Raw genomic sequence first — 57,671 nt, 5'->3', positions numbered from 1 at the left:
CGCTGGCGGCGCTGATCACCCCCGCCACGCGCCTGGTGTGGCTGGAGGCGGCCGGCTCGGTCACGCTGGAGTTTCCTGATCTGCTGGGCCTGTTGCGCGTGTGCCGTCAGCACCCGCAGTTGGTGGTGGCCCTGGACAACACCTGGGGTGCCGGGCTGGCCTTCAATGCCTTTGCGCTCGACCCGGGCGAGGGCCTGCCCCAGGGGGTGGATGTCAGCATCCACGCCCTGACCAAGTACCCCTCGGGTGGGGCTGACGTGCTGATGGGCTCGGTGACCACCCGATCACCCGAGCTGCACAAGCGCCTCAAGCTGTGCCACATGCGCCTGGGTCTGGGCGTGGGCATGGACGATGTGGCCGCGGTGCTGCGGGGCCTGCCCAGCATGCCCTTGCGCTACGCGGCGCAAGACCGCAGCGCCCGCGAGATCGCGCAGTGGGCCCTGGCGCAGCCCCAAGTGGCGCAGGTGCTGCACCCAGCGCTGGCCGGCTCGCCCGGACATTCGCATTGGGCCGGGCTGTGCACGCAGGCTGCCGGCCTGCTGTCGCTTCAGTTCGATCTGCGCTACAGCGCCGAGCAGGTGCATGCCTTCGTCGATGCCCTGCAGCTGTTTGGCATCGGTTACTCATGGGGCGGCCCCATGAGCCTGGCTGTGCCATACGACTTGCGCAGCATGCGCCAGCACCCCGCGCCTTCACTGCATGCGGGCACCCTGGTGCGTCTGTGCATCGGTCTGGAAGACACGGCCGACCTGATCGCCGACCTGCAACAAGCCCTCAACCACTGCCTGCCGGCCTGAGTGAACCGCGGGAGGGGCTCGGCGCGTGGTCAGTGTGAGGCCGGCTGCTGTGCCAGGTGCTGCTGCCTGAATTCGGTGGGCGCCAGGCCTGTCCAGCGGCGGAACGCCCGCGTGAAACTGTGGCGGTCGCTGAAGCCCAATTGTTCGCTGAGCGCCTCGATGCTGCAGGTGGATTGCTTGAGGGCCTGCACCGCCAGGTCGAAGCGGCAGCGGGCCTGGATGTCGGCAAACAGCTGGCCCTCGGTCTGCAGTCGGCGCTGAAGGGTTCGGGGGTGCAGCCCCATGCGATCGGCCAGTCGCTCGATGCCCTGGCCCAGCAATTGCGGTTGTTGCCGGAACATGGCGTCCAGCCTGGCGCTCAGGCCCTGGGGCGGTGTGGGCATCTGTTGCTCGATCAATTGCTGCGCCCGCACATGCAAGCCCGGCACAGCGCCCGGCAGGTGGCGGTCGAGCACCGCAGTCGGGAACACCAGTGCGTTGCGACCTGCCATGCTGCGCACGGGGAGCTTGAAGTGGGCTTCGCAATCACGGCGCTGAGGCCCCGGGTCGTGGGCCAGCTCCAGGTGCATGCCGGCCGAGCCAGCCCCCAGTGCCAGCCGCATGAACTTGTGGATGCCGGCCAGCAGGCCCTCGGCGAACCAGCCTTTGACATGCTCGCTGTCGGTCGGCAGGGCCACATCGATCACGATGGCCGACACGGCGGTGCCTTCTTCCCAGCGCAGTTTCATGGTGGGCATCATCTGCTCGGCCCAGTGCAGTGCAGGCAGGGCCTGACGCAGGGTGGGGCTGGTGGCCAGGAAGGTCTCGATGGCCGGCAGGTGGTCGAACGCGAAGGCGTCGCCCAGCACCAGCGGGAAGTGGTGCTGGGGTGCCGCTTCCACCACACATTGCTGCATCAGTTGCACCATGCCCTGGCGCGTGATGGTGGCCGGGCGTTCAGGGCTGAGGTCGGCCTGTGCCGCCGCCATCAGCGGGTGCACATTGAATCGGCATTTCAGGGCGGCACGGATCCAGGTGTTGGGCGAAGCCAGCGGGATCCTGTGGCCTGGCAAGGGCGTGTCCATGGCCGGCAAGGCCAATGGCAAGGGAAGGGGCAGTGCGGCGTCCAGCATGTGCTGGACTGTAGGAAAGGCCGTGTCTGCCGCCTAGATTCGTGTGCGACAAATAGGGGGCTGAACGCGACAGCCGGGCACGATGGAAATCAGTCTTTCCCGGGTGACGACACCTTGTGGCGCATCAGGCGCCCCTTTTCGCGCTCCCAGTCGCGGTCCTTGATGGTGTTGCGCTTGTCGTGTTCGGCCTTGCCTTTGGCCAGGGCGATGTCGGCCTTCACGCGGCCGCCTTTCCAGTGCAGGTTCAGCGGCACCAGGGTGAAGCCCTTCTGTTCGGTCTTGCCGATCAGGCGCCGGATCTCGGCGCGGTGCATCAGCAGCTTCTTGGTGCGGTCGGCCTCTGGCTTGATGTGGGTCGATGCCGAACGCAAGGCATTGATTCGCAGGCCGATCAGGTACAGCTCGCCATTCTTGATGACGACATAGCCGTCGGTCATCTGCACCTGTCCCTCGCGGATGGCCTTGACTTCCCAGCCCTCCAGCACGACGCCCGCCTCGAACTTTTCCTCGATGTGGTAGTTGAAAAGGGCTTTGCGGTTTTCTGCAATCGACATGAGAAGGCGATGGGTCCGTAAAATACTCAGATTCTATGAAGCATGTCCACAAGTCCGTGCTGCTGTGGTACAGCCCGCGCGAAATGTACGCGCTGGTGACCGACGTGGCCCAGTATCCCAAGTTCCTGCCCTGGTGCGCCCAGGCCGAGGTCATCGAGCAGCATGCCGATGGCGTGACCGCGCGCCTGCACATTGCCTTTGCCGGGGTCAAGCAGTCTTTCACCACGCGCAACGTGAACCAGCACGACCGCCAGGTCAGCATGCAGCTGGTGGACGGCCCATTCTCTCACCTGGCGGGCACCTGGCGCTTCACGCCCTTGCAAAGTCCTGGTGCGGCCCCCGATGTCGAGCCACAGGCCTGCAAGGTCGAGTTCTCGCTGGATTACAGTTTTTCCAGCCGGTCGCTGTCGCTGGTGGTCAGCCCGGTGTTCGATCGCATCGCCTCGACCTTCGTGGACGCTTTCGTCAAGAGAGCAGAGGAAGTCTATGGTGACCGATGACACAGCACGGTCCAACTTGACGGTGGTGCTCGTGTACAGCCCCCAGGCCCGCGACCTGAAATGCCGCACTTTGCCACTGCCAGCGGACAGCACTGTGGGCGACGCTTTGAAGGCGTCAGGCTGGTTCTCCCAAGGCTTTGAGGGGCTGGCCGTCGGCATCTGGGGGCGCAAGACGCCACTTGACACTGTCGTGCGCCAAGGCGACCGCATCGAGATCTATCGCGGTCTGACGGTCGACCCCAAGGAAGCTCGTCGCCAGCGCTACCGTGCCCAAGGAGAAAAGCTGCCCAAGGGGTACCACCGCCCCCGAGACTGGGTCAAGGACATGACACAGTCTCCTGGACCCAAGAAAGCGGTCAGCACCTGACGCTAGCCCGTGCCGGGGTGTCAGGTCATTTGCACAAATTCTTGACGGCCTCGCGCATGCGCGCCTTTTCGGCATCACGGCCCTGATCGTCCAATATCTCACGGTCGCCTTTGGCATTCGTGCGCGAAATGCGGATGCCTTCGTTCAGGTCTTTCTGGTAGGACTTCGCCCTTGCGCATCCTTCCGCGCGCTCTGCGTCCTGTTTGGCCTTTTCAGCCCTTTGCTTTTCCTTTTCGGCGTCTTCGGCCTTCTTGCGCTCGGCTTCCAGACGCTTGTCCACCGTCGGCGTTGCGGGCGTGCCCGCCATGGTGGCCGAGGCCGCAGACGCTGCATCCTGCGGGATCAGGGGGCGTGGCGAGGGGATGTTGGTGCGCGGTCGCACCAGCACATCTTTCTCGGGCACCGTGGCGGGTGGCGGGCGATCGCTGTACTGGATCTGGCCGCTGGCATCTCGCCACTTCCACTGCTGGGCCGTGGCAGGGGTGACCAGGGTGAACAGGCTGGTGATCAGGGCCACCAGGGGCAGGCAATGGCGGGCGGTTGGGTGCATGGCGCAAAGTGTAGTGGCGGCATGGCGGGTGTGGCGTGCAAATGCGTGTCAAGGTGCACGTGTTTGCCCGACGGTGGAGAAGCCTCCCGGCTCGTTTATAATCCGCTTTTGCGTCTGGAGCCTGTTCATGCGCCTGCTTGGTAAAGCACTCACGTTCGACGACGTGCTGCTGGTGCCCGCCTATTCTCAAGTGTTGCCCCGCGACACTTCGCTGGCCACCCGCCTGTCCCGCAACATCCAATTGAATCTGCCGCTGGTGTCCGCTGCCATGGACACCGTCACGGAAGCCCGTCTGGCGATCGCCATCGCCCAGGAAGGCGGCATCGGCATCATCCACAAGAACCTGACGGCCAAGCAACAGGCCGCCGAGGTGGCGCGCGTCAAGCGCTACGAGTCGGGTGTGCTGCGTGATCCCATCACCATCTCGTCGGGCGTCAAGGTGCGCGACGTGATCGAGCTGAGCAAGCAACACGGCATTTCCGGCTTCCCGGTGGTCGATGACGGCAAGGTGGTCGGTATCGTGACCGGCCGTGACCTGCGTTTCGAGAGCCGCCTGGATGTGCCCGTGCGCGACATCATGACGCCGCGCGAGCGCCTCATCACCGTGATGGACGGCGCCTCGCTGGCCGAAGCCAAGGCCCTGATGCACCAGCACAAGCTGGAGCGCGTGGTCATGGTCAATGACAAGAACGAGCTGCGCGGCCTGTACACCGTCAAGGACATCACCAAGCAGACCAACTTCCCCAACGCCGCGCGTGACCCGCAAGGCAAGCTGCGCGTGGGTGCGGCCGTTGGCGTGGGCGAGGGCACCGAAGAACGTGTGGAACTGCTGGTGAAGGCCGGTGTGGACGCGCTCATCGTCGACACCGCGCACGGCCACAGCCACGGCGTGATCGAGCGTGTGCGCTGGGTCAAGCAGAACTTCCCGCACGTTGACGTCATCGGCGGCAACATCGCCACCGGCGCGGCCGCGCTGGCCCTGGTCGAAGCCGGCGCCGACGGCGTCAAGGTCGGCATCGGCCCTGGCTCCATCTGCACCACCCGCATCATCGCGGGCGTGGGCGTGCCCCAGATCACCGCCATCGACAACGTGGCCACGGCGCTGCAGGGCACCGGCGTGCCCCTGATCGCCGACGGCGGTATCCGCTATTCGGGCGACATCGCCAAGGCCATCGCCGCCGGCGCTTCGGCCGTGATGATGGGTGGCATGTTTGCCGGCACCGAAGAAGCCCCGGGCGAAGTGATCCTGTACCAGGGCCGCTCGTACAAGAGCTACCGCGGCATGGGCTCGATCGGCGCCATGAAGGCCGGTTCGGCCGACCGCTACTTCCAGGAAAACGACGAGACCACCAACCCGAACGCCGACAAGCTCGTGCCCGAGGGCATCGAAGGTCGGGTGCCCTACAAGGGCTCGGTGCTGACCATCATCTACCAGATGGCCGGTGGCCTGAAGGCCTCGATGGGCTACTGCGGTTGCGGCACGATCGAAGACATGCGCAACAAGGCCGAGTTCGTCGAGATCACCTCGGCCGGCATCCGTGAGAGCCACGTCCACGACGTGCAGATCACCAAGGAAGCACCGAACTACCGCATGGAGTGAGGTGACATCACCTCGGCAGGCGGCCCCCAGCGGGGCCGCTTTTTTTACAGGACCGCGATGACCGCCGTGACAGGCCGCAAGGCCGCGATGCCTTTCATCATGATCACGCTGCTGATCGACATGATGTCGATCGGTCTCATCGCGCCTGTGCTGCCCAAGCTGGTGGGTTCGCACTATGCCGACCCGTCGGCGATTTCGCTGGGATACGGCGCCATCCAGCTCAGTTTTGCGCTGCTGCAGTTCTTCAGTGCGCCGGTGCTGGGCGCATTGAGCGATCGGTTCGGCCGCCGGCCCGTGCTGCTGATCGGCCTGACGGGCATGGCCATCAACTTTTTCGTCACGGCCTTTGCCACCGACTTCATCTGGCTGCTGGTGGTGCGCATGTTTGCCGGCATGCTGTGCGCCAACATTGCCGTGGCCAATGCCTATGTGGCCGACATCACGACGCCTGAAACCCGTGCCCGCAACTTCGGGCTGCTGGGCGCCATGTTCGGCATCGGTTTCATCCTGGGGCCGGTCATTGGCGGGCTGCTGGGTGACGACGACCATCGCCTGCCTTTCATGGTGTCGGGGGGGCTGGCCCTGCTGAATGCGGTGTACGGCTATTTCGTGCTGCCTGAATCGCTGGCGCCTGAAAACCGCCGCCCCTTCGTGTTCCGCTCGCCGTTTGGCGCGCTGGCCCGCCTGCGCCAGCTCAAGGGTGTCGAGCCCCTGTTGTGGGCGCTGGCCTGCACCATGCTCACGCAGTTCACCATGCAGACGGTGTGGCTGCTGCACACCAGCCTGCAGTTTGGCTGGACCCCGAAAGAAAACGGCATGTCGCTGTTCGCCCTGGGCATGACCGCCGCCGTGATGCAGGGCGGGCTGATGCGCCCGCTGGAGCGCAAGCTGGGCGTGGGGCGCTTGGCCATGATCGGGATGCTGTCGAGCGTGGTGGCCTACTGCTGCTGGGGCCTGGCCAAAGAGCCCTGGATGATGTACGCCATCACCATCGGCAATGTGCTGGGCTTTGGCATTCAGCCGGCCATCCAGAGCATGATCTCCAACGCCGCCGATGCCTCCACCCAGGGCGAAAGCATGGGGGCTGCGGCGTCCATCGTCAGCCTGTCGGCCGTGGTGGGCCCGCTGATGGCGGGGCCGCTCATGGCCACCGTCTCGCACCTGCCGCGTGAAGACTGGCGCGTTGGCATTCCGTTTTTCGTCTGTGCGGCGCTCCAGGGCATTGCGGCCTGGATCGCCTTCGTCTATTTTTCCCGCTACCGCAGCAGCCCGGCCCCCACGGCCGGCGCCTGATGCCCTTGCCCGAGTTCTGCCATGCACGACAAGATCCTCATCCTCGATTTCGGCTCCCAGGTCACGCAGCTGATCGCCCGCCGTGTGCGCGAAGCCCACGTCTACTGCGAGATCCACCCGAACGACGTGTCGGACGACTTCATCCAGTCGTACAAGCCCAAGGCCATCATCCTGTCGGGCAGCCATGCCTCCACCTACGAGGACCACCAGCTGCGCGCCCCGCAGGCCGTGTGGGACCTGGGTGTGCCCGTGCTGGGCATCTGCTACGGCATGCAGACCATGGCCGTGCAACTGGGCGGTGAAGTGAGCTGGAGCGACACCCGCGAGTTCGGCTATGCCGAAGTGCGCGCCCACGGCCACACGAAGCTGCTCGATGGCATCGCCGACTTCACCACCGCTGAAGGCCACGGCATGCTGAAGGTGTGGATGAGCCATGGCGACAAGGTCACGAAGCTGCCCGAAGGCTTCCAGCTGATGGCCTCGACGCCCAGCTGCCCGATCGCCGGCATGGCCAACGAAGCCAAGGGCTACTACGCCGTGCAGTTCCACCCCGAGGTCACGCACACGGTGCAGGGCGCTGCCATGATCAACCGCTTTGTGCGCGAGATCGCAGGTTGCCAGGGCGACTGGATCATGGGCAACTACATCGAAGAAGCCGTGGCCAAGATCCGCGAGCAGGTGGGTGATGAAGAAGTCATCCTGGGCCTGTCGGGGGGGGTGGATTCGTCGGTGGCTGCGGCCCTGATCCACCGCGCCATTGGCGACCAGCTGACCTGCGTGTTCGTGGACCACGGCCTGCTGCGCCTGAACGAAGGCGACATGGTCATGGACATGTTCGAAGGCAAGCTGCACGCCAAGGTCATCCGCGTCGATGCGTCGGATCTGTTCCTGGGCCAGCTGGCCGGTGTGACCGACCCTGAGCGCAAGCGCAAGATCATCGGCGGCCTGTTCGTGGACGTGTTCAAGGCCGAGGCCGAGAAGCTCAAGGCTGCAGGCAATGGCGTCAAGGGCGCGACCTTCCTGGCCCAGGGCACCATCTACCCCGACGTGGTGGAAAGCGGTGGCACCAAGACCAAGAAGGCCACCACCATCAAGAGCCACCACAACGTGGGTGGCCTGCCGGAGCAGCTGGGCCTGAAGCTGCTGGAGCCGCTGCGCGAGCTGTTCAAGGACGAAGTGCGCGAGCTGGGCGTGGCCCTGGGCCTGCCGCCCGAGATGGTTTACCGCCACCCGTTCCCGGGCCCGGGCCTGGGCGTGCGCATCCTGGGTGAGGTGAAGAAGGAATACGCCGACCTGCTGCGCCGCGCCGACGCCATCTTCATCGAAGAGCTGCGCAACACCATCGACCCCGACACGGGCAAGAGCTGGTACGACCTGACCAGTCAGGCCTTCACCGTGTTCCTGCCGGTCAAGAGCGTGGGCGTGATGGGCGATGGCCGCACCTACGACTATGTGGTGGCCTTGCGCGCCGTGCAGACCTCTGACTTCATGACCGCCGACTGGGCCGAGCTGCCTTACAGCATGCTCAAGCGCACCTCCGGCCGCATCATCAACGAGGTGCGCGGCATCAACCGCGTGACCTACGACGTGAGCTCCAAGCCGCCTGCCACCATCGAGTGGGAGTGAACCCTGCGGCTTGGCCGCAGCCCATCAAGCCCCTGCGTGCAGGGGCTTTTTTCTGCCTCTTCGCGTCAAGGCCATCAGACCCGCCAGGCCAATCACCGACAGGGTGGCAGCGGAGGCCTCCGGCACAGGGCTGAGCGCAATCGGCGAACCCGGCATGGCACTCATGACCCACGAGGGCTGATTGGGTGTGATGCCCGTGCTGGTTTCATACACCGTGACGCCGGTCACGTTGAATGTGCGAATGTTCGTGATCCCCTCGAAGCGGATGGCCGATTCGGCTTTGGCTTGTGGACCATAGGGCGAGTGAAAGCTGATTCGAGCCAGGTCCAGCAGATTGCGGCCCGCGCCTGGCATGACCAAGGGATAAGGCGATTGGATGTCGAAGAGCAGTCCTGCGTCGGTGCGGCTGAAGGGCATGGCTTCGGTCAACGCGGCGGGCCTGAAGGACATGGCCTGTATGTCCGACAGCTGGGCATCGGGCGCCACCGGCAGCAGCCAACTGCGAGCCACGAAGGGTAGTTGCGCGGTGTTGTCGACCGACAGGGTGTACCGATAGTCCCATCCGCCAGAGGCACGCTCGGTGGCTTGCGCGTCAATGCGCACGGGTGGGGGGCTGCTCACGGTCAGGTTCCTGACCTCTTGACAGTCATTGTTCAGTGGCGTTGGCGCACACGTGGCCCAAGCACCGCTCGACGTCAACAGGGCGATGCCAAGGCACAGGGCCTTGGTCGGTCGGTGGGTCAATCCAGGCATGCAGATTCCTCCAAAGGGTGTTTGCCGTGATTTTTTCACTTTGACCGATCGACTTCGCTCCGTGTTTTTCCGGCACATGGATCCGGGGGGGCATGGGGTCAATGCCCTCCCGTCCTGCAGTGATGAAAGGGTAGCATCTCCGGACATATTCAAAGGACAAAGGGAGTGAGTCATGAACGAAGCCCGTTCGGGGCAGATCCGTCCGTTGACGGGGCTGCGATTCATCGCCGCGTTGATGGTGTTCGGCAGTCACCTCGCCTGGGTGGGTGTCGGGCCAATGGGGCAGGGTGTGATCGACCAGGGCTTTTTCGGCGTCTCGTTCTTCTTCATGCTGTCCGGCTTCGTGCTCATGCATTCGTATGCGGAGCCTTTGCGCCAAGGGCACACTTCGCCTTGGGTCTACGTGGGGCTGCGGGTGGCACGTCTTTGGCCCTTGCATGTGTTCATGGCCTTGCCCTACCTCTTTCTGGCAGCCAGGCGGGGTGACCTTGACCCGGTGGCAGCCCTTTCCAACCTGTTGCTGTTGCAGAGCTGGGTGCCCGATTCAACGGTGTATTTCTCGCTCAACGGACCCACCTGGTCTTTGTCCAATGAGGCGTTCTTTTACCTCGCCTTTTTGTGGTTGGTGCATTGGCCAGATCGGCTCAGACATGTGTTGACGCTGGCCTTGCTGACGGTGGTGTTGACAGGGGCCGTTTGCATGCACTTCTGGTTCTCTGACGCCAAGGTCGCCGGGGCGTACACCTTGGCGCACTGGCTCTTTTATGTCTTTCCGGCCTTCCGTTTGCTTGAGTTTCTGGTGGGCATGTGGTTGCATGACCTTTGGCGACAAGGTTGGTTGAACTGGCGCATGCCCGCGTGGGCGGCTTTTGTCTTGTTGGGTGCCTGCATGTTGTTTGGGCAGCAGGTGCCTGAGCCTTTCCGCTACTCTTTGTTTTACCTGCCTGCGGCGGTTTGCCTGCTGGTGGCACATCTGGGACAGGTTCGCACGCGCTGGCACGCTTTCTTGTCATCTGATGTGCTTCAGGCGCTTGGTAAGGCGTCGTTCGCCTTTTACGTCGTGCACATGGCGGTGGTCCGGCAGGTCATCAAGGCATTTCCGTGGGTTGAAAGCACGGCCTGGATCGAGGTGCCTTTGTTGCTGGTTCTGTGCTGCATGGTGGCCTGGCTGGTGCACCGGGGTGTCGAGCGACCTGTCGAGCAAGCCGCCCGCCGCTGGTTGACGGCGCGGCCCCCGATCTTGGGTTCCGCGCCCTCGCGAGCCCACCCTCAAGCCCCCAAGCTTGGCTGAGGACTTCGATGTACCTCAACCTTCAGGTTGTGCGCGGTGTGGCCGCGATGATGGTGGTGATGTTCCACGCCTTGCGCATGGCGCCCACGTACGGGCTCGACACCGGGTGGCTCGGGCGTTCTGGTGAGTGGGGCAGCTGCGGCGTGGATGTGTTTTTCGTGCTGTCGGGGGTGGTCCTGACCTTGTCAGTGGACAAAACGATGCCGCAGGCGCGCGCCTTTTTCATGGCCCGGTGTCGCAGGGTGGTGCCTTTGTACGCCACCTTGACGGTCTTGCTGGTGCTCTTGCCTCTGGTGCTTCCTGCTTTGTTTCGGGGGCAGCCGCCTGCATGGACACACGCGCTTGCGTCGTTGGTGTTCAGCTCGCAGTGGTTGATCGGGCAGATGCCAGTGCTCTATGTGGGGTGGTCACTCGAGTACGAGATGCTGTTTTATGCCGCCATGTCCCTGTGCCTGCTGACGCGGAACATGCGGCTGGTGCTCTGGGGGTGTTCAGGGCTGCTGCTGATGGGCGTCGTGGCTGGGCTTCCCCCGGTGGTGATCGAGTTCGTGCTGGGTGTTCTGGTTGCGAGGACTTTGCATGTGGGGGCGCGGTGGGGGATGGTGCTGTCGTTGGTCGGTGTGGGAGGTTTGTGCGCCAGTGCTGGCATCTTGTTTGATGTCGAATCCTGGCGTGCACTGATCTGGGGGCTGCCTGCTGCGTTGATGCTTGCCGGGCTGATCCGCATGCCGCAAATCGCCCCTGGGCTGGGGTCTTTCCTGGGTGAAGCTTCGTACAGCATCTACCTGATTCAGGTGTTTGCATTGCCAGCCGTGTACAAGGTGGTCCAGCGCTGGTTGGCCGCTATGCCTGCGGATGCGGTGACAATGCTGGCTGTGGTGTCGACGGTTTGCGCGGGCGTGTTGGTGCACTTGTTCGTTGAAAAGCCGTTGGCACGGATGACGACACATGGGGCGCGCACGCCAAAGGGGGCGCCTGCAAAGGCGCATGCCTCCTGATCGCAGAACCCTGTCAACCCCGTTGATGACGCGTTCATGCGCCTGGCCGGGTGCGAGTGGTGTGTCACGCCGGAACCACATCCTGCCTCGGTCGGTGATCGCTCCCTTGCGGCAGTCTTTTGAATTTTTTGCGTCAAGTCGCCCAAGCGGAGTTCATCGAATGGAAATCAAGGTCAAATTTCTCGACAAGCTTCGCCTGGAAGCCAAGTTCGATGACTTCACGGTGGTGGCCGATCAGCCCATTCGCTACAAGGGTGATGGCTCGGCCCCCGGGCCCTTCGATTACTTCTTGGCCTCGTCGGCCCTGTGTGCGGCTTACTTTGTGAAGCTGTACTGCGACACGCGCGACATCCCCACTGAGAACATTCGCCTGTCGCAGAACAACATCGTGGATCCGGAAAATCGCTACCAGCAGATCTTCAAGATCCAGGTGGAGTTGCCCGCGGACATTTCAGAAAAAGACCGCCAGGGCATCTTGCGATCCATCGACCGTTGCACGGTCAAGAAGGTGGTGCAAGCCGGCCCCAAGTTCGTCATTGAAGAAGTGGAGAACCTGGATGCCGACGCACAGTCCTTGCTGACCCTGGCGCCGGTGGGCGAGGCGGGCACCTACATCGCAGGCAAAGACCTGCCGCTCGAACAGACCATCGCGAACATGACCGCGACCTTGGCCGCCCTGGGCATCAAGATCGAGATTGCATCGTGGCGCAACATCGTGCCCAACGTGTGGTCGCTGCACATCCGTGATGCGCACTCGCCCATGTGTTTCACCAACGGCAAGGGGGCGACCAAGGAAAGTGCCCTGGCGTCGGCCCTGGGCGAATACATCGAGCGCCTGAGCTGCAACCACTTTTATGCGGGGCAGTTCTGGGGCGAGGAGTTGGCCAACGCGGCTTTTGTGCACGACCCGAAAGAGCGCTGGTTCAAGCCCGGCCCCGATGACGCACTGCCCACGGAGATACTCGACGAATACTGCCTGGCGATCTACGACCCCGATGGCGAACTGCGTGGCTCGCACCTGATCGACACCAACTCAGGCAACGCCGAGCGAGGCATTTGTTCCTTGCCCTATGTGCGGCAGTCGGACGGTCAGGTCGTGTACTTCCCGTCCAACCTGGTCGAGAACTTGTTTGTCAGCAATGGCATGAGCGCCGGCAACACCTTGGCCGAAGCCCAGGTGCAATGCCTGTCCGAAATCTTCGAGCGTGCCGTCAAGCGCGAGATCATCGAGCGGGAACTGGCCCTGCCCGATGTGCCTCAAGAGGTGCTGGCCAAGTACCCCCACATCGTGGCTGGCATTCAGGGTCTGGAAGCGCAAGGCTTTCCGGTGCTGGTCAAAGATGCCTCGTTGGGCGGCCAGTACCCGCTGATGTGCGTGACGCTGATGAACCCGAAGACGGGCGGCGTGTTTGCTTCGTTTGGCGCGCACCCTCGCTTCGAAGTGGCGCTGGAGCGCAGCCTGACGGAGTTGCTGCAGGGCCGCAGTTTCGAAGGCCTGAACGACCTGCCTCGCCCCACCTTTGCCAGCAACGCCGTGACGGAGCCCTACAACTTCGTGGAGCACTTCATTGACTCCAGCGGTGTGGTGTCGTGGCGGTTTTTCAGCGCCAAGGCCGACCACGCTTTCGTGGAGTGGGACTTTTCTCGCCAGGGTGTGAACGCCAATGCCGAGGAGGCCGAGTTGCTGTTCGGCATCCTCAAAAACATGGGCAAAGAAGCGTATGTGGCGGTGCATGACCAACTGGGCGCCACGGCTTGCCGGATCCTGGTGCCGGGATATTCAGAGGTCTACCCGGTCGAGGACCTGATCTGGGACAACACCAACAAGGCCTTGCTGTTCCGCGCCGATGTGCTGAACATCCACGCTCTGAGTGATGAGCAACTGCAAGCCCTGCTCGATCGGTTGATGGACACGGAGCTGGATGACTACGGCGACATCGCCACCTTGATCGGCGTCGAGTTCGATGAGAACACGGTCTGGGGTCAGTTGACCGTGCTGGAGTTGAAGCTGCTGATTCAGCTCGCGTTGGGGCAGCTGGAGGAGGCGCAAGAACTGGTGGGCGCCTTCCTGCAGTACAACGACAACACGGTCGATCGCGGCCTGTTTTATCAGGCCATGAACGCGGTGCTTGATGTGGTGCTGGACGACGACATGGCCTTGGCCGACTACGAAACCAATTTCCGCCGGATGTTTGGCAACCCCCGCATGGACGCGGTGCTCGGCTCGGTGGATGGTAGCGTGCGCTTCCATGGCTTGACACCCACCAGCATCCAGCTGGAAGGGCTGGACCGTCACCAGCGCCTGATCGACAGCTACACCAAGCTGCACCGGGCAAGGGCCGCCCGTTGGAGCACATCGGAAGGCCTGTGAGGGTCGACGCAGCCCCATCGGTCATGACACCATTGGCCATGCTGCCGCCCTGGTGGGCGGTCCTGGACAGACCACGTGAACCCATCAGACGACTTTTTCATGCGCCTGGCGCTCGACCAGGCCCAGAACGCCTGGCTGGCCGGTGAGGTGCCTGTGGGCGCCGTGATCGTGCGCGAAGGGCAGGTGATCGCCACGGGCTACAACCGCCCGATCACCACGCACGACCCCACCGCCCATGCCGAGATCGTGGCCCTGCGCCATGCCGCCTTGCTGCTAGAGAACTACCGGCTGCCCGAGTGCGAGCTGTACGTCACGTTGGAGCCCTGTGCCATGTGCGCCATGGCCTTGATGCACGCGCGCTTCAAGCGTGTGGTGTTCGCAGCCACTGACCCCAAGACCGGCGTGGCGGGCTCGGTGACCGATCTCTTCGGCCTGCCGCAGCTCAACCACCACACGCACATCACAGGCGGGGTGCTGGCCGAGCCGGCCAGTGCCATGCTCAAACAGTTCTTTGCCGAGCGGCGCGCACAGATCAAGGCCGAGCGGGATGCGCGGCAGGCGCTGGCCAGCCGCCGTTCGCTCGATGGGCTGGAGGTGATCGAGTCTCACCCGACGGGGCCTGTTGGGCCTGCAGCTGCCGACGAGCCCATGCCTTTGCCCCAGGTCATCGAACACGACCCCGACTGACTTCCGGTCGAAGCCTGGATGTTCAACGCTTTTTGCGCGAACGGTCTTTGACTCGGCCTTTGACCTTGGCCAGGCTGGCTTCGTCGCGCGCCGGCATGCCCAAGGCTGCACGCGCCAGTGCATCGGCCTCGCGGTTGCGGTGCCTTGGCACCCAAAGCCACTGCACTGCAGGCAACCTGGCCAGGGCCAGCCGAGCCTCGTCGGCAACCGATTGCAGGCGTGCGATCTGCTTGGGCGCGTGGCCAGCCGCAGGGGCCAGCAGTTCCAGCAGCACGGTGCTGTCGGTCTGCACCACAAGCGCCCGCGCGCCAAAGTCGGCCGCCAGGCGCAGGCCGAATGTCAGCGCGCGCAGTTCGGCCTCGTTGTTGCAGCCATGGCCCACTTCGCGCCCCCACTGGCCGTGCACCCGACCACCGGGCTGGCGCAGCACCACGCCAATGCCCATGCGGCCCGGGTTGGGCAGGGCGCTGCCGTCCACCGCCAAGTGCCACATCCCTGGTGTGCCAGGCATGAAAAAGGAGCCCGAAGGCTCCTTGTCGTGTGCGCCAGGCACCGCGATCACATGCCCGAGTAGTTCGGGCCGCCGCCGCCTTCCGGCGTGATCCAGACGATGTTCTGGGTCGGGTCCTTGATGTCGCAGGTCTTGCAGTGCACGCAGTTCTGGGCGTTGATCACCAGCTGATCGGCATCGTCCTTCTTGACGAACTCGTACACACCGGCCGGGCAGTAGCGCGACTCGGGGCCGGCGAACTTGGCCAGGTTGGTGGCCACTGGCACCGAAGCGTTCTTCAGCGTCAGGTGGGCCGGCTGGTGCTCGGTGTGGTTGGTGTTCGAGACGAACACCGAGCTCAGGCGGTCGAAGGTGATCTTGCCGTCCGGCTTCGGGTAGTCGATCTTGGCGCACTCCGAGGCGGGCTTGAGGAAGGTGTGGTCCGGTGCGGGGTTGCGCAGGGTCCACGGGGCTTCCTTGATGCCCAGGCGGGGCAGCAGCCAGTGTTCGACGGCGGTCATGATGGTGCCGACGTAGAAGCCCTTCTTGAACCAGGTCTTGAAGTTCTTCGAGGTCTTGAGCTCGTCGTGCAGCCAGCTTTGTTCGAACAGCTCGGGGTAGCGGGTCAGCTCGTCGTGCTGACGGCCAGCGCTCAGGGCTTCGAACAGGGCTTCAGCGACCAGCATGCCCGATTTCATGGCCGCGTGCGAACCCTTGATGCGGGCGGCGTTCATGTAGCCGGCGTTGCAGCCCACCAGGGCGCCACCCTTGAAGATGGTCTTGGGCAGCGAGGGCAGACCGCCGTTGTTGATGGCGCGGGCACCGTAGGAAATGCGCTTGGCGCCTTCCAGGTATTGCTTGATGACCGGGTGGGTCTTCCAGCGCTGCATTTCTTCGAAGGGGCTCAGCCAAGGGTTCTTGTAGTCCAGGCCGGTCACGAAGCCGAGCGTGACCTTGTTGTCAGCCAGGTGGTACAGGAAGCCACCACCGAAGGTTTCGGTGTCCATCGGCCAGCCGCCGGTGTGCACCACCAGGCCGGGCTTGGCCTTGGCCGGGTCGATTTCCCACAGTTCCTTGATGCCGATGCCGAAGCTTTGCGGGGCCTTGCCCTCGGCCAGATTGAACTTGGCCAGCAGCTGCTTGCCCAGATGGCCGCGAGCGCCTTCGGCGAAGATGGTGTACTTGCCCAGCAGCTCCATGCCCAGCTGGAAGTCACCCGTGGGCTCGCCGGTCTTGTCGATGCCCATGTTGCCGGTGGCCACGCCCTTGACGGAGCCATCGTCGTTGTAGAGCACTTCGGCGGCGGCGAAGCCTGGGAAGATTTCCACGCCCAGGCTTTCAGCCTGCTGAGCCAGCCAGCGGCACACGTCGCTCAGGCTGATGACGTAGTTGCCTTCGTTGTGCATGCAGTTCGGCACCAGGGCATCGGGCGTCTTGATGCTGCCGGTTTCGGTCAGCACATAGACTTCGTCACCGGTGACGGGCTGGTTCAGCGGGGCGCCCAGTTCCTTCCAGTTGGGGAACAGCTCGTTGATCGAGCGGGGGTCCATCACGGCGCCCGAGAGGATGTGCGCACCGGCTTCGGAGCCCTTTTCGAGCACGACGACCGAGATCTCCTGGCCGGCTTTTTCAGCCAGTTGCTTCAGTTTGATCGCGGTCGACAGGCCAGCGGGGCCAGCGCCGACGATCACGACGTCGTATTCCATCGACTCGCGGGGGCCGAACTGCTCGAGGATTTCCTGGGGCGTCATCTGGGTTTCCTTGTGAGGGAAAAAGGAAAGTGATTCGTGGTCTTGCGCTGGCGCAAGACGGTGCAAAACCCGACATTGTAGAACGGGCATTGCGTGTGTTTTTTCGTGTCAGCGGCGCGATTGTGGCAGAAAAAAGCACGGTCGTTCGAAATACTCCCTGAGGCAAGGGGGAATCGTGCACATTCACCCCGGCCGATCGCTCGCAGCAAGCCTTGGGCCACCGGGTCGCCAACCAGGCGCCGAGTGTGTGCAACAAGCCCTTGCAGCGGGCTTTTTCATCGGATGAACCGGGCAGGCCTTCGTGCTATGGTCAAAGCACAGACAACGACAGACCCCCTGAGATCCCCATGAGCTATCAGATCGACCTTTCCGGCCGCGTGGCCCTGATCACCGGCGCCTCCAGCGGCCTGGGCCGTCAGTTCGCCCTGACGCTGGCCGAAGCCGGTGCCGCCGTGGTGCTGGCCGGTCGCCGCGTGGAGCGCCTGAAGACCCTGCGCTCCGAAATCGAAGCCGCGGGCGGCGATGCCCACGTGGTCGGCCTGGATGTGACCGAGGTCGACTCCATCAGGGCTGCCGTGGCCCACGCCGAGACCGAGGTAGGCCCGATCGACATCCTGATCAACAACTCGGGTGTGAGCACCACCGAGCGCCTGACCGATGTCACGGAAGAAAGCTACGACTATGTGTTCGACACCAACACGCGTGGCGCATTTTTCGTGGCCCAGGAAGTGGCCAAACGCATGATCGCGCGCTCGAAAGGCGCGGCGCCCGGCACCTTCACCGGTGGGCGCATCGTCAACATCGCCTCGGCCGCGGGCCTGCGCACGCTGCCGCAGATCGGCGTGTACTGCATGAGCAAGGCCGCCGTGATCCACATGACCAAGGTGATGGCTGCCGAGTGGGGCCGCCATGGCATCACCACCAACGCCATCTGCCCGGGCTACATCGACACCGAGATCAACCACCACCACTGGAACACCGAGGGTGGCAAGAAACTGGTGGCCATGCTGCCGCGCAAGCGCGTGGGGCACCCCAAAGACCTCGACCCCGCCCTGGTGATGCTGGTGAGCCCGCAGGCCGACTTCATCAACGGCGCGATCCTGTCGGCCGACGACGGTGTGGCCGCGGCCTGAGTGTTGCGCCTGCCCTGGCTGTGCGAGTGCCTTGTACCGGGGCCTTGAAAGCCGCCGCACCGCCTGCACATGAAGCGCATGGGTTGCCTTGGCAGCCATGCGCTTTTTCTTTGCTTCGCCCTGCAAGCTGACCGCCATGCGTTTTGAAATTCCCGACCACAAGATCCTGGTCCACGAGATCCGCTTTCCCATGCACTGGGGCGAGATGGACGCGCTGGGCCACATCAACAACGCCATGTACTTCCGTTACATGGAGCAAGCCCGCGTGACCTGGATCGCCTCGATCAACAACGGCCAGGTCAACTCCGACGACGAAGGCCCGGTGATCGCCAACACCTTCTGCAACTTCTACCGCCCGCTGGTCTTCCCGGGCGACCTGGTGGCGCGCCTGTACGTGGCCAACCCCGGGCGCACCAGCATCGACACCTTCGTGAACATCGAGCGGGCCGACGAGCCGGGCACGGTGTACGCGGCGGGTGGCGCTACCCTGGTGTGGGTGAGCATGAAGGACGGTCGCCCCGTGCCGCTGCCCTCTGCCATCAAGGCCCTGGAAGGGCAGTTGCCGGCTTTGCCGGGCACCGACAAGCCGCCGGCCCTGCCCGAGAAATGAGCCTGACCGGGGTTGTGCGCCCCGATCGTTCAAGCAGCCACCTTCGGGTGGCTTTTTTCATGCGGTTTTTTCGCGCCACAGGCTGGATTTCGCCCTGGCAACCGGTGTACGCTGCCAATGTTGCGGTGCAGCACGAGTGCCCCCTTGCGTGGCGTGGGCAGTCGGCGCACCAGACCCCTTCGACCCAAGGAGTGAATGGATGAACAAGGTCTATCCCGACGCCGCCAGCGCCCTGGCTGGCCTCGTCAAAGACGGACAGCTGATGGCGGTGGGGGGCTTCGGCCTCTGCGGCATTCCCGAGGCCCTGATCGACGCGCTGCAGGCCAGCGGCGTCAAGGACCTCACCGTCATCTCCAACAACGCTGGCGTGGACGGTTTCGGCCTGGGCAAGCTGCTCAACACGCGGCAGATCAAGAAGATGATCTCCAGCTACGTGGGCGAGAACAAGGAGTTCGAGCGCCAGTACCTGGCCGGCGAGCTGGAGCTGGAGTTCACCCCGCAGGGCACCTTGGCCGAGAAGCTGCGCGCCGGTGGTGCCGGCATCCCGGCCTTCTTCACCAAGACCGGCGTGGGCACCATCGTGGCCGAGGGCAAGGAGCTGCGCGAGTTCGACGGTGAAACCTATGTGATGGAGCGCGCCCTGGTGCCCGAGGTGGCCCTGGTCAAGGCCTTCAAGGCCGACAAGAGCGGCAACCTGGTCTTCCGCCGCACAGCGCGCAACTTCAACCCGGCCGCCGCCATGGCCGGCAAGGTCACGGTGGTGGAGGTGGAGCACCTGGTCGAGACCGGCGCGCTCGACCCGGACGAGATCCACCTGCCGGGCATTTACGTGCACCGCATCGTGGTCAATGCCCACCCCGAAAAGCGCATCGAAAAGCGCACCATCACTGAAAAAGCCGGAGTCTGAACATGCCCTGGACCCACGACCAGATGGCGGCGCGTGCCGCCCATGAACTGCAAGATGGTTTCTATGTGAACCTGGGCATCGGCCTGCCCACGCTGGTGGCCAACCACGTGCGCTCGGACATCGAGGTGTGGCTGCAAAGCGAGAACGGCATGCTGGGCATCGGCCCCTTTCCGACGGAAGACGAGGTCGATGCCGACCTGATCAACGCGGGCAAGCAGACGGTGACCACCATCGCGGGCAGCTCGATCTTTGGCAGCCACGAGAGCTTCGCCATGATCCGCGCCGGCAAGATCAACCTGTCGATTCTGGGGGCCATGCAGGTGACCGACCAGGGCGACCTGGCGAACTGGATGATCCCCGGCAAGATGGTTAAGGGCATGGGCGGGGCCATGGACCTGGTGGCCGGTGTGAAGCGCGTGCTGGTGCTGATGGAGCACGTGGCCAAGGGCAACGACCACAAGCTGCTCAAGCAGTGCACGCTGCCCCTGACCGGCAAGGGCGTGGTCGATCGCATCATCACCGACCTGTGCGTGCTCGACGTGACCCCCAAGGGCTTCGAGCTGGTCGAGCTGGCCCCGGGCGTGACCCTGGCCGAGCTGCAGGAGAAAACCGGCGCGCCCATCCATGTGCCGGCGGGTGTGGCGGTCTGAAGCCCTGTTGCATCGACCCTTGAACAGGCTCATGTGGTGAGCCTGAGTGGCCCCACAATGGCCCCATGGACTGGATCACATGGGGCCTTCTGGGGCTCAATTGTTTGTTGCTGCTGGCCTTGTGCTGGCGAAGCCTGGCCGGTGAAGCCGACCGGGCCGAGGCCGTTCGCGGCTCCTTGCAGGACATGGTGCAGCAGCTGGGTCAACAACTGGCGGCGCAGCTGGTGGCGTCAGAGCGTGGCATGCGCGAAGAGCTGGCCCGGGGCAGCAGCGGCGCCCGGCTGGAGCTGGGGCAGCAACTGGCCCACCTTCAGCAAAGCCTGCACGCGCAGCTGAGCACGCTCTCAGAAGCCAACGAGCGCCGCCTGGCCGAGGTGCGCCACACGGTCGATGTGCGTTTGCAGTCGCTGCAGGCCGACAACGAAAAGAAGCTGGAGCAGATGCGCCAGACGGTCGACGAAAAGCTGCAGGCCACGCTGGAAACCCGCCTGGGTGAAAGCTTTCGCCAGGTGGCCGAGCGGCTGGAACTGGTGCACAAGGGCCTGGGCGAAATGCAGCGCTTGGCCAGTGACGTGGGCTCTCTCAACCGCGTGCTGAACAACGTGAAGACGCGGGGCGTCTTCGGCGAGGTGCAGCTGGCCGGTCTGCTGGAGCAGGTGTTCACGCCCGAACAGTACGCCGTGAACGTGGAGACCGTGCCCGGCACCGGGGCGCGTGTGGAGTTCGCCATCCGCTTGCCAGGGCAGGGCACAGACCAGCCCGTGTGGCTGCCGATTGACGCCAAGTTCCCGCGGGAAGACCACGAGCGGCTGCTGGAGGCACAAGACCGCGCCGATGCGGCGGGTGTGGAGCAGGCCGCGCGCGCCATCGAAGCCCGTTTGCGGCTGGAGGCGCGGTCCATCAAGGACAAGTACCTGGCGCCTCCGCACACGGCCGATTTCGGCATCCTGTTCGTGCCCACCGAAGGCCTGTACGCCGAGGCCTTGCGCCGCCCGGGGCTGGTCGAGGCCTTGCAGCGCGAGCACCGTGTCATGCTGGCAGGCCCCACCACCTTGCTGGCCACGCTCAACAGCCTGCAGATGGGCTTTCGCACCCTGGCGCTTGAAAAGCGGTCTTCGGAGGTGTGGCAGGTGCTGGGCGCCGTCAAGACCGAGTTTGGCAAGTTCGGTGAGGTGCTGGCCAAGACCCGCAAGAAGCTGGACGAAGCCAGCAGCGTGATCTCGTCGGTCGAAACGCGCACCCGCGTCATGGGGCGCGCGCTCAAGCAGGTGGAGGCCTTGCCCGAGCCTGACACCCAGCGCTTGCTGCCGGGGCAAGGCGCCGCATCATCAGCGGCAGACGACGACCTGCTCGAAGCAGGCTGAGCCTGGCTGCGGCCCTCGGTCAGCGCTTGGCGCCGATGGCTTTGGCGCGCTCTTGGGTGCGCAGCAGATCGCCTTCCAGGGGCTGATCGGCGCGCAGGGTGGGCCAGCCTTGCATGTGTTGCTCGCACAGCTGGGTGAGGGCCGTCATCCACTGCGGGCGGTCGTTCAGGCACGGGATGTAGTGGAACTCCTGGCCGCCTTCGCTGATGAAGGCATTGCGGCCTTCCATGGCGATTTCTTCCAGGGTTTCGATGCAGTCCGACACGAAGGCCGGGCAGACCACGTCCACCCGTTTCACGCCGGCCTTGCCCAGCTGGCGCAGCATGGGCTCGGTATAGGGCTCCAGCCACTTGGCCTTGCCGAAACGGCTCTGGAAGCTGACCAGGTACTGCTCTTTGCTCAGGCCCAGGCGCTCGGCCAGCAGGCGAGCGGTCTTGTGACATTCGCAGTGGTACGGGTCGCCCAGGTGCAGCGTGCGCTCGGGCATGCCGTGAAAGCTCATCATCAGCTTGTCGGGGCGGCCGTGGGCTTGCCAGTGTTGCAGCACGCTCTGGGCGAGGGCGTCGATGTAGCGGGCGTCGTCATGGAAGTGCTGCACGAAACGCAGCTCGGGGATCAGGCGCGTGCGGCGGCCCCAGGCGAACACATCGTCCATGACGCTGGCGCTGGTGGCGCCGCTGTATTGCGGGTACAGCGGCACGACCAGGATGCGGGTGACGCCAGCGGCCTTGAGCGCGTCGAGTTCGGTGGCGATGCTGGGCTGCCCGTAGCGCATGGCCCAGCGCACCTGCACCTGGTGGCCGCGCTCGCCCAGGTAGCCCTGCAGCAGCTTGCCCTGCCGTTCGGTCCACACGCGCAGGGGCGAACCTTCGGGTGTCCAGATGCTGGCGTATTTTTCGGCCGACTTGGCCGGGCGCACGCGCAGGATGATGCCGTGCAGGATGACCTTCCACACGAAGGCCGGGATCTCGACCACCCGCGGGTCGCTCAGGAACTGGCCCAGGTAGCGGCGCAGGGCCGGGGCCGTGGGCGCCTCGGGGGTGCCGAGGTTCACGATCAGAACGCCTGTGGTGGGGCGCCGGGCGTGGTCGAAGCTGGGTTCTTTGTCGAAGCGCATGGGCTCAATTGTCGCCGCGTGTCGCCAGTTGGTCGGCCAGCGCATGCAAGGTGCTGATCACGGCGGGCAGGTCCACCGGCTTTGTCCAGTAGCCGACGAAGCCTTGTTGGTGAGCCTTGGCGATGTCTTCGGGCATGGCATCGGCAGAACACATGTAGGCCGGTACGTCGCGCAGGGCAGGCAGCTTGCGCAGGGCATGCAGCACGTCAAAGCCAGTCATGCCAGGCAGGTGGGCGTCGATTACCAGCACCTGGGGCACGAAATCTTGTGCCAGTACCATGGCTTCCTGGCCGTCTTCGGCCACTTCCAGGTGCAGACAGTCGTGGCCGCGCAAAGCCTCTTCGAACAGCATGGCGTTGAGGCGGTTGTCTTCGACGTACAGCACACGCAACGGCAAACAGGCAGGCATGGCGACAGGTGGCGAGGTGGTGGCCCCGACGCCGGCGAGCGCTGTACGCGGGTCCTGGGCAGGCAGGTCAGGCACGACCTGGTCGGCTTGATGGGGCACAGTAAAGGCAATGCAGGTGCCGGTGTCAAGTTCGCTGCGAATTGAAATGTTTCCCCCCAGTGCTTCCGTGAGTGATTTGGCAATGACCAGTCCCAGCCCCGAGCCTTCGATGCTGGTGGTGTCTCGGCCCAGTCGCTCGAAGGGCTGGAACAGGCGGTCGATCTGGTCCGGGCTCATGCCCATGCCTGTGTCCTCGACGTTGAACCGCACGTTTTGGCGGTCCAGTTGCTTGGCGCTCAGGGTGACGCGGCCCTGTGGGCGGTTGTATTTGATGGCGTTGGATGCCAGGTTGGTCAGGATCTGTCTGAGCCGTGTGCCGTCAGTGTGCACAGCCTTGATGGCCGTGTCTTCGACCTGAATCTTCACCTGGAACCTGTCGGCCATGGGCATCAACATCTCGGCCACATGATCGAGCAGGGGGCGCACGCCCACCCAGTCGGGCCGCAGGTTGACTGAGCCGCTTTCAATGCGCTGCAGATCAAGCACTTCATCGACCAGTTCTTGCAGGGATTCGCTGCTGTGCACGATCCGCTCGGCATGAGATCGGACCTTGTCCGCACTGTCGCCGAGGGGGCTCTTCAAAGGCATCTGCAAGATCAGCTGTGCGAACCCTTTGACGGCGTTCAGCGGTGTGCGCAGTTCATGGCTCATGCGCGAGAGGAACTCGCTCTTGGCGCGACTGGCCTGTTCGGCCGCCTGCTTGTCGCGCAGCGCCCGCTCGGCCTGCTTGAGTTGGGTGATGTCGGACAGTGTGCCCACCAGTCGGCTGGCCTGACCGTCGGGGCCTCGGGCCATGACCTTGCCACGCACCAGCAGCCAGGTCTCTTCGCGGTCAGCGCTGGGTTTGAGTCGGCATTCAGCCTGCAGCACGCCGTGTCCGCGCTGCCTGTACTCGGCGAAGGCCGCGTCGATCTGAGGCAGGTCTTCGGGGTGAAGACAGCTGCGCAACAGGTTGGGGTCATCGCGAAACTCTCGCTCTGTTTCACCCAGCAAGGCCATGCACCGTGCCGAGAAGTAGGTGCGGTTTGAGCCCAGATCCCAGTCCCACACGCCGTCACCTGCACCTTCGAGGGCAAATTTCCAGCGTTCCTCCGACAGACGCAGGCGCTCGGCAGCACGTTGCCGGTCAGTGACATCGTGCAGCAGGGCCACCAGGTGGGTACGCTGGCTCTGTGTGTTCTTCAGCGGGGTCAGGCGCACTTCCAGCGTGCGTTCGTCGTCGCGGTCCGGGTTGCGTGCCGTGAGCATGGCCATGCAGGGCAGTCCAGCCTGCATCGACTGCGCCAGCAGTTGAAGGCCTGCTTCGTTGGGCCCGAGTGGGCGCAAGCAATCCAGTGCGGGTCGGCCCATCAGGCTGCCATTCTTGACATGCAGCAAGGCCTGAGCTCCGGGCGTCGCATACAGGACGGTATGGTCGCTCTGGGTGGCATCCATCACCACCAGACCCAGGGTCAGGTCAGCCTGCAGCACTTGCTGTAGCGTACGGATGTCACGCTCCAGGGCTCGCAGGTCGGTCATGTCCCGGGTGATGAACAGGGTCTGACCGCCGGGCATGGGCGACATGCGGCCTTCGAAGTGCCTCAGCACGCCGTCACGGGTGGTGACGCTGTATTCGATGCGCTGGGATTGGCCGGTGACATGGGCCTTGTGCAACGCGTCTTGTTCGACAGCAGCCTGGTCAGGGTTCAGCGCACTGCCGAAGGGGCGCCCGACCAATTCGTCGAAGGGGCGCAGCAGCATCGGGTGCTGCCGGTGTGCATCGAGATAGCGTCCCTGTTCGTCCACGACGAACCACAGGTCGGGCAAGGCTTGCAACACGGCTTTGAGGCGAGCTTCCGACGCTTGCAGGGCTTTCTGCTGGCCGGCGAGCGCTTCCGATTCCGCATGGCTCTGGGTGATGTCGGTTGAAAAGTGCAGCAGGTTGCCATCACGCAGCAGGTGGTCTCGCGACAGGATCACGCGTTCTCGCAGACGAATGACCTGGGAACGGTTCTCCTGATGCAAGGCCATACGCCATTGGTAGAACTCGGTTTCACGGCCCACCGCATCCGGGTAGTGGCCTTCGGAGATCAGGCGGCGCAACAGGTCTGGCCATCGAGGCAATTCGTCCACGTTGCGGGCCCCCACGCTGTGCAGCCAGTGGTGATTGGCCATCAGGATGGTGCCGTCGGGGCTGGAGATCATGACCCCCGCATGGAAGCTTTCGATGGCTTCGCGCAGCAGCGCATCGCGCTGGCGAGCACGGGCTTCGAGTTCGATCTGGCGTGTGACATTGCGACTTGCGCCTCGGTAGCCCATGAAGCGGCCGTCTTTGCTGAACACGGGGGCGCCGCTGATGCTGACGATCATGCGGCCACGCGGGGTGTCTCGTTCGGCCAGCGCATCGCTGAAGGCCTGTCGTTGCAACCTGGCCTGTTGGTAGCGCTGCCACGAAGCGCCATGGTCGTAGGTGCAGGGCGAATAGATGTCCTTCGCCGACATCCCCATTTCGGCGATGGGATCGAGCCCCGTGTGGTGACGCAGGCTGGCCGACAGCCACTGCAGGCGCCCGTCAGCGTCGGTTTCCCAGAGCCAGTCGCTGCCCGCGGTGGTGGCGCCGCGCACGCGCGCGCTTTCGCGGCGCAGCCGACGAAACTCCAGCCGTGCTTCGAACGCACCTTGCACCACACGTGCGAGATCTTGCAATGACTGTTGTTGCGCTTCGGTCAGTGCGCGTGCCCGATCGTCCATCACGCACAGGGTGGCCACGTGCAGCTTGTCCAGACCAATGGGCACGCCCGCGTACAACTTCCATCGGTCGGTGGACTGGCCGTGGGTCATGTGCAGGCCGTTGCCGCGGATCGTCTGATCGCACCAGGAGCCGGTTCGAGTGGCGTGCTTCTGGCCCAGTCCGTGGCTGGCCAGCGCGTACAGCCGGTGGGCGTCGACCAGGTTCACGCAGGCCACAGGGCAATCGGTCAGGCGCGCGGCCAGTCGCACCAGGCTTTCCAGCGAAGCAGGAGCAGACGCGTCCAGCCACTTCAGGGCCACCAGCGTGGCCAGGCGTTCGCTTTCAAGGATGTCCTGCGGACCTACCGGTGAGGCGGTGTTCATGCTCGGGCTTGTGCGGGGCAACCAAAGCACTCTAGCCCATGCGTGAAGTTTTGCAGACCGGATTTACCGGTACAAGGGCTACCACTGAGGCAATGTGTCGGCAAAACTCAGCACTTCGAAGCTGATGCGGGTGGCATCAGGGTCATGCGGCGGCGAGCCCAGCGTGATCACACCGCTGCCATGCAGGGTGCAGGTGCTGCGCCTGAGGCTCAGCACCTGGGCATCGTGGTCGAACTGCACGTAGCTGCCGTTGTAGCTTTCGTCGGTCAGGTAGAAGTGCCCACCGTGCGCTTCGATCTTGGCGTGCGAGCGCGACACCCGCGAATCGGCCACGCACACCTGGGCCTGGGGGCTGCGTCCCAGCATCACCGGCACCTGCACCGATGAAAAAATGCGTTCCTGCTTTTGCCAGGCCACGCGGATGCCGTCGGGCAGGGCCGAGCCCATCGGGTTCATCTGCAAGGTCGATTCGGTGTCGCCAAAGCGCACGCCTTCCATGCGCATCACGGCCACGGGCTCGGCGCGGCCTCGCAGGTGCAGGCGGTCGAGGCTGCGAAAGCGTTCCTGCATGTCCGACGACAGGTTGCGCACCAGCGGGCCCGTGGTCAGGGTTTCGTTGTCGCCGGCCAGGTCCAGCAGGCGGGCAGCGACGTTCACCGCGTCACCGAAGCAGTCGTCGTCGACATCGACGATCTCGCCCCAGGCCAGGGCCACCTTGAGTTTCAAGGCTGGGGCATGGCCGGGCAGGCCTGCGGGCACGGGTGCGATGCGGTCGAGCGCGTCGTGCAGGCCGGCGGCCGATTCCACGGCTTGCTCGGGGTCGTCGAACACGGCCATCAGGCCGTCGCCCAGGGTCTTGACGACCGTGCCGCCGCTTCGGGCAATGATCTGCCCGAGCATGGCGAGGCTGTGTGTCACCACCGTGGCGGCTTCACTGTTGCCCAGCTTGAGGTAGAGCGCCGTGCTGCCGCGCAGGTCGGCAAACAACACGGCGCGTTGACGCGGCGTGCCCATGGGATGCCATCTTCGCGCAATGTGGCGCGGTGTAAAGCCTCAGAACGTGATCGATTTCACGCCAATTTGCCCGGCACGGCAAGCCGTTCAGTTCACGCCCAGGCTCTGAACGATCTGGATCAGGCGGGGGCGCACCACATTGAGCAGCAACTCCTTGCTGACGTGGATGGCCGGTCCACCGCAGTTCAGCGACATCAGGGTGCGGGTGTCGCGGGTGTAGAAGGCAATCGCGATGGCGTTCACATCGGGCTGCCAGTCGCCAAAGCTGCAGCACACGCCGATGGTGTTGAGCTCTTCCACGGCCCGGTCGATGCCCCGGCGCACCGACGGCCAGGCGTACTCGTCGAGCTCTTTCACGCGTTCGAGCAATTCGGCGCGGGTGCGCTCATCGCAGCGGGCCAGGTAGGCGCGGCCCATGGCGGTGGTAGCCAGTGGAATGCGCGAGCCGACATCCAGGCTGAGCGTGAGCGCCGAGTCGCTGCGGCAGTTTTCGACGTAGATCATGCTGAGCCGATCGCGTGTGCCCAGCGACACCATGGTCTGGGTTTCGTCGGCGATCTTCTGCATCATGGGGCGGGCCATCTGCCGGATGTCCATGCGGGCCAGCATGGTGCTGCCCAGCGACAACGTGGCCGACCCCAGACGGTAACGGCCGACTTCCGCATCGTGTTCGAGATAACCCAGCTTGGTGAGCGTGTAGGTCAGGCGCGAGATGGTGGATTTGGGCAAGCCGCAGCGGCGAGCCAGCTCCTGGTTGCCCAGCATCTTGTCGCTGGCCCGAAAGCACGAAAGCACCTGCAGCCCGCGGGCGAGGGCGGTCACGAAATGGCGGTCTTCGGCGGGGTCGGCGTCAGGGGCAAGGTCGCCGGGGTGTGGGAGATTCGGCATGGCGAGTTCTGAGCAGCAGAATGCTGGGTTGCTTTGCGGAATATGGCTGGCATCATGCATGGCGAGTGCCCCAGCGTCAACGTGGGGCGCACGCGAAGCCAGGCAGTGGCCACGGACAAAGGACAGCACATGACACCTGACACACACACCTTCCACACCCTGGGCCTGGTGGGCAGCGGCGTGATGGGCCTGGGCATTGCCCAGATCGCCGTGCTGGCGGGCCTGAGGGTGCGCTTGCTGGACGCGCGCGAGGGCGTGGCAGCCGAGGGCGTGCAGCGGCTGCTGAGCACCCTGGAGGGCCTGGCCGCCAAACGGAAGGTGAGTGCCGAACAGCTGGCTTTTGCCCGGCAAGGCCTGCAGCCCGTGCAAACGGTGGCCGACCTGGCAGGCTGTGAACTGGTGGTCGAGGCCATCGTGGAAGACCTGGCCGCCAAGCAGGCCCTCATGCGCGAGCTGGAAGCCGCGGTCGCCGCGCAGGCGGTGCTGGCCACCAACACGTCGTCGCTGTCGGTCACGGCCATTGCGGCGGGGCTGCAGCACCCGGGGCGTGTGGCGGGCTTTCACTTCTTCAACCCCGTGCCGCTGATGAAGATCGTGGAAGTGATCGGCGGTGTGCGCACCGAACCCGCGGTGGTGCAAGCCTTGCTGGCCCTGGGGCGTCGCATGGGCCACACCGCGGTGCAGGCCCAGGACACGCCAGGCTTCATCGTCAACCATGCAGGGCGGGGCTATGGCACCGAATCACTGCGCCTGCTGGCCGAACAGGTGGCGCCCCTGGAAGACATCGACCGCGTGCTGCGGGACACCGCGGGCTTTCGCCTGGGGCCGTTCGAGCTGATGGACCTGACCGGGCTGGACGTGTCGCACCCCGTGATGGAGTCGATTTATCACCAGTACTACGAGGAGCCGCGTTTCAGGCCGCAGGGCATCACCCGCCAGCGCCTGACCGCCGGCCTGCTGGGCCGCAAGAGTGGCCAGGGCTTTTACCGCTACGCCGACGGCCAGCCGCAGCGCAGCCCCGAACCCCCGACGGGCGATGCACGCCCCGCCCGCGTCTGGGTGAGCCAGGCTGACGCCACGGGTGCCGAACGCGCCATGGCCTTGCTGCACAACCTGGGCGCGGTGCTGGACACCGGTGCACAGCCGGGGCCCGACAGCCTGTGCGTGGTGACACCGCTGGGGCATGACGTGAGCACCCTGGCTTTTCAGCAGGGTTTGCCGCCCCAACGCACCGTGGGCTTGTGCACCTTGTTCGACACGCACAAGCGCCGGGTGCTGATGGCCTCGCCAGCCACCGCCCCCGAGGCCCTGGCCCAAGCCCGTGGCTTGCTGGGCCACGATGGGGTGCCTGTGACGGTGCTGCAGGACAGCGCGGGCATGGTGGCCGCACGGGTGGTGGCCACCATCGTGAACATCGCCAGCGAGATGGCCCAGCAGGGCATTGCGCAGCCTACCGACATCGACCAGGCCGTACAGCTGGGCCTAGGCTACCCCTTTGGCCCGCTGGCCTGGGGCGACCGACTGGGCCCGGCCCGGGTGCTGCAGGTGCTGGACGAGCTGCTGGCCAGCACGGGCGACATGCGATACCGCGCCAGCCCGTGGTTGCGCCGGCGGGCGCAGCTCGGCATGGGCCTGACCGAGGTGTCGCGCACGGCGTGATGGCCTCTGGGATGACGACACACGGACAAGGCCCATGAAAAACGCCCGGCATGCCGGGCGTTGTCGTGTGCACCGTGTGTGCGCAGCGTGCGTGAGCCTTGTGGCGAAGGGCGCCAGGCGCCCCCGCATCACAGGTTGTCCAGATAGGTCCTGAGCTTGTCGCTGCGGCTCGGGTGCTTGAGCTTGCGGATGGCCTTGGCTTCGATCTGGCGGATGCGCTCACGGGTGACGTCGAACTGCTTGCCCACTTCTTCCAGCGTGTGGTCGGTGGACATCTCGATGCCGAAGCGCATGCGCAGCACCTTGGCTTCCCTCGGGGTGAGGCTGTCGAGGATGTCCTTGACCACGTCGCGCAGGCCAGCCTGCATGGCGGCTTCGATCGGCGCGGTGTTGTTGGTGTCCTCGATGAAGTCGCCCAGGTGGCTGTCGTCGTCGTCCCCGATCGGCGTTTCCATGGAGATCGGCTCTTTGGCGATCTTCATGATCTTGCGGATCTTGTCTTCCGGCATTTCCATCTTCTCGGCCAGCGTGGGAGCATCCGGCTCGAAGCCGAATTCCTGCAAGTGCTGGCGCGAGATGCGGTTCATCTTGTTGATCGTTTCGATCATGTGAACCGGGATGCGGATGGTGCGGGCCTGGTCGGCGATCGAACGCGTGATGGCCTGACGGATCCACCAGGTGGCGTAGGTCGAGAACTTGTAGCCGCGGCGGTATTCGAACTTGTCCACCGCCTTCATCAGGCCGATGTTGCCTTCCTGGATCAGGTCCAGGAACTGCAGGCCGCGGTTGGTGTACTTCTTCGCGATCGAGATCACCAGGCGCAGGTTGGCCTCGATCATTTCCTTCTTGGCGTCGCGGCTGGCTTTTTCGCCGTTGTTCATGCGCTTGTTGATCTCTTTCAGATCATCAATGGGCACAACGGCCTTGGCCTGCAGGTCGATCAGCTTTTGCTGCAGTTCCTGGATGGCGGGCAGGCTGCGGCCCAGCACGGCGCTGTAGTTCTTGCCGGCAGAAGCTTCCTTCTCACCCCACTTCAGGTTCAGCATGTTCGGCGGGAACTGCTTGATGAAGTGCTCTTGCGGCATGCCGCACTTGTCGACCACGATCTTGCGCAGTTCGCGTTCGCAGCGGCGCACGTCATCGACCTGCGAGCGCAGCACGTCGCACAGGCGTTCGATGGTCTTGACCGTGAAGCGGATGGTCATCAGCTCCTGGCTGATGGCTTCCTGGGCCTTGTTGTACGACGCCGACTTGTAGCCGTCCTTCTCGAAGGCCTTGGCCATCTTGTCGAACTGGGTGCGGAGGTTGTCGAACTTGGCCAGGGCCTGGTTCTTCATTTCCTCGAGCTTCTTGCTCATGGCCTTGGAGCCACCGTTGCCGTCGTCGTCGTCTTCTTCGTCGAATTCGTCGAAGTCTTCTTCGGCCACGTAGTCGTCGGCTTCATCGGCGGCCACGAAGCCATCGACCACCTCCGAGATGGTCATCTCGGCGGCGTTGATCTTGTCGGCCATGGCCAGGATCTCGGCGATCGTGGTGGGCGAGGCCGAGATGGCCAGCATCATGGCCTGCAGACCCCCTTCGATGCGCTTGGCGATTTCGATTTCGCCTTCGCGGGTCAGCAGTTCGACCGAGCCCATTTCGCGCATGTACATGCGCACGGGATCGGTGGTGCGGCCGAATTCGGAATCGACCGTGGACAGGGCGGCTTCGGCCTCTTCCTCGGCTTCTTCTTCGGTGGCCGTGGTGGTGGCCGAGTTGGTCAGCAGCAGCGTGGCGGCGTCAGGGGCCTGCTCGTACACGGCCACGCCCATGTCGTTCAACATGGAGATGATGGCCTCGAGGATTTCGGCCTCGACCAGCTTTTCGGGCAAGTGGTCGTTGATTTCCTGATGGGTCAGGAAACCACGGGTCTTGCCCATCTTGATCAGGGTCTTGAGTTCCTGACGGCGCTTGTTGACTTCGTCTTCCGACAAGGCGGTGTCGTCGATGCCGAACTCGCGCATCAGGGCACGCTCTTTGGCGCGCGACACCTTCATGCGCAGGGGCTTGGCCTTGGGCTTGTCTTCACCGACTTCGGCAGCTTCGTCGCTGCTTTCGGCTTCCACAACCTCGACATCACCTTCGAGATCGGCTTCGATGTCGCCGATGTCTTCTTCCTCGAAGGCCGCCTTTTTGGTTTCCTTCTTGGTGTCCTTCTTGGAGGCGGCAGCCGTGGTGGCGCTCGCGTCCTTGGGCTTGCGGCCGCGCTTCTTGGGCTCCGTGGCTTCCACAGCTTCGGTGGCACCCGAATCAGCGGTGGCGGCAGCTTTCCGAGTCGCTTTCTTGGTCTTGGTTTCGGCGCTCAGGTCGGCATCGTCCAGGGCAGTCTTCGCGGCTTTCTTCGCGGTCATGCGGATCCTTCGAAAGAAAAGGCAGGTCTATATAGAACCCTCCATTATCCGTCAAGTGACGCGGGGCGTCAAAAAATCGGCGAAATGGCGGGTGTGGCACCGAAGTGCCAGCGTGTGTGGCAGTGCTCAAGCCGAGATGGGGCGTGAACGGGAAATTTCCAGCTTCAGGTCGCGGGTCAGGCGAAAGAGTTCCAGCTTGCGCTGTTCGGCGGTTTCTGACAGCTCGCCCGACTGCAGCAGCAGGTCGAGTTCGTCGTTCAGGGCTTGCAGTTGCATGGGGCGGATCAGGGCGACCAGGTCACTGGCCTTGGCGGGCAGCTCGCCCATGTCGTGGAAGCCCTGGAGGCGCTGGGCCAGCTTCTGCAGGGGTTCATCGACCGAGGCCAGCTCGGCTTCATCGGGGCTTTCACGCACGCCCTCGGTCAGGCGGGTCAGCAGGTCGGCGGCGGGCAGGGGGCCTTCGTCGATGATCTGGCGGTCCAGCCAGCGGAACCAGGCGCCCAGGGGCAGGGGTTGGTCGCACAGCAGGTCGCACAGCTCGGGCGGCAGTTGCTCCCAGAGCTCACTGCGGTGCAGCAGCATCCAGGCGGCGCGCTCCAGCGGCCGGGCGGCCTGGGGCAGGGGGCGCATTTCCTGGCGGGCCTCGCGGTCCCAGCCGCCGCCCTGGCGCCAGCGGCCTTTGCCACCGCGGTCTCCCCCGGCCCAGGGGCCTTTTTTCCAGCTCCCCTGGCCTTCGCCCCGCGGGCCTGACCAGCCGCCACGTTCGCTGCGGCCGCCTGACCAGCGGTTCTGGCCCGGGTGGTGGGGGCTGCCGTCGCCAGCCTCGCCCGAAGGCGGCTGCCAGTCGATGTCGCCGCCACCATGGAAAGACGCCATGGCGTTGATCTCGGCATCGTCGAACGGGGGCGCTTCGCCGTAGGCGGCGTCAGCGCCCGCGCCCGCGCCCGACGGTCGTGCGCGTCGCGGGGCGTCGCCGCCACGGCCACCACCGTGAGCCGCCTGCACCACCTGGGCCAGGCGCTTGCGCAGGTCGTCCAGGTCGGCGCGGGCCTGCTGGGCCAGGTCTTGCAGGATCTGCCCTTGCAGGCCACCTTCGGGCAGCAGGGCGATCAGGGGCAGCGCCTGGGCCACCAGCTTCACGCGGCCTTCGGCGCTGTCCAGGTCGCTGTCGTGGGCGGCATGGGACAGCAACTGGCGCGACAGCGGCACGGCCTGCTTGACCTGGGCCTCGAAGGCCTCGGGCCCGTGCTCGCGGATGAAGCTGTCCGGGTCATGCTCGGGCGGCAGGAACAGGAAGCTGATGCGACGCGTGTCGGTGGCATGGGGCAGGGCCGCTTCCAGGGCGCGGCCTGCGGCGCGGCGCCCGGCGGCGTCCCCGTCGAAGCCGAACACCACCTGCTCGGTGAATCGGAACAGCTTGGCCACATGGTCGGCCGTGCAGGCGGTGCCCAGGGTGGCCACGGCGTTGGCAAAGCCCCACTGGGCCAGCGCCACCACGTCCATGTAGCCCTCGGTGACCAGCACATACCCCTTGTTGCGCAGGGCGCTGCGGGCCTCGTACAGGCCATACAGCTCCTTGCCCTTGTGGAACACGGGCGTTTCGGGCGAGTTCAGGTACTTGGGCTCGCCCTTGTCGAGCACGCGGCCGCCGAAGCCGATCACCTCCCCCTGCACATTGCGGATGGGGAACATGATGCGGTCGCGGAAGCGGTCGTAGCGGCGTGCCTCGGTGGCGTCAGCCGGCTGGTCGTCGGGCACGATCACCAGGCCCGACTCGACCAGCAGCGGGTCGTCGTATTTGGGGAAGGCGCTGGCCAGGCCTTTCCAGCCGTCAGGCGCGTAGCCCAGCCCGAAGCGTGCGGCGATTTCGCCGGTCAACCCCCGGCCCTTGAGGTAGTCGATGGCCCGGCGGTTCTGCTTGAGCTGGCCCCGCCAGTGCGTGCAGGCCTTGCCCAGCACATCGGTCAGGGTCTGCTGCTTTTCGCGGATCTGCTTGGCTTTTTCGCGCTCGGCCGGGTCGCCTTTTTCCTCGGGCACCGGCATGCCCTGGATCTGGGCCAGGTCACGCACGGCATCGATGAAGCCCACCCCGAGGTGTTCCATGAGGAAACCGATGGCATTGCCGTGGGCGCCGCAGCCGAAGCAGTGGTAGGTCTGGCGGCTGGGGCTGACGATGAACGAGGGCGATTTTTCGCCGTGGAAAGGGCACAGGCCCTTGTGGTTGATGCCCGCCTTTTTCAGGGTGACGTGCCGACCCACCACATCGACGATGTCGCTGCGGGCCAGCAGGTCCTGGATGAATGACGGTGGGATCACGGGTGAAAGGATGCCAGAGCTTGACGCCGCATGCGCCCTCAAGGGTTGCAGGGCTTCAGAAATGAGAACAGCCCCGACGTGCGGGGCTGCTCGGTGGCAGGCGGCTCAGGACGCCGCCGCAGGGCTCAGGAGGCCAGGGCCGCGGTGGCGCGGGCGGTGATCTCGTCGACGCTGCCCATGCCGCTGATCTTGCGGTACTGGGGGGCGTTGGCGTCACCGGTGGCGGCCCAGCCGCTGTAGTAGCTCACCAGGGGCTTGGTCTGGCTGTGGTAGACCTCCAGGCGCTTGCGCACGGTGTCTTCCTGGTCGTCGTCACGCTGGATCAGGTCTTCGCCGGTGGCGTCGTCCTTGCCTTCCACCTTGGGCGGGTTGTACTTGACGTGGTAGGTGCGGCCCGAGGCCACGTGCACGCGGCGACCGCTCATGCGTTCGATGATGGCTTCATCGGGCACGTCGATCTCGAGCACGAAGTCGAGGTTCACGCCGGCGGCCTTCATGGCGTCGGCCTGGGGGATGGTGCGAGGGAAACCATCGAACAGGAAACCGTTGGCGCAGTCAGGCTGGGCGATGCGGTCCTTGACCAGACCGATGATGATGTCGTCGCTGACCAGACCGCCCGCGTCCATCACCTTCTTGGCAGCCAGGCCCAGTTCGGTGCCGGCCTTGATGGCCGCGCGCAGCATGTCGCCAGTGGAGATCTGGGGGATGCCGTACTTCTGGCACAGGAATGCCGCTTGGGTGCCCTTACCGGCGCCGGGTGCGCCCAACAGGATCAGTTTCATGTAGCTCCTCGGTTACTGGAATGCGCGCGTTGTTGGTGGCCATGCGCTGCAATTCCCCACAAGCCTCTGAGGATATCACGCGCACTTCGCTCCTTAGAGGGGGCAAGCCCCCGTTTGGTGCACGAACGAATGGCCACCCGCACGCAGGGGCAGGTCTGTCGGCTGTGCAGCACGATTCAGACCACCGTTCAAGGGCGGCATGTTGCCAGGGAAGTGCGCGTTCGGGTACGGGGTCAGGGTGTCACGGTTTGGAGCAGTGCACGCACCCGTTCGAGGTCGGCAGGGGTGTCGACCCCGGCACCGGGCGCGTCGGGGGTGATGTGCACGGCGATGCGGTGCCCATGCCACAGCACCCGCAACTGCTCCAGTGATTCGATGCCTTCCAGCGGGCTGACGCTGAGCCGGGGGAACTCGCGCAGGAAGCCGGCGCGGTAGCCGTACAGCCCGATGTGGCGCAGCGCGGGCGAGACATGGGTGGCCGGTGTGGCCGGGGCGGGCGCGTCGCGCCACCACGGGATCGGCGCGCGCGAGAAGTACAGCGCCCGCTGGGCCGCATCGAGCACCACCTTCACCACATTGGGGTTGGCGAAGTCGGCCGGGTCATGGATGGGATGGGCGGCCGTGCTCATCACGCAGTCGCTCAGGCGGGCCAGCAGCTCGGCGCAGGCGTCGATCAGTGCCGGGTCGATCAGGGGTTCGTCGCCCTGCACATTGACCACGCGGTCATCGCCCTGCAGGCCGAGTTGCTCGCAGGCTTCGGCCAGTCGGTCAGAGCCCGTGGGGTGGTCGGTGCGCGTGAGCACCACTTCGACCCCATGGGCCTGGCAGGCGGCCACGATGCTGGGGTCATCGGCGGCCACCACCACGCGGCGGGCCTGGCTGCGCGCGGCCTGACGCGCCACACGCACGATCATGGGCAGGCCCGCGATGTCGGCCAGCGGCTTGTTGGGCAGGCGGCTCGAGGCCAGCCGCGCCGGGATCAGCACGGTGTAGGACATGGCGGGCTCAGTCGGCAGAGGGCAGGTCGGCGGGCAAGGAGGCCTGGGCGGGGGCGGGTGCATCCAGTGAGACCGCTTCGCTTTCCAGCATCACGGGGATGCCGTCGCGGATCGGAAAGGCCAGTCGGTCGGCGTGGCAGATGAGGCTGTTGCGGTCGTCGCTGCGTTGCAGGGGGCCCTTGCAGACTGGGCAGACCAGCAGTTCGATGAGTCGGGTGTCCATGGCGGAATCCATCAGGTGGTGCGCTTGCGACCAGGGTGGTGCGGCGCGAGTCGGGCGTCCAGGGCCTGCCAGAAGGCAGGCTCAGGACTGAAGTCTAGTGGGCAGACCCACACCTGCGTGTGCGGGCTGTGACGGGCCAGGGCCTCGGGGCTGAGCTTGACCGCGTCTTTCTCTGTGAGGATGACATGGCGAGCCTCTGGTGGCCAGGGCAGGGGCTCCAGCTCGGCGTGGTCGGGCAGCGGCAGTGGCTGGAAGCGGTGGCCCAGGGCCTGCAGGGCCCGGAAAAAGCGTTCGGGCTGGGCGATGCCTGCGGCGGCCCAGGTGGTCTCGGCGTGGGTGTCTGAAGGGGCGAGGGTGAGCGCGTTGTGACCATCCGTGCCGCCTTCTCGCCATCTCGCCCAGGGCAAGGGCTGGCGCAGTTGGCGTTGCGCCAGGTGCCCTGGCAAGGCCGTGGTCGCGCGCTCGGCGTTGTACAGCACCAGGGGGGGCTGTCCGTCGCGGGCGCCTGAAGGGCTGCTCAGCGGTTCACGCAGGGGGCCGGCTGGCAGCAGGCAGCCGTTGCCGGCGCCTCGCTCGTCGAACACCACGATTTCGAGGTCGCGGGCCAGGGCCAGGTGCTGCAGGCCGTCGTCGCACACCAGCACGTCCAGCTCCGGATGCCGTGCCAGCAAGGCCCGGCCGCCCCGTGCACGCTGGGCGCAGACGGCCACCGGCACCCCCGTGCGCTGCCAAAGCAGCCAGGGCTCGTCACCGGTGATGCCTGCATTCAGCCCCGGGGCGCTGTTGGCGTCGAGCACCAGGGCGTCGGGGCTGCGGCTGGCGGTGCCACCGTGCCCTCGTGTCAGCAGACCCGGGTGCCAGCCCTGGGCTTTCAGATGTTCCAGCAGGGCCAGCGTGGTCGGGGTCTTGCCGGCGCCGCCCGCAATGCGGTTGCCCACCACGACCACCGGCACAGGCAGCGCCGTGGCGCGCAGTGCGCCCCTGCGGTACAGCACCCGACGCCAGGCCACCAGCGCTTTCATCAGCGCATGGAGCGGCCAGGTCAGGGCGGTGTACAGGCCGACCTGCTGCCACTGTCGGGTCAGCCAGGCCTCCAGGGAAACGCGCCGGTCAGGCATGCGGTGCCGCGTGGGGTTGTGGTAGCGGTCGTGGCGCGGCGGGCGTCAGGGGGCCGTGCCTGCAGCCGCTTCACCGCCCGCCTGCCCTTGGGCGGCGAAGGTCAGTTGAGTCAGCCCGGCGCGGCGCGCAGCGTCCATCACGTTGATCACGCTCTGGTGCGTGGCCGAGGCATCGGCCGTCACGATGACGATGGTGTCTTTCTGGCCGCCCGAGGCCTGTTGAAGGCCCGCGGCCAGCAACTCCACGCTGCGGCCCTGCACCAGTTGCCGATTCACCATGTAGCGACCGTCTGCCGTGACCACCACCACCAGTTCCTTGGGGCGCTGCTTGGCCACGTTGGCATTGGCTGTGGGCAGGTTGATCTTGAGTTCGGTGAAGCGCGAGTAGGTGGTCGTCAGCATCAGGAAGATGAGGATGACCAGCAGCACGTCGATGAACGGGATCAGGTTGATCTCGGGTTCTTCGCTGCGACGCGGGCGGAAGTTCATGGCCATGGGCGCAGCCCCTCAGCGGCGACCAGCGGCCGGGCGCACCAGGTGTTGCACCAGGCGTTCGGCCCCTTGCTCCATCTGGAGCGCGAAGGCGTCGACCCGGGCGCGGAAGTGCCGGAAGGCGATCAGGGCCGGGATGGCCACGATCAGGCCGAATGCGGTGTTGTACAGCGCGACCGAAATGCCGTGTGCCAACTCTTGGGGGTTGCCTGAGCCATTGGCTCCGCCTGTGGCCCCGAAGATCTCGATCATGCCGACCACAGTGCCCAGCAGGCCCAGCATGGGCGCCGCCGACGCGATGGTGCCCAGGGCGTTGAGGTTTTTCTCCAGGCCATGGATGGCCTGACGCCCCGCGGCTTCGACGGCCGAGCGCAGTCGCTCTTCGTTGCCGCGGCTTTCGGCGGCGGCCTGCAGGCCGTGAGCCAGCACCGTGCCCAGCACCGAGTTGTCGGCCAGTTTCTGCAAGGTGTCAGCCGAGGGAAGGCCGGCCTTGGTGACCGACAGCACTTCATCGACCAGGCGAGGTGGTGCCACACGGGTTTGGCGCAGGGTCAGCGCGCGCTCGATGATCAGGGCCAGCGCCACGATGGAGCACAGCACCAGGGGAATGATCGGCCAGCCAGCGGCCTGTAAGATCGACAGCAAAGACGTCTCCTGAGGAGTCGAACCCAAAGCGGCCATTATCGGGGGCTTTTTCACAGCTCAGGATGCGCAATGACCACGATGCATGGTGGTGCGTGCGGGCCGATCGGCGCAGACGGTGTGATCAGCCTGTGACGGCTGAGTCATCCACGGATCCTGTGGATAACTTTGGGGGAAACCTCTGGAGTGGCGAAGTTCCCCCTCGGAAAATGGTGCTTTTCCTTAGGTTGCTGCATTTTTAAGCACAAAAAAACATATATGAATCAACAGCTTGGTATGTTTTCCCTGCGTTTGAGGGGGTGCTGGTGTGGAGAATGTCACATCGTGCACCAACTGTGGACATGCCCCGAGATGCAGCAGACGGTGGTGCGCCATGGGCTGGCTTGAGGACACGGCGCGTGGTCGCTCTGGCGTGGGTTCCGGGGGCGGGCGCGGAAGCGCTGCAGAGGTCGCACCGCGGGCGCGGGTGTGGGGCGTGGCCGCGCTGGTGCAGGCGGTGGCCGACACTTTGTCGGCACGCTACGGCACCGTGGTGGTGCAGGGTGAGCTGTCGGGTGTGACGGTGGCATCCAGCGGCCACGCCTATTTCACGCTCAAAGACGAATCGGGCCAGGCCGCCTTGCGGTGCGCCATGTTCCGCCGGGCGTTTTCGCAGGTGGGTTTTCGCCCGATGGACGGCCAGCGCGTCGAAGTGCAAGGCAAGGTCTCGGTGTTCGAGGCCCGGGGCGAGTTGCAGCTGGTGGTCGAGAGCCTGCAGCGTGCGGGCGAGGGCGCGCTGTTCGAGCAGTTCCTGCGCCTGAAGGCGCGGCTGGAGGCCGAGGGCCTGTTCGATGCCTCTCGCAAGCGGCCGATTGCGCCCTGGCCGCGCCGGGTGGGTGTGGTGACCTCGCTGGGTGCTGCGGCCCTGCGCGATGTGCTCACGGCCTTGCGGCGGCGTGCGCCCCATGTCGACGTGCTGGTGCTGCCCTGCAGCGTGCAGGGCGCCGAGGCACCGCCGCAGATCGTGCAGGCCTTGCAGGTGGCGCAGGCCTGGCGAGGCACCGATGGCCTGGGCCTGGACACCGTGCTGCTGTGCCGTGGTGGCGGCTCGCTCGAAGACCTCTGGGCCTTCAACGACGAGCGCGTGGTGCGCGCGGTGGCGGCCAGTGCCGTGCCCGTGATCTGTGGCGTGGGCCATGAAACCGACATCACCCTGGCCGACCTGGCGGCCGACCTGCGCGCGCCCACGCCCACCGCGGCGGCCGAGCTGTGCTCTCTGCCGCGGGCCGACCAGCTGGAGGCGCTGGACGACCTGGCCATGTCATTGACCGACGCCTTGCATCGGCGGCTGGACCAGCAGGCGCAGCGCCTGGACCGGCTGGCCTTGCGCCTGAGCCGCCCGGGCGGCCTGGTGCACAGTGCGCGCCAGGAGGTGTTCGCGCTGGAGGCTCGCATGCGCCAGGTGCTGCCGCAGCGCCTGCTGGCCGAGCGGCACCACTGCGCCACTGCGGCACAGCGCTTGCCGCAAGCCCTGTCGCAGCGGCTGGCACAGGCCGATCGGGCGCTGGCGCTGCAGGCTTCGCGCCTGAACCTGCTCGACCCGCGCCGCACGCTGGAGCGCGGCTACGCCTGGGTGGAGGGTGAAGACGGCCTGGCCGTGACCGGCGTGGCGCAGTTGCACCCTGGTCAGGCCCTGGCCGTGCATCTGGCCGACGGGGTGGCCCAGACCACGGTGCAGCAGGTGACGCCCACGCACCCCGTCAAGCCCACAGATTCCGCGGGTTGAAAGCCCGACAAGCGCCGGGGAGGTGGGCAGCGTGCCTACAATCGCCCGGTTGAATTTCCCAACCACAGGACGACACACCATGGCACACACGCTTCCCCCTCTGCCGTACGCTTCCGACGCACTGGCTCCTCACCTGAGCAAGGAGACCTTTGAATATCACTACGGCAAGCACCACCAGGCCTACGTCACCAACCTGAACAACCTGATCCCCGGCACCGAGTTCGAAAGCCTGTCGCTGGAAGAGATCGTCAAGAAGTCCAGCGGTGGTGTCTACAACAACGCTGCCCAGATCTGGAACCACACCTTCTTCTGGAGCTGCATGAAGCCCAATGGCGGCGGCGCGCCTTCGGGTAAGCTGGCTGACGCCATCAACGCCAAGTTCGGCAGCTACGACGCCTTCAAGGAAGCCTTCACCAAGTCGGCCGTGGGCAACTTCGGTTCGGGCTGGACCTTCCTGGTCAAGAAGGCCGACGGTTCGGTCGACATCGTCAACATGGGCCCGGCCGGCACCCCGCTGACCACCGGCGACACCGCCCTGCTGACCATCGACGTGTGGGAACACGCCTACTACATCGACTACCGCAACGCCCGCCCCAAGTTCGTGGAAACCTTCCTGAACAGCCTGGTGAACTGGGAGTTTGCAGAGAAGAACTTCGGCTGATCCAGCCGGTTCACGCCACAGCCTCCGGTGTGCCGGGGCTGTGCGCCCCGGGTTGCGGGGCACCGATCAAGCCGGGCAGTGCCCGGCTTTTTCTTTGACCGAATCGCTGGTGGCAACGCTCCAATCGACTGCGTAGTTTCCACATGTTTTTTCGCGGTCACGGCGCACCGGCGTGGGTCAGGGGTGGTACAGTGGCGGCGGTTTTACACAAACAAGCCCTTCCCGTCGCCAACGCCGGAGCCACTGGTTCCAAGCTGAGGCGGGTCGCAATCCGCCAATCGGTCAAGCCGTGTCGCGGAAGGTTTTTCAACCAGCCAATTTCTCAGGAAACCTGAGAGCGAGGTGAGCGAAATGATGCAGCAGTTCAGGTCGAACTCGTACCTGTTCGGGGGCAATGCCCCTTATGTGGAAGAGTTGTACGAGGCATACCTCGACAACCCAGGCTCCGTGCCTGACAACTGGCGTTCGTACTTCGACGCCCTCCAGAACGTACCCGCCGTCGATGGCACCGATTCCCGCGACGTGGCCCATGCGCCTGTGGTCGAATCGTTCGCCCAGCGCGCCAAGGCCAACGCCTTCATGGTCAAGACCAGCTCGGCTGACCTGAATGTGGCGCGCAAGCAGGTGCACGTTCAATCCCTCATTGCTGCTTATCGCTTCCTCGGTTCCCGCTGGGCGGATCTCGATCCCCTCAAGCGCCAGGAACGCCCCAAGATTCCCGAGCTCGAGCCTTCGTTCTACGACCTGACCGAGTCCGACATGGACATCACGTTCAGTGCCACGAACACCTACTTCACCAAGGCCGAGCACATGACCCTGCGCGAGATCGTGCAGGCCCTGCGTGAAACGTACTGCGGCAGCATCGGCGCCGAGTACATGCACATCACCGACCCCACCGAAAAGCGCTGGTGGCAAGAGCGCCTGGAGTCGATCCGCTCCAAGCCCACCTTCAGCGCCGAGAAGAAGAAGGCCATCCTGGACCGCCTGACGGCAGCCGAGGGCCTGGAGCGCTTCCTGCACACCAAGTACGTGGGCCAGAAGCGCTTCTCTCTGGAAGGCGGCGAAAGCTTCATCGCCTCGATGGACGAACTGATCCAGCGCGCCGGTGAAAAGGGCGTGCAGGAAATCGTGATCGGCATGGCCCACCGCGGCCGTCTGAACGTGCTGGTCAACACCTTGGGCAAAGAGCCCAAGGAGCTTTTCCAGGAATTCGAGCACACCGCGCCCGAAAACCTGCCGGCAGGTGACGTGAAGTACCACCAAGGCTTCTCGTCGGACGTCAGTACCCCTGGCGGCCCGGTTCACCTGTCACTCTCTTTCAACCCTTCCCACCTGGAAATCGTGAATCCGGTGGTCGAAGGTTCGGTCAAGGCCCGCATGGACCGCCGTGGCGACCCCAAGGGCACGCAGGTGCTGCCCGTGCAGGTGCATGGTGACGCGGCCTTCGCCGGTCAGGGTGTCGTGATGGAAACGCTGGCCCTGGCCCAGACCCGTGGTTACTACACGGGCGGCACGGTGCACATCGTCATCAACAACCAGATCGGTTTCACCACCTCCGACCCGCGCGACACCCGCTCGACGCTGTATTGCTCGGACGTGGTCAAGATGATCGAAGCCCCGGTGCTGCACGTGAACGGCGACGACCCCGAGGCCGTGGTGCTGTGCACCCAGCTGGCGCTGGACTACCGTCAGCAGTTCAACAAGGATGTCGTGGTCGACATCGTGTGCTTCCGCAAGCTGGGCCACAACGAGCAGGACACCCCTGCCATGACCCAGCCGCTGATGTACAAGAAGATCGGCCAGCACCCGGGCACCCGCAAGGTGTATGGTGACCGCCTGGTCGCCGGCGGCACCATGCCTGCTGACGGCCCTGACAACATGGTCAAGGAGTACCGTGCGGCCATGGAAGCCGGCAAGCACACCGTGGACCCCGTGCTGACCAACTTCAAGAGCAAGTACGCCGTCGACTGGACCCCGTACCTGAACAAGAAGTGGACCGACAGCGCCGACACCGCGCTGCCGCTGGCCGAGTTCCGCCGCCTGGCCGAACGCATCACGACCATCCCCGGCAACTTCAAGCTGCACCCGCTGGTGCAGAAGGTGATCGACGACCGCGCGGCCATGGGCCGTGGCGACATCAACGTCGACTGGGGCATGGGCGAGCACATGGCTTTTGCCTCGCTGGTGGCCTCGGGCTACCCGGTGCGCCTGTCGGGCGAAGACTGCGGCCGTGGCACCTTCACTCACCGCCACGCCGTGCTGCACGACCAGAACCGTGAAAAGTTCGACGAAGGCACCTACGTGCCCCTGCAGCACATCGGCGAGAACCAGGCCCCTTTCGTGGTGATCGACTCGATCCTGTCGGAAGAGGCTGTGCTGGGCTTCGAGTACGGCTACGCCGGCTCTGACCCCAACAGCCTGGTGATCTGGGAAGCCCAGTTCGGCGACTTCGTCAACGGCGCCCAGGTGGTGATCGACCAGTTCATCGCCTCGGGTGAAGTGAAGTGGGGTCGCTCCAACGGCCTGACCCTGATGCTGCCGCACGGCTACGAAGGCCAGGGCCCCGAGCACAGCTCGGCCCGCCTGGAGCGCTTCATGCAGCTGGCCGCTGACAACAACATGCAGATCGTGCAGCCGACCACGGCCAGCCAGATCTTCCATGTGCTGCGTCGCCAGATGGTGCGCATGTTCCGCAAGCCCTTGGTGCTGTTCACGCCCAAATCGCTGCTGCGCAACAAGGACGCCACCTCGCCGCTGTCCGAGTTCACCCGCGGTGAATTCCGCACCGTGATCGGCGAGCTCGACGAGACCATCAACGCCGCCAAGGTCAAGCGCATCATCTGCTGCTCTGGCAAGGTGTACTACGACCTGGTCAAGAAGCGCGCCGAGAAGAAGTCGGACGACGTGGCCATCCTCCGCGTCGAACAGCTGTACCCCTTCCCGCACAAGGCGTTCGCTGCGGAAATGAAGAAGTATCCCAACGCCACCGAACTGGTGTGGTGCCAGGACGAGCCCCAGAACCAGGGCGCCTGGTTCTTCGTCCAGCACTACATCCACGAGAACATGGCCGAAGGGCAGAAGCTCGGTTATGCAGGCCGTCCGGCCTCGGCATCGCCGGCTGTGGGTTATGCCCACCTGCACCAGGAACAGCAGAAAGCCCTGCTGGACCAGGCCTTCGCCAAGCTCAAGGGCTTCGTTCTCACCAAGTAAAGGTTCTGACGCCGCGGCGTCCCTGGCGCGCCTGCCCACCGACAAGGGCAGGGCGCTGCAGGTGAGAACGCCTCGGTGCAATGGAGATACACATCATGGCAATCGTTGAAGTCAAGGTTCCCCAACTGTCCGAGTCCGTGGCCGAGGCCACCCTGCTGCAATGGAAGAAGCAGCCAGGCGAAGCCGTCGCGGCCGATGAAATCCTGATCGAGATCGAGACCGACAAGGTCGTGCTGGAAGTGCCGGCGCCCGCCGCTGGCGTACTGGCTGCCCACGTGGTCGGCAATGGCGGCACCGTGGTGTCCGACCAGCTGATCGCCCAGATCGACACAGAAGGCAAGGCTGGCGCTGCACCCGCAGCCGCTCCGGCTGCTGCACCTGCTCCGGCTGCTGCGCCGGCTGCAGCTCCTGTGGCCGCCGCCACCGGTGGCAGCAAGGGCGACGTGGCCATGCCGGCCGCCGCCAAGCTGCTGGCCGACAACGGCCTGAGCGCTTCGCAAGTGGCTGGTTCCGGCAAAGACGGCCGTGTGACCAAGGGTGATGTGCTGGCCGCCGTGGCCGGTGGTGCCAAGCCGGCTGCTGCTGCGCCCGCCACCCCTGCCATCCCCACCGGCGTGCCTACCAGCTCGTTGCCCGCCGTGCAGGCTCCCACCGGTCCGAACAGCCTGGGCGATCGCCCCGAGCAGCGCGTGCCCATGAGCCGCCTGCGTGCCCGTGTGGCCGAGCGCCTGCTGCAGTCGCAAGCCACCAACGCCATCCTGACCACGTTCAATGAAGTGAACATGGCCCCGGTGATGGAAATGCGCAAGAAGTTCCAGGAAAAGTTCGAAAAGGAACACGGCGTCAAGCTGGGCTTCATGAGCTTCTTCGTGAAGGCGGCCGTGCACGCCCTCAAGAAGTACCCGGTGCTGAACGCCTCGGTCGACGGCAACGACATCGTTTACCACGGCTACTTCGACATCGGCGTGGCCGTGGGCTCGCCCCGTGGCCTGGTGGTGCCGGTGCTGCGCAATGTCGACCAGATGACCTTCGCCGAGATCGAAAAGAAGATCGCCGAATTCGGCGTGAAGGCCCGTGACGGCAAGCTGGGCATCGAAGAGATGACCGGTGGCACCTTCTCGATCTCCAACGGCGGCGTGTTCGGCTCGATGCTGTCCACCCCCATCATCAACCCGCCCCAATCGGCCATCCTGGGCGTGCACGCCACCAAGGATCGCCCCGTGGTGGAGAACGGCCAGATCGTGATCCGTCCGATCAACTACCTGGCCATGTCGTACGACCACCGCATCATCGACGGCCGCGAAGCCGTGCTGGGCCTGGTCGCCATGAAGGAAGCGCTGGAAGATCCGGCCCGCCTGCTGTTCGACATCTGATCCACCACCCAGGCATTGCCTGACCCCTGCACCGTTTTTGCGGCCGGGCGGGCCTCACGAGGGCTCGCCTGGCGTCTGCAAATGCCGGCTGCGTGGCCTGCAGGCGTGCACACGCGACACACCAGGAGACGACCATGTCCCAACAATTCGACGTCATCGTGATCGGTGGCGGCCCCGGCGGCTACATCGCTGCCATCCGCGCGGCCCAGCTGGGCTTCAAGGTGGCCTGCATCGACGAATGGAAGAACGCCAAGGGCGGCGCTGCCCCCGGCGGCACCTGCACCAACGTGGGCTGCATCCCTTCGAAGGCGCTGCTGCAATCGTCCGAACACTACGAGCAGGCCGCTCACCACTTCGCTGACCACGGCATCACCGTGGACGGCCTGAAGATGGACGTGGCCAAGATGATCGCCCGCAAGGACGCGGTCGTGAAGCAGAACAACGACGGCATCCTGTACCTGTTCAAGAAGAACAAGGTCAGCTTCTTCCATGGCCGTGGCTCCTTCGTCAAGGCCGACGGTGGCCTGTACGAGATCGCCGTGGCCGGTGACAAGCCCGAGACCCTGCAAGGCAAGCACGTGGTGCTGGCCACAGGCTCGAACGCCCGCCAGCTGCCCGGTGCCGAATTCGACGAGAAGCAGATCCTGTCGAACGAAGGCGCGCTGGCCGTGACCGAAACCCCGGCCAAGCTGGGCGTGATCGGCTCGGGCGTGATCGGCCTGGAAATGGGCTCGGTCTGGCGCCGCCTGGGCGCCGAAGTGACCGTGCTGGAAGCCATGCCCACCTTCCTGGCGGCCGTGGACGAGCAGGTGGCCAAGGAAGCGCAGAAGATCTTCGTCAAGCAAGGCATCAAGCTGCAGCTGGGCGTGAAGATCGGCGAGATCAAGAAGGCCAAGAAGGGCGTGACGGTGAACTACACCGACGCCAAGGGTGAGGCGCAGAAGCTGGAAGTGGACAAGCTGATCGTGTCCATCGGCCGCGTGCCCAACACCAACGGCCTGAACGCCGAGGCCGTGGGCCTGAAGCTGGACGAACGCGGTGCCATCGTGGTGGACGACGACTGCAAGACCAACCTGCCCAATGTGTGGGCGGTGGGCGACGTGGTGCGCGGCCCCATGCTGGCCCACAAGGCTGAAGAAGAAGGTGTGGCCGTGGCCGAGCGCATTGCCGGTCAGCACGGGCACGTCGACTTCAACCTGGTTCCGTGGGTGATCTACACCAGCCCGGAAATCGCCTGGGTCGGCAAAACCGAACAGGCCCTGAAGGCGGAAGGACGGGCTTACAAAGCCGGTTCCTTCCCATTTCTGGCCAACGGGCGCGCCCGCGCCCTGGGGGATACCACCGGCTTCGTGAAGTTCCTGGCCGACGCGGCCACCGACGAGATCCTGGGTGTGCACATCATCGGGCCGTTTGCCAGCGAGCTGATCGCCGAAGCCTGCGTGGCCATGGCCTTCAAGGCCAGCGCCGAAGACATCGCGCGCATCTGCCATGCGCACCCCAGTTTGAGTGAGTCGACCAAGGAAGCGGCGCTCGCCGTGGACAAGCGCACCTTAAACTTCTGATGTCGGTGCAGCACTGAGTCCCCAAGGGCAGCGTGGCTGCCCTTTTTCACGCCTTGAATTTTTTGCACGCCATGTCTGCGCAAACCGTGTCTGTTTCCCAGCTGTACCAGCAAAGCCTGGCCGAACGTGGCTACAAGGCCGACGAGGCCCAGCTGGCCGGCATCGCCGCCTTGCAACGCTGTCAGGACGAATGGGCCGGCTACAAGGCCAAGCGCAGCAATGCGCTGACCAAGATGCTGCGCTACCCCGAGCTGCCCAAGGGCGTTTACATGTACGGCGGGGTGGGGCGGGGCAAGAGCTTCATCATGGACTGCTTCTTCAACGCGGTGCCGCTGGAGCGCAAGACCCGCCTGCACTTCCACGAGTTCATGCGCGAAGTGCACCGCCAGCTGCACGAGCTCAAGGGGCAGCAAGACCCGCTGGAGGTGCTGGCCAAGCGCATGTCGCGCAAGCACCGCCTGATCTGCTTCGACGAATTCCACGTGGCCGATGTGACCGACGCCATGATCCTGTACAAGTTGCTGGACGCCATGTTCCGCAACCGCATGAGCATCGTCACGACCTCGAACTTCCACCCCGATGGCCTGTACCCCAACGGGCTGCACCGTGACCGCATCCTGCCGGCCATCGAGCTGCTCAAGCAGCAGCTGCAGGTGGTGAACGTGGATGCCGGCAACGATTACCGCCGCCGCGCGCTGGAAAACGCCAACCTGTACCTGCAGCCGCTCAATGAGGCCAACGAGGCCGAGATGCACCGGATGTTCTCGCAGCTGGCCGAGACCGCCGACGAAGACCCGGCGCTGAACATCGAGCACCGGGTGCTCAAGGCCCGTCGCAAGGCCGGTGGCGTGGTCTGGTTCGATTTCAACACCCTGTGTGGTGGCCCGCGCTCGCAGAACGATTACCTGGAGCTGGCCTCGCGCTTTCACACCGTGATGCTGAGCGATGTGCCGCACATGCCGGTGAGGTTGGCCTCGGAGGCGCGCCGTTTCACCTGGCTGGTCGATGTGCTGTACGACCGCAAGTGCAAGCTGGTGATCTCGGCCGAAGTGCCGCCCGAGCAGCTGTACACCGAGGGCCCGTTCTCGCACGAATTCCCGCGCACGGTCTCGCGCCTGAACGAGATGCAGTCGAAGGAATACCTGAGCGAAGAGCGACGCGTGGTCGACACCTCGATCACCTGAGGCTGGGTGTCAGGCGGCGGGTTCGACCCGCACCAGCGCAATGCTGAGATTGTCGCCGCTGCCGCGTGCACGGTGACGGGCCTTGCTGATCAGCATTTCACAGGCTTCGCGCGGCGGCAGGGAGGCCAGCACCGCCCCGATCTCGCGGGGGGTGAAGTAATGCCACACGCCGTCGCTGCAGGCCAGCAGGGTGTCGCCGATGTCGAGTCGGTCGATCAGGTGCACGGCTTGCGGCGGGTCTTGCTGGGTGCCCAGGCAGCCGATCAGCAGGTTCGACTGCGGATGGTTGTTGGCCTCTTCTTCGGTGATCTGGCCTTCGTTGATCAGTCGTTGCACGAAGGAGTGGTCGAGCGTGCGGTGCACCATTTCCGACTGGTGGAAGTGGTACACACGTGAATCGCCGGCGTGCACGATGGCGGCCGAGCGGTCAGGGTGCACGATGAAGGCGGCCACGGTGCTGTGCGGCTCTTCTTCGAAGGCGATGGCCGTGAGCTTGATCATCAGGTGGGCTTCCTGCACCAGCTGCCGCAAGGCCAGGGTGGGGTCGTCCTGTTCGGGTGCGTAGCGGTCGAACATCTGACGCGCGGTCATGATGACCTGGTCGGCCGCCTTGCGGCCCCCGCTCTTGCCACCCATGCCGTCGGCCACCACGCCCAGCACACAACCTTGCGTGCGAGGGTGGGGAAGGATTTCCACCTGGTCTTGCTGGTAGTTCCGGTCGCCTTTGTGCAGGCCGGTGGCTGCCACAAGGCGATGGCCGGATGGCTGTCTGATCATGGGAAAACTATAATCGCGAAAAGACTGGCCAGTGCGCTTGCGCGTTGCTTCCCCTGTAAATCAGTGTGGCGCGACCCTCGGGTGTTCCCTCCTTTGCCACCATGCAAGAGAACCTGCATTCACCCCACCGCCGCCTGATCGAGCTCCGCATGGAGCACGCCGACCTCGACAACCTGATCGACCGTGCTGGCCACCAGCAACCGGTGGACGAACTCGCCCTGCGTCGTCTGAAAAAGCGCCGCCTGATGCTGCGTGATCAGATCACCCAGCTCGAATTGCTGCTCGACCCCAAAGAGCCAGCCTGACGAGCACCGTCACTGAGGCGACAGCACTTCCAGCAGCTCGGTCTCCAGCGCCAGCTGCGCCTTGTCCTGGCGCAGCATGGGGCCGTCGATCAGGAAGGTGTCTTCCACCCGTTCACCCAGGGTGTCGATCTTGGCCAATTGCACGTTCACACGGTGCTGCGCCAGCACGCGTGCGATGGCGTACAGCAGGCCCGAGCGGTCACTGGCCGAGATCGACAGCAGGAAGCGCTGGCCACGCTCGTCAGGGCGCAAGCTCAGGCGCGGCTGGATGGGGAAGGATTTCACGCGGCGCGACAGTCGGCCCCGTGTGGGCTCATGCAGGGGCTTGTCGGTGGCCAAAGCCTCGACCAGCTGGCTTTCGACCAGGCTGATCAGCTCGCGGTAGTGGATGCCATCGTGGCGGGCGTTGGGCCCGGCGATCACCTGGAAGGTGTCGAGTGCATAGCCGATCTTCGTGGTGTGCACCCGGGCGTCCAGGATGTTGTAGCCCGTTCGCTCGAAGTAGCCGCAAATGCGCGCGAACACATCGGCGCGGTCGGGGGTGTACACGAGCACCTGCAGGCCTTCGCCCACCGACGACAGGCGGGCCTTCACAATGGGCTGCTCGGTGCGCACCAGGCGCGAGAGAGAGCGCGTGTGCCAGGCGATGTCCGAGGCGTCATGCCGAGCGAAGTAGCTCATGTCGAGCGTCTTCCAGAGCTCGTCTTCCATGCCGGGGCGGGCCGAGCGCAGGGCCAGCGATTTCAGCGCCTGCTGCTTGCGAGCTTCGATCTCGGCATCCATGTGGGGGCGGGCGCCACCCAATGCGCGCAAGGTGAGCTTGTAGAGGTCTTCCAGCAGCTTGCCCTTCCAGGCGTTCCACACCTTGGGGCTGGTGCCGCGGATGTCGGCCACCGTCAGCAGGTACAGGGCCGTCAGGCGCCGCTCGGTGCCCATGCGCTGGGCGAAGGCCTGGATCACGTCCGGGTCGGACAGGTCTTCCTTCTGGGCCACGCGCGACATGGTCAGGTGCTCGCCCACCAGGAACTCGACCAGCTTGCTGTCTTCAGGGTCGATGCCATGGTCGCGGCAGAACCGGCGCACTTCCACCACGCCCAGCTCCGAGTGGTCACCCCCGCGGCCCTTGGCCACGTCATGGAAGAGGGCGGCGATGTAGAGCAGCCACGGCTTGTCCCATTCGGCGGCCAGTTGCGTGCAGTAGGGGTACTCGTGCGCGTGCTCGGGAATGAAGAAGCGGCGCACATTGCGCACCACCATCAGTATGTGCTGGTCAACCGTGTACACGTGGAACAGGTCGTGCTGCATCTGGCCCACGATGCGCCGGAACACCCACAGGTAGCGGCCCAGCACGCTGGTCTGGTTCATGAGCCGGAACAGGCGGGTCTGGCCGTGGTGTTCCTTGAGGATCTCGATGAAAGTGGCGCGGTTGACCGGGTCTCGGCGGAACTCGCCGTCCATCAGGCCACGGGCGTTGTACAGCGCGCGCAGGGTGCGGGCCGACAGGCCCTTGATGGTGTCTTCCCTCTGCAGGGTCAGGAAGGTGCGCAGGATGGCGGTCTGGTCTTTTTCGTAGATGTCGTCGCTGGCCACTTCCAGCAGGCCACCGCGGTCGAAGAACTGCTCGTCGATGCGACGCATCGGGGCGTCCTGGCTGCCGTTGATGCGCTCCTCGATGTTGAGCATCAGGATCTGGTTGAGCTGGGTGACCGCCTTGGCCGCCCAGTAGTAGCGCTTCATGAGCGCTTCGCTGGCGCGCTGGGCCTTGGTGTTGCGGTAGCCGAAGGTTTCGGCCACGCTGTTTTGCAGGTCGAACACCAGGCGGTCTTCGCGCCGCCCGGCGATCTGGTGCAGGCGCGCGCGGATCAGCTTGAGCTGCCCTTCATTGACCGCCAGTTGCTTGGCCTCAAACGGCGTGAGCAGGCCCTTCTGGGCCATCTCCTGCCAGTTGCGGCCCAGGCCGGCCGCACGGGCCAGCCAGATCACGACCTGCAGGTCACGCAGGCCGCCAGGGCTTTCCTTGCAGTTGGGCTCCAGGGAGTAGGGCGTGTCTTCGTATTTGGTGTGGCGCTGGCGCATTTCCAGCGTCTTGGCGCGCACGAAGGCCGGCACGTCCATGGCGGCGCGCGTGGCCTTGGTCATTTCGTTGAAACGCACCTTCGAGCCATGCAGGTGGCGAGCTTCCAGCAGCGACGTCTGCACGGTCACGTCGCGTTCGGCTTCTTCCACGCACTCTTGCACGGTGCGCACCGACGAGCCGATCTCCAGGCCCACGTCCCAGCAATTGCTGATGAAGCCTTCCAGCGCTGGAGCCAGCGATTCATCGCCCAGCACCGAGGGCGACACCGGCAGCAGGATCAGCACGTCCACATCGGAATGGGGGAACAGCTCGCCGCGCCCGTAGCCGCCCACGGCCACCAGGGCCGCACCCTTGGGCAGGCCGTTGGCTTCCCAGATCTGGCCCAGCGTGCGGTCGACCAGGCGCGCCATCTGCACCAGCAGCCGTTTGGCCGAGGCGGTGGTGGGGCGTGCGTCGGCGAACTGTTTCACCAGTTCGGCTTTGGCAGCCTTGAAGTCGGTGCGCAGGGCGGCGATGTCCAGGGGCATGGGTACAGCAGGGTGTTGGGCACGCCCTGGGAGCGTGCGGCGGGGTGATCGTCAGGGGCAGCGCACTTCGAGGGCGGCCCCTGGCGGGTCAGGCGGTGCTCAGGTGCGCGTGGCGGTGATGAAGTCCGGTGGTGGCGGGCTGCCAGCCGACAGGGTCAGCACTTCGTAGCCGGTTTCGGTGACCAGGATGGTGTGCTCCCACTGGGCCGACAGCGAGCGGTCTTTGGTGACGATGGTCCAGCCGTCGCCCAGGGATTTGATGTCGCGCTTGCCCGCATTGATCATGGGCTCGATGGTGAAGACCATGCCGGTTTTCAGCTCTTCCAGGGTGCCGGGGCGACCGTAGTGCAGCACTTGCGGCTCTTCATGGAACTTCTGGCCGATGCCGTGGCCGCAGAACTCGCGCACGATGGAGAAGCCCTGGTTTTCGGCAAAGGTCTGGATGGTGTGGCCAATGTCGCCCAGGCGTGCGCCGGGCCTGACCTTGGCAATGCCCTTCCACATGGCTTCGTAGGTGAGGCTGCACAGGCGCTTGGCCGCGATCGAGCCATTGCCCACCACGAACATGCGGCTGGTGTCGCCATGCCAGCCGTCTTTGATGACGGTGATGTCGATGTTGACGATGTCGCCGTCTTTCAGGGCGCGATCATTCGGGATGCCGTGGCACACCTGGTGGTTGATCGAGGTGCAGATCGACTTGGGGTAGGGCGCATGGCCGCCTGGGGCATAGTTCAGCGGGGCGGGGATGGTGCCTTGCTCGTTGACCATGTAGTCATGGGCGAGCTTGTCCAGGGCCTCGGTGGTGACGCCGGGCTTGACGAAGGGGGTGAGGTAGTCCAGCACCTCGGAAGCGAGGCGACCGGCGACGCGCATGGCGTCGATGTCGGCGCCGGTTTTGATGGTGATGCTCATGGGTGCAGGATTATCCCGGATTCGCCTGCCAGCCCTTGGTAAAATCCCCAAAGTTTCGATCACGCCCTGCTTCGGCAGGGCGGTCTCATTTTCAGGCCCTGCCTGACGCAACCGACCCCACCGCGATGACCCAGCTGATGCACTTCGAGGGCGGCAACGCCCTGGCGCCCCACCAAGTTCAGGCCCTGCTGCCCAAGCTCCAAGCCATCAACCCCAAAGTCACCGCCGTGCACGCCCGGTTTGTGCACTGGGTGGCGGTCGATCAGGCCCTGCCGGCGGCCGAACTCGACAAGCTGGGCGCTCTGCTCACTTACGGTGATGCCTATGACGGCGCCACCGAGGGCGACCTGATTGTGGTGGCCCCGCGCCTGGGCACCGTGTCGCCCTGGGCCTCGAAGGCCACCGACATCGCGCACAACTGCGGCCTGGGCATTCGCCGGGTCGAGCGCGTGACCGAGTTCCGCATTGCGGTGAAGCCCGGCCTGCTGGGCACGCTGACCGGCGGCCTGGCCGGTGGCGCCAAGCCCTTGAGCGCTGATGAACTGTCGGCCCTGGCCGCCGTGCTGCACGACCGCATGACCGAAAGCGTGCTGCTGGCGCGCGAAGATGCCGCGCGCCTGTTCGACGACAAGCAAGGCGCTCCCCTGGCCCATGTGGACGTGCTGGGCCATGGCCGCAAGGCGCTGGAAGAAGCCAACGTCACCTTCGGCCTGGCGCTGTCGGACGACGAGATCGACTACCTGGTCAACGCCTTCACCGGCCTGAAGCGCAACCCCACCGACGTGGAGCTGACCATGTTCGCGCAGGCCAACAGCGAACACTGCCGCCACAAGATCTTCAACGCGAAGTTCACCATCGACGGCCAGGCGCAAGACCTGTCGATGTTCGGCATGATCCGCAACACCGAAAAGATCAGCCCGCAGCACACGGTGGTGGCCTACTCGGACAACGCCTCGGTGATGGAGGGCCATGCCATCGAGCGCTGGATGCCCGAGGGCTACACCAACGCCCCGCAGTACAAGGCCCGCGAAGAGCTGGCCCATGTGCTGATGAAGGTGGAAACGCACAACCACCCCACGGCCATTTCGCCCTTCCCGGGCGCATCGACCGGCGCGGGCGGCGAGATTCGCGACGAAGGCGCCACCGGCCGCGGTTCGCGCCCCAAGTCGGGTCTGACGGGCTTTTCGGTGTCGAACCTGAACCTGCCCGGCACCAGCGAACCCTGGGAGCAGAACCCGGTGGGCAAGCCCGAGCACATCGCCAGCCCGCTGCAGATCATGATCGAAGGCCCGTTGGGCGGTGCCGCCTTCAACAACGAATTCGGTCGTGCCAACCTGGGCGGCTACTTCCGCGTGTTCGAGCAGACCGTGGGCGAGGGCGAAGCCGGCATCCGCCGTGGTTACCACAAGCCCATCATGATCGCCGGTGGCATCGGCACCATCAGCAGCGAACAGACCAAGAAGATCGTGTTCGGTGCCGGCACGCTGCTGATCCAGCTGGGCGGCCCGGGCATGCGCATCGGCATGGCCGGCGCGGCCGCGTCGTCGATGGCGGCGGGTACCAACTCGGCTGCGCTTGATTTTGACTCGGTGCAACGTGGCAACCCTGAAATCGAGCGCCGTGCCCAAGAGGTGATCAACCACTGCTGGGGTCTGGGCGCGAACAACCCCATCCTCGCCATTCACGACGTGGGCGCGGGTGGCATCTCCAACGCCTTTCCTGAGCTGGTCGATGGCGCCGGCAAGGGCGCACGCTTCGACCTGAGCAAGGTGCCGCTGGAAGAAAGCGGCATGGCCCCGAAAGAAATCTGGTGCAACGAAAGCCAGGAACGCTATGTGCTGGCCATTGCGCCGGAAAGCCTGGCCACCTTCACCGCCATGTGCGAGCGCGAGCGCTGCCCCTTCGGCGTGATCGGTACCGCCACGGAAGCGCTGGAGCTGATCCTGGAAGACACCACCCGCCCTGAAGCCGACAGGGCCGTGGACATGCCCATGGACGTGCTGCTGGGCAAGCCGCCCAAGATGCACCGCGATGTCCAGCGCGTGGTGTGGGATGGCGGCCAGGTCGATCTGACCGGCGTGAACCTGGGCACCGTGGCCCTGGACGTGCTGCGTCACCCCACCGTGGCCAGCAAGCGCTTTTTGATCACCATCGGTGACCGCACCGTGGGTGGCCTGAACCACCGCGACCAGATGGTCGGCCCCTGGCAGGTGCCCGTGGCCGACGTGGCCGTGACCCTGGCCGACTTCAAGGGCTTTGCCGGCGAAGCCATGGCCATGGGCGAGCGCACGCCGCTGGCCTCGGTCAATGCCCCCGCTTCGGGCCGCATGGCCGTGGGCGAAGCCATCACCAACCTGCTGGCCGCCCCCATCGAGCTGCCGCGCGTGAAGCTGTCGGCCAACTGGATGGCTGCTTGCGGCGAAGCCGGCGAAGACGCGGCCCTGTACGACACGGTCAAGGCCGTGGGCATGGACCTGTGCCCGGCCCTGGGCATCTCGATCCCGGTGGGCAAGGATTCGCTGTCCATGCGCACCAAGTGGAGCGATGGCGGCCAGACGAAGCAGGTCACGGCCCCGGTGTCGCTGATCGTGACCTCGTTTGCTTCCATCGCTGACGTGCGCGGCACGCTCACGCCCCAGCTGATCACCCGCGAAAACGGCCAGGCCCTGGACACCACGCTGGTGCTGATCGACCTGGGCGAAGGCAAGAAGCGCATGGGCGGCTCGATGCTGGCCCAGGTGCTGGGGCAGTTCGGCAACGACGTGCCTGATCTGGACAACCCCGAGATGCTCAAGGCCACGGTGAGCGCGGTGAACGCCCTGCGCGCCGAAGGCAAGCTGCTGGCCTACCACGACCGGGGCGACGGCGGCCTGTGGGCCACCGTGTGCGAAATGGCCTTTGCGGGCCACACCGGCGTGGCCATCAATGTGGACATGCTGGTGACGGAAGGCGATGGCATTTCCGACAGCCTGGCCGACACCGGTGATTCGAAGAACTGGGCCGGCCAGGTGGGCGAGCGCCGCAACGAGCTGACCCTCAAGGCCCTGTTCAACGAAGAGCTGGGTGTGGTGCTGCAGGTGCGCACGGCCGACCGCGACGCCGTGCTCAAGACCCTGCGCGAACACGGCCTGGGCAAGCACAGCCACGTGATCGGCAAGCCCATCCTGAGCGGTGCAGGCCAGCACGAGGTGCAGGTGTGGCGCGATGCCAAGGACGTGTTCAAGGCCCCGCTGGAGCAGCTGCACAAGACCTGGGACGAGGTCAGCTGGCGCATTGCCCAGCTGCGCGACAACCCCGCCTGTGCCGACAGCGAACACGCCACCATCGGCCAGCCGAACGACCCGGGCATGCACGTGCACCTGAGCTTCGACCCGCTGGACGACGTGGCCGCGCCCTTCGTGCGCAAGGCCCGCCCCAAGGTGGCCATCCTGCGCGAGCAGGGTGTGAACTCGCACGTGGAAATGGCCTACGCCGTGGCGCAAGGGGGCTTTGACACCTTCGACGTGCACATGAGCGACCTGCAGGCCGGCCGCACCCGCCTAGACCAGTACCAGGGCTTCATTGCCTGTGGTGGTTTCAGCTACGGTGACACGCTGGGTGCTGGTGAGGGCTGGGCCCGTTCGATCATGTTCAACCCGCAGCTGGCCGAGCAGTTCCAGGCCTTTTTCGGCCGCAGCGACACCTTCGCACTGGGCGTGTGCAACGGTTGCCAGATGCTTGCGGCCCTGAGCCCGATCATCCCGGGCGCGCAAGACTGGCCCAAGTTCACGCACAACCAGAGCACCCGCTTCGAGGCCCGCCTGAGCCTGGTCGAGGTGCTGGACAGCCCTTCGCTGTTCTTCGCCGGCATGGCCGGCAGCCGCCTGCCGATCGCTGTGTCGCACGGTGAAGGCTTTGCCAATTTCAGCCAGCGCGGCAACGCAGCCCAGGTGCACCAGGCCATGCGCTTTGTGGACCACACCGGCGCGCCCACCGAGGTGTATCCCTTCAACCCGAACGGTTCGCCCGGTGGCCTGACCGCGGTGACCACGGCCGATGGCCGCTTCACGGCCATGATGCCGCACCCGGAGCGCGTGTTCCGCAACGTGCAGATGAGCTGGACCAGCGGCAACCTGAGCGATGCCAGCCCCTGGCTGCGCATGTTCCGCAACGCGCGCAAGTGGGTGGGGTGATCAGCGCAGGCTCTTGAAGTCAGGGCGCTGCCCGGCGCTCACCCACTGGGCGGTGCGCTGGTACATCTCGGCCATGGCCGCATGCTGGGCGGCCATCTCGCGTTGGGCCTTGTCCTGGAAGGCGGTCAAGGTGCGCTCGCGGTTGCCCGACCATTGCCAGGCGATCCACAGGGCCGCCGCGCCCTGAGCGCCTCGCCCTGAGGCCCCCAGTGCTTCACCCAGCGGTGCCCAGGTGGCGGTGCGCCGTGGGTCGAGCAGCAGGGCCTCGGTGAGCACCTGTGCAGCCTCGGGTGCTTGTTGCGCCTTGAGCAGCGCAAAGCCCAGGTTGCCCATGATCTCGACGTCGCGGGGGTCTTCCTTGACCGCCATGCGCAGCAGGGCCACGGCTTCGGTCGAGTTGCCCGCTTGCAAGGCCGTCAGTGCCAGCTGGTTCTGTTTGCGCGCCTGCGCGCGGTTGCCCGGTGCAGGCTTCGGCAGGGCTTGCATCCTGGCGGCCAGGGTG

Annotated in this window: 46 protein-coding genes (2 of these 46 cut by a window edge); 24 read left to right on the top strand and 22 right to left on the bottom strand. The window is 65.2% G+C overall.

The window, feature by feature from the left end:
• Positions 1-797: the 3' portion of a PLP-dependent transferase gene (locus EYS42_RS04275; RefSeq protein WP_130966639.1), read on the top strand. The gene continues 424 nt to the left of window position 1, outside the view; 797 of the gene's 1,221 nt are visible here — the last part of the coding sequence; its start codon lies off the left edge, out of view; the stop codon is at positions 795-797.
• Positions 798-826: 29 nt separating this feature from the next.
• Here the strand turns inward: EYS42_RS04275 and EYS42_RS04270 are convergent, their stop codons facing one another.
• Complete coding sequence (locus EYS42_RS04270) at positions 827-1,909, bottom strand: AraC family transcriptional regulator (RefSeq protein WP_130966638.1); 1,083 nt, start codon at positions 1,907-1,909, stop codon at positions 827-829.
• An 89-nt stretch (positions 1,910-1,998) separates the two neighbouring features.
• Positions 1,999-2,463 carry an SsrA-binding protein SmpB gene (gene smpB / locus EYS42_RS04265; RefSeq protein ID WP_130966637.1) on the bottom strand — a complete coding sequence of 155 codons (465 nt, stop codon included), beginning with the start codon at positions 2,461-2,463 and terminating at the stop codon, positions 1,999-2,001.
• Between the two features lie 35 nt (positions 2,464-2,498).
• On the opposite strand from smpB, the gene EYS42_RS04260 reads away from it, so the two are divergent.
• Both EYS42_RS04260 and EYS42_RS04255 read left to right on the top strand, forming a co-directional pair.
• Entirely contained in the window at positions 2,499-2,963 is a 465-nt protein-coding gene (locus tag EYS42_RS04260; RefSeq protein ID WP_130966636.1) for a type II toxin-antitoxin system RatA family toxin, read from the top strand.
• Complete coding sequence (locus EYS42_RS04255) at positions 2,950-3,330, top strand: RnfH family protein (RefSeq protein ID WP_130966635.1); 381 nt, start codon at positions 2,950-2,952, stop codon at positions 3,328-3,330. The genes EYS42_RS04260 and EYS42_RS04255 overlap by 14 nt, the downstream gene beginning before the upstream one ends.
• Before the next feature lie 25 nt (positions 3,331-3,355).
• Here the strand turns inward: EYS42_RS04255 and EYS42_RS04250 are convergent, their stop codons facing one another.
• Complete coding sequence (locus EYS42_RS04250) at positions 3,356-3,880, bottom strand: DUF4124 domain-containing protein (protein ID WP_130966634.1); 525 nt, start codon at positions 3,878-3,880, stop codon at positions 3,356-3,358.
• 127 nt (positions 3,881-4,007) lie between these two features.
• Here EYS42_RS04250 and guaB point away from each other — a divergent pair, with 127 nt between their 5' ends.
• The 3 genes from guaB to guaA are packed head-to-tail and all read left to right on the top strand — an operon-like array spanning position 4,008 to position 8,399.
• Positions 4,008-5,480 carry an IMP dehydrogenase gene (guaB, locus tag EYS42_RS04245; protein ID WP_130966633.1) on the top strand — a complete coding sequence of 491 codons (1,473 nt, stop codon included), beginning with the start codon at positions 4,008-4,010 and terminating at the stop codon, positions 5,478-5,480.
• Between the two features lie 57 nt (positions 5,481-5,537).
• Entirely contained in the window at positions 5,538-6,773 is a 1,236-nt protein-coding gene (locus EYS42_RS04240; RefSeq protein ID WP_207301105.1) for an MFS transporter, read from the top strand.
• Positions 6,774-6,794: 21 nt separating this feature from the next.
• Positions 6,795-8,399, top strand: a complete 1,605-nt coding sequence (guaA, locus tag EYS42_RS04235; protein ID WP_130966632.1) for a glutamine-hydrolyzing GMP synthase — start codon at positions 6,795-6,797, stop codon at positions 8,397-8,399.
• Between the two features lie 24 nt (positions 8,400-8,423).
• On the opposite strand, the gene EYS42_RS04230 is transcribed toward guaA, so the two are convergent.
• Positions 8,424-9,020 carry a hypothetical protein gene (locus EYS42_RS04230; protein ID WP_130966631.1) on the bottom strand — a complete coding sequence of 199 codons (597 nt, stop codon included), beginning with the start codon at positions 9,018-9,020 and terminating at the stop codon, positions 8,424-8,426.
• A gap of 304 nt (positions 9,021-9,324) precedes the next feature.
• Here EYS42_RS04230 and EYS42_RS04225 point away from each other — a divergent pair, with 304 nt between their 5' ends.
• From EYS42_RS04225 to tadA, 4 genes are all read left to right on the top strand, one after another.
• Positions 9,325-10,443, top strand: a complete 1,119-nt coding sequence (locus EYS42_RS04225; RefSeq protein ID WP_130966630.1) for an acyltransferase family protein — start codon at positions 9,325-9,327, stop codon at positions 10,441-10,443.
• Between the two features lie 8 nt (positions 10,444-10,451).
• A complete protein-coding gene (locus tag EYS42_RS04220) occupies positions 10,452-11,441 on the top strand; it encodes an acyltransferase family protein (RefSeq protein WP_130966629.1) in 990 nt (329 codons plus the stop codon).
• A gap of 160 nt (positions 11,442-11,601) precedes the next feature.
• Positions 11,602-13,812: an OsmC domain/YcaO domain-containing protein gene (locus tag EYS42_RS04215; protein WP_130966628.1), complete on the top strand. Its 2,211-nt coding sequence runs from the start codon at positions 11,602-11,604 to the stop codon at positions 13,810-13,812.
• A 99-nt stretch (positions 13,813-13,911) separates the two neighbouring features.
• Entirely contained in the window at positions 13,912-14,499 is a 588-nt protein-coding gene (tadA, locus tag EYS42_RS04210) for a tRNA adenosine(34) deaminase TadA (protein WP_130967291.1), read from the top strand.
• Between the two features lie 22 nt (positions 14,500-14,521).
• On the opposite strand, the gene EYS42_RS04205 is transcribed toward tadA, so the two are convergent.
• Both EYS42_RS04205 and EYS42_RS04200 read right to left on the bottom strand, forming a co-directional pair.
• Positions 14,522-14,992, bottom strand: a complete 471-nt coding sequence (locus EYS42_RS04205) for a ribonuclease HI family protein (RefSeq protein ID WP_245503500.1) — start codon at positions 14,990-14,992, stop codon at positions 14,522-14,524.
• A gap of 65 nt (positions 14,993-15,057) precedes the next feature.
• Positions 15,058-16,740: an electron transfer flavoprotein-ubiquinone oxidoreductase gene (locus tag EYS42_RS04200; RefSeq protein WP_130966626.1), complete on the bottom strand. Its 1,683-nt coding sequence runs from the start codon at positions 16,738-16,740 to the stop codon at positions 15,058-15,060.
• 347 nt (positions 16,741-17,087) lie between these two features.
• On the opposite strand from EYS42_RS04200, the gene EYS42_RS04195 reads away from it, so the two are divergent.
• From EYS42_RS04195 to EYS42_RS04175, 5 genes are all read left to right on the top strand, one after another.
• On the top strand, positions 17,088-17,873 hold the full coding sequence (locus EYS42_RS04195) for an SDR family oxidoreductase (protein WP_130966625.1): 786 nt from the start codon (positions 17,088-17,090) through the stop codon (positions 17,871-17,873).
• Positions 17,874-18,009: 136 nt separating this feature from the next.
• The gene (locus tag EYS42_RS04190; RefSeq protein WP_130966624.1) at positions 18,010-18,483 is read left to right on the top strand and encodes an acyl-CoA thioesterase; all 474 of its coding nucleotides are present in this window, start codon (positions 18,010-18,012) and stop codon (positions 18,481-18,483) included.
• A 199-nt stretch (positions 18,484-18,682) separates the two neighbouring features.
• The gene (locus EYS42_RS04185) at positions 18,683-19,390 is read left to right on the top strand and encodes a CoA transferase subunit A (RefSeq protein WP_130966623.1); all 708 of its coding nucleotides are present in this window, start codon (positions 18,683-18,685) and stop codon (positions 19,388-19,390) included.
• 2 nt (positions 19,391-19,392) lie between these two features.
• Positions 19,393-20,040 (top strand): 3-oxoacid CoA-transferase subunit B, encoded by a 648-nt coding sequence (locus tag EYS42_RS04180; RefSeq protein ID WP_130966622.1) that lies wholly within the window; start codon positions 19,393-19,395, stop codon positions 20,038-20,040.
• A gap of 65 nt (positions 20,041-20,105) precedes the next feature.
• Positions 20,106-21,404, top strand: a complete 1,299-nt coding sequence (locus EYS42_RS04175) for a DNA recombination protein RmuC (RefSeq protein ID WP_130966621.1) — start codon at positions 20,106-20,108, stop codon at positions 21,402-21,404.
• Between the two features lie 19 nt (positions 21,405-21,423).
• Here EYS42_RS04175 and hemH read toward each other — a convergent pair whose 3' ends face one another.
• From hemH to EYS42_RS04155, 4 genes are all read right to left on the bottom strand, one after another.
• Positions 21,424-22,521, bottom strand: a complete 1,098-nt coding sequence (gene hemH / locus EYS42_RS04170) for a ferrochelatase (RefSeq protein ID WP_130966620.1) — start codon at positions 22,519-22,521, stop codon at positions 21,424-21,426.
• Between the two features lie 4 nt (positions 22,522-22,525).
• Positions 22,526-26,122, bottom strand: a complete 3,597-nt coding sequence (locus EYS42_RS04165) for a PAS domain-containing protein (protein ID WP_130966619.1) — start codon at positions 26,120-26,122, stop codon at positions 22,526-22,528.
• Positions 26,123-26,200: 78 nt separating this feature from the next.
• Positions 26,201-27,136, bottom strand: coding sequence for an FHA domain-containing protein (locus EYS42_RS04160; protein WP_130966618.1), 936 nt, complete (start codon positions 27,134-27,136; stop codon positions 26,201-26,203).
• Between the two features lie 87 nt (positions 27,137-27,223).
• A complete protein-coding gene (locus EYS42_RS04155; protein WP_130966617.1) occupies positions 27,224-28,024 on the bottom strand; it encodes an IclR family transcriptional regulator in 801 nt (266 codons plus the stop codon).
• A 129-nt stretch (positions 28,025-28,153) separates the two neighbouring features.
• Between EYS42_RS04155 and EYS42_RS04150 the strand changes: the two genes are divergently transcribed.
• A complete protein-coding gene (locus EYS42_RS04150; RefSeq protein WP_130966616.1) occupies positions 28,154-29,683 on the top strand; it encodes a 3-hydroxyacyl-CoA dehydrogenase in 1,530 nt (509 codons plus the stop codon).
• A gap of 128 nt (positions 29,684-29,811) precedes the next feature.
• Here the strand turns inward: EYS42_RS04150 and rpoD are convergent, their stop codons facing one another.
• The 8 genes from rpoD to EYS42_RS04110 all read right to left on the bottom strand — a co-directional run bounded on the left by rpoD (position 29,812) and on the right by EYS42_RS04110 (position 38,647).
• Positions 29,812-32,073: an RNA polymerase sigma factor RpoD gene (gene rpoD / locus EYS42_RS04145; RefSeq protein ID WP_130966615.1), complete on the bottom strand. Its 2,262-nt coding sequence runs from the start codon at positions 32,071-32,073 to the stop codon at positions 29,812-29,814.
• A gap of 126 nt (positions 32,074-32,199) precedes the next feature.
• Entirely contained in the window at positions 32,200-34,389 is a 2,190-nt protein-coding gene (gene dnaG, locus EYS42_RS04140) for a DNA primase (protein WP_130966614.1), read from the bottom strand.
• Positions 34,390-34,514: 125 nt separating this feature from the next.
• Positions 34,515-35,171 (bottom strand): adenylate kinase, encoded by a 657-nt coding sequence (gene adk / locus EYS42_RS04135; RefSeq protein WP_130966613.1) that lies wholly within the window; start codon positions 35,169-35,171, stop codon positions 34,515-34,517.
• Between the two features lie 233 nt (positions 35,172-35,404).
• On the bottom strand, positions 35,405-36,169 hold the full coding sequence (gene kdsB, locus EYS42_RS04130; protein ID WP_130966612.1) for a 3-deoxy-manno-octulosonate cytidylyltransferase: 765 nt from the start codon (positions 36,167-36,169) through the stop codon (positions 35,405-35,407).
• 7 nt (positions 36,170-36,176) lie between these two features.
• A complete protein-coding gene (locus tag EYS42_RS04125; RefSeq protein WP_130966611.1) occupies positions 36,177-36,392 on the bottom strand; it encodes a Trm112 family protein in 216 nt (71 codons plus the stop codon).
• 11 nt (positions 36,393-36,403) lie between these two features.
• Positions 36,404-37,510, bottom strand: a complete 1,107-nt coding sequence (lpxK, locus tag EYS42_RS04120; RefSeq protein WP_130966610.1) for a tetraacyldisaccharide 4'-kinase — start codon at positions 37,508-37,510, stop codon at positions 36,404-36,406.
• Positions 37,511-37,555: 45 nt separating this feature from the next.
• Positions 37,556-37,999: an ExbD/TolR family protein gene (locus EYS42_RS04115; RefSeq protein ID WP_130967289.1), complete on the bottom strand. Its 444-nt coding sequence runs from the start codon at positions 37,997-37,999 to the stop codon at positions 37,556-37,558.
• A gap of 18 nt (positions 38,000-38,017) precedes the next feature.
• A complete protein-coding gene (locus EYS42_RS04110; protein WP_130966609.1) occupies positions 38,018-38,647 on the bottom strand; it encodes a MotA/TolQ/ExbB proton channel family protein in 630 nt (209 codons plus the stop codon).
• 370 nt (positions 38,648-39,017) lie between these two features.
• Between EYS42_RS04110 and xseA the strand changes: the two genes are divergently transcribed.
• From xseA to zapE, 6 genes are all read left to right on the top strand, one after another.
• Complete coding sequence (gene xseA / locus EYS42_RS04105) at positions 39,018-40,409, top strand: exodeoxyribonuclease VII large subunit (protein ID WP_130966608.1); 1,392 nt, start codon at positions 39,018-39,020, stop codon at positions 40,407-40,409.
• A 79-nt stretch (positions 40,410-40,488) separates the two neighbouring features.
• Positions 40,489-41,070: a superoxide dismutase [Fe] gene (gene sodB, locus EYS42_RS04100; protein WP_130966607.1), complete on the top strand. Its 582-nt coding sequence runs from the start codon at positions 40,489-40,491 to the stop codon at positions 41,068-41,070.
• A 351-nt stretch (positions 41,071-41,421) separates the two neighbouring features.
• Complete coding sequence (locus EYS42_RS04095; protein ID WP_130967287.1) at positions 41,422-44,280, top strand: 2-oxoglutarate dehydrogenase E1 component; 2,859 nt, start codon at positions 41,422-41,424, stop codon at positions 44,278-44,280.
• Between the two features lie 95 nt (positions 44,281-44,375).
• Positions 44,376-45,653 carry a 2-oxoglutarate dehydrogenase complex dihydrolipoyllysine-residue succinyltransferase gene (odhB, locus tag EYS42_RS04090; protein WP_130966606.1) on the top strand — a complete coding sequence of 426 codons (1,278 nt, stop codon included), beginning with the start codon at positions 44,376-44,378 and terminating at the stop codon, positions 45,651-45,653.
• 134 nt (positions 45,654-45,787) lie between these two features.
• Positions 45,788-47,215 (top strand): dihydrolipoyl dehydrogenase, encoded by a 1,428-nt coding sequence (lpdA, locus tag EYS42_RS04085; protein ID WP_130966605.1) that lies wholly within the window; start codon positions 45,788-45,790, stop codon positions 47,213-47,215.
• A 71-nt stretch (positions 47,216-47,286) separates the two neighbouring features.
• Positions 47,287-48,399 (top strand): cell division protein ZapE, encoded by a 1,113-nt coding sequence (gene zapE, locus EYS42_RS04080; RefSeq protein WP_130966604.1) that lies wholly within the window; start codon positions 47,287-47,289, stop codon positions 48,397-48,399.
• A gap of 9 nt (positions 48,400-48,408) precedes the next feature.
• Here the strand turns inward: zapE and EYS42_RS04075 are convergent, their stop codons facing one another.
• Complete coding sequence (locus tag EYS42_RS04075) at positions 48,409-49,176, bottom strand: PP2C family protein-serine/threonine phosphatase (RefSeq protein WP_130966603.1); 768 nt, start codon at positions 49,174-49,176, stop codon at positions 48,409-48,411.
• Positions 49,177-49,277: 101 nt separating this feature from the next.
• On the opposite strand from EYS42_RS04075, the gene EYS42_RS04070 reads away from it, so the two are divergent.
• Positions 49,278-49,481, top strand: a complete 204-nt coding sequence (locus EYS42_RS04070) for a YdcH family protein (protein WP_130966602.1) — start codon at positions 49,278-49,280, stop codon at positions 49,479-49,481.
• 9 nt (positions 49,482-49,490) lie between these two features.
• Here EYS42_RS04070 and EYS42_RS04065 read toward each other — a convergent pair whose 3' ends face one another.
• Together EYS42_RS04065 and map are read right to left on the bottom strand one after the other, a co-directional pair.
• Positions 49,491-52,085 (bottom strand): [protein-PII] uridylyltransferase, encoded by a 2,595-nt coding sequence (locus EYS42_RS04065; RefSeq protein WP_130966601.1) that lies wholly within the window; start codon positions 52,083-52,085, stop codon positions 49,491-49,493.
• Positions 52,086-52,184: 99 nt separating this feature from the next.
• Positions 52,185-52,997, bottom strand: coding sequence for a type I methionyl aminopeptidase (map, locus tag EYS42_RS04060; RefSeq protein WP_130966600.1), 813 nt, complete (start codon positions 52,995-52,997; stop codon positions 52,185-52,187).
• Between the two features lie 125 nt (positions 52,998-53,122).
• Here map and purL point away from each other — a divergent pair, with 125 nt between their 5' ends.
• Positions 53,123-57,169 (top strand): phosphoribosylformylglycinamidine synthase, encoded by a 4,047-nt coding sequence (gene purL / locus EYS42_RS04055; protein WP_130966599.1) that lies wholly within the window; start codon positions 53,123-53,125, stop codon positions 57,167-57,169.
• On the opposite strand, the gene EYS42_RS04050 is transcribed toward purL, so the two are convergent.
• A protein-coding gene (locus EYS42_RS04050; RefSeq protein ID WP_130966598.1) for a DUF945 family protein crosses the window boundary here: on the bottom strand, positions 57,170-57,671 show its 3' portion. Its footprint extends 1,559 nt past the window's final position; 502 of the gene's 2,061 nt are visible here — the last part of the coding sequence; the start codon falls outside the window, past its right edge; it ends in the stop codon at positions 57,170-57,172.

The sequence above is a fragment of the Aquabacterium lacunae genome, from assembly GCF_004310865.1.
Taxonomy (GTDB): Bacteria; Pseudomonadota; Gammaproteobacteria; order Burkholderiales; family Burkholderiaceae_C; genus Aquabacterium; species Aquabacterium lacunae.
Note: the sequence above shows the minus strand (reverse complement) of the source record. Positions and strands in the feature narration are given on the sequence as shown.

What these genes read in the sequence shown, in the direction of transcription:
- EYS42_RS04270 (WP_130966638.1), bottom strand. Translation starts at nt 1,909, where the DNA reads ATGCTGGACGCCGCACTGCCCCTTCCCTTGCCATTGGCCTTGCCGGCC.
- smpB (WP_130966637.1), bottom strand. Translation starts at nt 2,463, where the DNA reads ATGTCGATTGCAGAAAACCGCAAAGCCCTTTTCAACTACCACATCGAG.
- EYS42_RS04260 (WP_130966636.1), top strand. Translation starts at nt 2,499, where the DNA reads ATGAAGCATGTCCACAAGTCCGTGCTGCTGTGGTACAGCCCGCGCGAA.
- EYS42_RS04255 (WP_130966635.1), top strand. Translation starts at nt 2,950, where the DNA reads ATGGTGACCGATGACACAGCACGGTCCAACTTGACGGTGGTGCTCGTG.
- EYS42_RS04250 (WP_130966634.1), bottom strand. Translation starts at nt 3,880, where the DNA reads ATGCACCCAACCGCCCGCCATTGCCTGCCCCTGGTGGCCCTGATCACC.
- guaB (WP_130966633.1), top strand. Translation starts at nt 4,008, where the DNA reads ATGCGCCTGCTTGGTAAAGCACTCACGTTCGACGACGTGCTGCTGGTG.
- EYS42_RS04240 (WP_207301105.1), top strand. Translation starts at nt 5,538, where the DNA reads ATGACCGCCGTGACAGGCCGCAAGGCCGCGATGCCTTTCATCATGATC.
- guaA (WP_130966632.1), top strand. Translation starts at nt 6,795, where the DNA reads ATGCACGACAAGATCCTCATCCTCGATTTCGGCTCCCAGGTCACGCAG.
- EYS42_RS04225 (WP_130966630.1), top strand. Translation starts at nt 9,325, where the DNA reads ATGAACGAAGCCCGTTCGGGGCAGATCCGTCCGTTGACGGGGCTGCGA.
- EYS42_RS04220 (WP_130966629.1), top strand. Translation starts at nt 10,452, where the DNA reads ATGTACCTCAACCTTCAGGTTGTGCGCGGTGTGGCCGCGATGATGGTG.
- EYS42_RS04215 (WP_130966628.1), top strand. Translation starts at nt 11,602, where the DNA reads ATGGAAATCAAGGTCAAATTTCTCGACAAGCTTCGCCTGGAAGCCAAG.
- tadA (WP_130967291.1), top strand. Translation starts at nt 13,912, where the DNA reads ATGCGCCTGGCGCTCGACCAGGCCCAGAACGCCTGGCTGGCCGGTGAG.
- EYS42_RS04205 (WP_245503500.1), bottom strand. Translation starts at nt 14,992, where the DNA reads ATGTGGCACTTGGCGGTGGACGGCAGCGCCCTGCCCAACCCGGGCCGC.
- EYS42_RS04200 (WP_130966626.1), bottom strand. Translation starts at nt 16,740, where the DNA reads ATGACGCCCCAGGAAATCCTCGAGCAGTTCGGCCCCCGCGAGTCGATG.
- EYS42_RS04195 (WP_130966625.1), top strand. Translation starts at nt 17,088, where the DNA reads ATGAGCTATCAGATCGACCTTTCCGGCCGCGTGGCCCTGATCACCGGC.
- EYS42_RS04190 (WP_130966624.1), top strand. Translation starts at nt 18,010, where the DNA reads ATGCGTTTTGAAATTCCCGACCACAAGATCCTGGTCCACGAGATCCGC.
- EYS42_RS04185 (WP_130966623.1), top strand. Translation starts at nt 18,683, where the DNA reads ATGAACAAGGTCTATCCCGACGCCGCCAGCGCCCTGGCTGGCCTCGTC.
- EYS42_RS04180 (WP_130966622.1), top strand. Translation starts at nt 19,393, where the DNA reads ATGCCCTGGACCCACGACCAGATGGCGGCGCGTGCCGCCCATGAACTG.
- EYS42_RS04175 (WP_130966621.1), top strand. Translation starts at nt 20,106, where the DNA reads ATGGACTGGATCACATGGGGCCTTCTGGGGCTCAATTGTTTGTTGCTG.
- hemH (WP_130966620.1), bottom strand. Translation starts at nt 22,521, where the DNA reads ATGCGCTTCGACAAAGAACCCAGCTTCGACCACGCCCGGCGCCCCACC.
- EYS42_RS04165 (WP_130966619.1), bottom strand. Translation starts at nt 26,122, where the DNA reads ATGAACACCGCCTCACCGGTAGGTCCGCAGGACATCCTTGAAAGCGAA.
- EYS42_RS04160 (WP_130966618.1), bottom strand. Translation starts at nt 27,136, where the DNA reads ATGGGCACGCCGCGTCAACGCGCCGTGTTGTTTGCCGACCTGCGCGGC.
- EYS42_RS04155 (WP_130966617.1), bottom strand. Translation starts at nt 28,024, where the DNA reads ATGCCGAATCTCCCACACCCCGGCGACCTTGCCCCTGACGCCGACCCC.
- EYS42_RS04150 (WP_130966616.1), top strand. Translation starts at nt 28,154, where the DNA reads ATGACACCTGACACACACACCTTCCACACCCTGGGCCTGGTGGGCAGC.
- rpoD (WP_130966615.1), bottom strand. Translation starts at nt 32,073, where the DNA reads ATGACCGCGAAGAAAGCCGCGAAGACTGCCCTGGACGATGCCGACCTG.
- adk (WP_130966613.1), bottom strand. Translation starts at nt 35,171, where the DNA reads ATGAAACTGATCCTGTTGGGCGCACCCGGCGCCGGTAAGGGCACCCAA.
- kdsB (WP_130966612.1), bottom strand. Translation starts at nt 36,169, where the DNA reads ATGTCCTACACCGTGCTGATCCCGGCGCGGCTGGCCTCGAGCCGCCTG.
- EYS42_RS04125 (WP_130966611.1), bottom strand. Translation starts at nt 36,392, where the DNA reads ATGGACACCCGACTCATCGAACTGCTGGTCTGCCCAGTCTGCAAGGGC.
- lpxK (WP_130966610.1), bottom strand. Translation starts at nt 37,510, where the DNA reads ATGCCTGACCGGCGCGTTTCCCTGGAGGCCTGGCTGACCCGACAGTGG.
- EYS42_RS04115 (WP_130967289.1), bottom strand. Translation starts at nt 37,999, where the DNA reads ATGAACTTCCGCCCGCGTCGCAGCGAAGAACCCGAGATCAACCTGATC.
- xseA (WP_130966608.1), top strand. Translation starts at nt 39,018, where the DNA reads ATGGGCTGGCTTGAGGACACGGCGCGTGGTCGCTCTGGCGTGGGTTCC.
- sodB (WP_130966607.1), top strand. Translation starts at nt 40,489, where the DNA reads ATGGCACACACGCTTCCCCCTCTGCCGTACGCTTCCGACGCACTGGCT.
- EYS42_RS04095 (WP_130967287.1), top strand. Translation starts at nt 41,422, where the DNA reads ATGATGCAGCAGTTCAGGTCGAACTCGTACCTGTTCGGGGGCAATGCC.
- odhB (WP_130966606.1), top strand. Translation starts at nt 44,376, where the DNA reads ATGGCAATCGTTGAAGTCAAGGTTCCCCAACTGTCCGAGTCCGTGGCC.
- lpdA (WP_130966605.1), top strand. Translation starts at nt 45,788, where the DNA reads ATGTCCCAACAATTCGACGTCATCGTGATCGGTGGCGGCCCCGGCGGC.
- zapE (WP_130966604.1), top strand. Translation starts at nt 47,287, where the DNA reads ATGTCTGCGCAAACCGTGTCTGTTTCCCAGCTGTACCAGCAAAGCCTG.
- EYS42_RS04075 (WP_130966603.1), bottom strand. Translation starts at nt 49,176, where the DNA reads ATGATCAGACAGCCATCCGGCCATCGCCTTGTGGCAGCCACCGGCCTG.
- EYS42_RS04070 (WP_130966602.1), top strand. Translation starts at nt 49,278, where the DNA reads ATGCAAGAGAACCTGCATTCACCCCACCGCCGCCTGATCGAGCTCCGC.
- EYS42_RS04065 (WP_130966601.1), bottom strand. Translation starts at nt 52,085, where the DNA reads ATGCCCCTGGACATCGCCGCCCTGCGCACCGACTTCAAGGCTGCCAAA.
- map (WP_130966600.1), bottom strand. Translation starts at nt 52,997, where the DNA reads ATGAGCATCACCATCAAAACCGGCGCCGACATCGACGCCATGCGCGTC.
- purL (WP_130966599.1), top strand. Translation starts at nt 53,123, where the DNA reads ATGACCCAGCTGATGCACTTCGAGGGCGGCAACGCCCTGGCGCCCCAC.